At 42.7% G+C, this 57,671-nt stretch carries 52 protein-coding genes (1 of these 52 running past the window's edge); 41 read left to right on the top strand and 11 right to left on the bottom strand.

Annotated features, from left to right (window positions below; genetic code table 11):
• Positions 1-1,013: the 5' portion of a beta-galactosidase gene (locus ACTQ1L_RS10150; RefSeq protein WP_441366946.1), read on the bottom strand. 976 nt of this gene lie to the left of the window's left edge; 1,013 of the gene's 1,989 nt are visible here — the first part of the coding sequence; its start codon is at positions 1,011-1,013; its stop codon lies off the left edge, out of view.
• 460 nt (positions 1,014-1,473) lie between these two features.
• On the opposite strand from ACTQ1L_RS10150, the gene ACTQ1L_RS10145 reads away from it, so the two are divergent.
• Positions 1,474-2,469, top strand: a complete 996-nt coding sequence (locus tag ACTQ1L_RS10145) for a LacI family DNA-binding transcriptional regulator (RefSeq protein ID WP_441366944.1) — start codon at positions 1,474-1,476, stop codon at positions 2,467-2,469.
• 114 nt (positions 2,470-2,583) lie between these two features.
• Here ACTQ1L_RS10145 and ACTQ1L_RS10140 read toward each other — a convergent pair whose 3' ends face one another.
• Entirely contained in the window at positions 2,584-3,546 is a 963-nt protein-coding gene (locus tag ACTQ1L_RS10140) for a phospho-N-acetylmuramoyl-pentapeptide-transferase (RefSeq protein ID WP_441366942.1), read from the bottom strand.
• Between the two features lie 207 nt (positions 3,547-3,753).
• Between ACTQ1L_RS10140 and ACTQ1L_RS10135 the strand changes: the two genes are divergently transcribed.
• Positions 3,754-4,725: an aldolase catalytic domain-containing protein gene (locus tag ACTQ1L_RS10135; RefSeq protein WP_055223622.1), complete on the top strand. Its 972-nt coding sequence runs from the start codon at positions 3,754-3,756 to the stop codon at positions 4,723-4,725.
• A 169-nt stretch (positions 4,726-4,894) separates the two neighbouring features.
• Here ACTQ1L_RS10135 and ACTQ1L_RS10130 read toward each other — a convergent pair whose 3' ends face one another.
• Positions 4,895-5,932 carry a DUF6709 family protein gene (locus ACTQ1L_RS10130; protein WP_441366940.1) on the bottom strand — a complete coding sequence of 346 codons (1,038 nt, stop codon included), beginning with the start codon at positions 5,930-5,932 and terminating at the stop codon, positions 4,895-4,897.
• A 362-nt stretch (positions 5,933-6,294) separates the two neighbouring features.
• Here ACTQ1L_RS10130 and ACTQ1L_RS10125 point away from each other — a divergent pair, with 362 nt between their 5' ends.
• From ACTQ1L_RS10125 to ACTQ1L_RS10110, 4 genes are read left to right on the top strand one after another with little or no spacing between them, the layout of a single operon-like run.
• Entirely contained in the window at positions 6,295-7,044 is a 750-nt protein-coding gene (locus ACTQ1L_RS10125; protein WP_055061365.1) for a class I SAM-dependent DNA methyltransferase, read from the top strand.
• A gap of 23 nt (positions 7,045-7,067) precedes the next feature.
• Positions 7,068-7,934 (top strand): Hsp33 family molecular chaperone HslO, encoded by an 867-nt coding sequence (gene hslO, locus ACTQ1L_RS10120; RefSeq protein ID WP_321112502.1) that lies wholly within the window; start codon positions 7,068-7,070, stop codon positions 7,932-7,934.
• Positions 7,935-9,842, top strand: a complete 1,908-nt coding sequence (locus ACTQ1L_RS10115; RefSeq protein ID WP_441366937.1) for an NAD(+) synthase — start codon at positions 7,935-7,937, stop codon at positions 9,840-9,842.
• A gap of 16 nt (positions 9,843-9,858) precedes the next feature.
• Positions 9,859-10,818 (top strand): C39 family peptidase, encoded by a 960-nt coding sequence (locus ACTQ1L_RS10110; RefSeq protein WP_441366936.1) that lies wholly within the window; start codon positions 9,859-9,861, stop codon positions 10,816-10,818.
• Between the two features lie 227 nt (positions 10,819-11,045).
• On the opposite strand, the gene asnA is transcribed toward ACTQ1L_RS10110, so the two are convergent.
• Positions 11,046-12,056: an aspartate--ammonia ligase gene (gene asnA / locus ACTQ1L_RS10105; RefSeq protein ID WP_015517073.1), complete on the bottom strand. Its 1,011-nt coding sequence runs from the start codon at positions 12,054-12,056 to the stop codon at positions 11,046-11,048.
• Positions 12,057-12,239: 183 nt separating this feature from the next.
• Between asnA and ACTQ1L_RS10100 the strand changes: the two genes are divergently transcribed.
• The 11 genes from ACTQ1L_RS10100 to ACTQ1L_RS10050 all read left to right on the top strand — a co-directional run bounded on the left by ACTQ1L_RS10100 (position 12,240) and on the right by ACTQ1L_RS10050 (position 23,520).
• The gene (locus tag ACTQ1L_RS10100) at positions 12,240-12,668 is read left to right on the top strand and encodes a hypothetical protein (RefSeq protein WP_015568790.1); all 429 of its coding nucleotides are present in this window, start codon (positions 12,240-12,242) and stop codon (positions 12,666-12,668) included.
• Positions 12,669-12,683: 15 nt separating this feature from the next.
• Entirely contained in the window at positions 12,684-13,817 is a 1,134-nt protein-coding gene (locus ACTQ1L_RS10095) for an ATP-binding protein (protein ID WP_441366934.1), read from the top strand.
• A gap of 27 nt (positions 13,818-13,844) precedes the next feature.
• A complete protein-coding gene (locus tag ACTQ1L_RS10090) occupies positions 13,845-15,008 on the top strand; it encodes an Mbeg1-like protein (protein WP_441366933.1) in 1,164 nt (387 codons plus the stop codon).
• A complete protein-coding gene (locus tag ACTQ1L_RS10085) occupies positions 15,009-15,770 on the top strand; it encodes a tRNA threonylcarbamoyladenosine dehydratase (RefSeq protein ID WP_321112495.1) in 762 nt (253 codons plus the stop codon).
• A gap of 34 nt (positions 15,771-15,804) precedes the next feature.
• Positions 15,805-17,289 (top strand): AAA family ATPase, encoded by a 1,485-nt coding sequence (locus ACTQ1L_RS10080; RefSeq protein WP_441366931.1) that lies wholly within the window; start codon positions 15,805-15,807, stop codon positions 17,287-17,289.
• 54 nt (positions 17,290-17,343) lie between these two features.
• Positions 17,344-18,561 carry an aminotransferase class I/II-fold pyridoxal phosphate-dependent enzyme gene (locus ACTQ1L_RS10075; RefSeq protein ID WP_015568787.1) on the top strand — a complete coding sequence of 406 codons (1,218 nt, stop codon included), beginning with the start codon at positions 17,344-17,346 and terminating at the stop codon, positions 18,559-18,561.
• A 235-nt stretch (positions 18,562-18,796) separates the two neighbouring features.
• A complete protein-coding gene (locus ACTQ1L_RS10070; RefSeq protein ID WP_441366928.1) occupies positions 18,797-19,324 on the top strand; it encodes an ABC transporter ATP-binding protein in 528 nt (175 codons plus the stop codon).
• Positions 19,317-19,472, top strand: a complete 156-nt coding sequence (locus tag ACTQ1L_RS10065) for a hypothetical protein (protein ID WP_441366926.1) — start codon at positions 19,317-19,319, stop codon at positions 19,470-19,472. Before ACTQ1L_RS10070 ends, ACTQ1L_RS10065 begins: the two co-directional genes overlap by 8 nt.
• 155 nt (positions 19,473-19,627) lie before the next feature.
• Positions 19,628-20,218: a sensor histidine kinase gene (locus tag ACTQ1L_RS10060; RefSeq protein WP_441366925.1), complete on the top strand. Its 591-nt coding sequence runs from the start codon at positions 19,628-19,630 to the stop codon at positions 20,216-20,218.
• A gap of 44 nt (positions 20,219-20,262) precedes the next feature.
• On the top strand, positions 20,263-22,602 hold the full coding sequence (gene feoB / locus ACTQ1L_RS10055; protein WP_441366924.1) for a ferrous iron transport protein B: 2,340 nt from the start codon (positions 20,263-20,265) through the stop codon (positions 22,600-22,602).
• Positions 22,603-22,638: 36 nt separating this feature from the next.
• Positions 22,639-23,520, top strand: a complete 882-nt coding sequence (locus ACTQ1L_RS10050; RefSeq protein ID WP_441366922.1) for an aldose 1-epimerase family protein — start codon at positions 22,639-22,641, stop codon at positions 23,518-23,520.
• Positions 23,521-23,575: 55 nt separating this feature from the next.
• Here ACTQ1L_RS10050 and ACTQ1L_RS10045 read toward each other — a convergent pair whose 3' ends face one another.
• The 4 genes from ACTQ1L_RS10045 to ACTQ1L_RS10030 all read right to left on the bottom strand — a co-directional run bounded on the left by ACTQ1L_RS10045 (position 23,576) and on the right by ACTQ1L_RS10030 (position 26,726).
• On the bottom strand, positions 23,576-24,283 hold the full coding sequence (locus ACTQ1L_RS10045) for a hypothetical protein (RefSeq protein WP_441366920.1): 708 nt from the start codon (positions 24,281-24,283) through the stop codon (positions 23,576-23,578).
• Between the two features lie 12 nt (positions 24,284-24,295).
• Complete coding sequence (locus ACTQ1L_RS10040; RefSeq protein ID WP_441366919.1) at positions 24,296-25,069, bottom strand: HAD family hydrolase; 774 nt, start codon at positions 25,067-25,069, stop codon at positions 24,296-24,298.
• Positions 25,070-25,236: 167 nt separating this feature from the next.
• A complete protein-coding gene (locus tag ACTQ1L_RS10035; protein WP_441366917.1) occupies positions 25,237-26,235 on the bottom strand; it encodes a transposase in 999 nt (332 codons plus the stop codon).
• An 11-nt stretch (positions 26,236-26,246) separates the two neighbouring features.
• Positions 26,247-26,726 (bottom strand): hypothetical protein, encoded by a 480-nt coding sequence (locus ACTQ1L_RS10030; RefSeq protein WP_441366916.1) that lies wholly within the window; start codon positions 26,724-26,726, stop codon positions 26,247-26,249.
• Between the two features lie 415 nt (positions 26,727-27,141).
• Between ACTQ1L_RS10030 and ACTQ1L_RS10025 the strand changes: the two genes are divergently transcribed.
• The 10 genes from ACTQ1L_RS10025 to galT all read left to right on the top strand — a co-directional run bounded on the left by ACTQ1L_RS10025 (position 27,142) and on the right by galT (position 40,987).
• Positions 27,142-29,001: a hypothetical protein gene (locus tag ACTQ1L_RS10025; RefSeq protein WP_012742238.1), complete on the top strand. Its 1,860-nt coding sequence runs from the start codon at positions 27,142-27,144 to the stop codon at positions 28,999-29,001.
• Positions 28,974-29,192 carry a hypothetical protein gene (locus ACTQ1L_RS10020; protein WP_041253978.1) on the top strand — a complete coding sequence of 73 codons (219 nt, stop codon included), beginning with the start codon at positions 28,974-28,976 and terminating at the stop codon, positions 29,190-29,192. The genes ACTQ1L_RS10025 and ACTQ1L_RS10020 overlap by 28 nt, the downstream gene beginning before the upstream one ends.
• Positions 29,193-29,263: 71 nt before the next feature.
• Positions 29,264-30,202, top strand: a complete 939-nt coding sequence (locus ACTQ1L_RS10015) for a helix-turn-helix domain-containing protein (RefSeq protein WP_441366914.1) — start codon at positions 29,264-29,266, stop codon at positions 30,200-30,202.
• Between the two features lie 221 nt (positions 30,203-30,423).
• Positions 30,424-31,773 (top strand): ABC transporter substrate-binding protein, encoded by a 1,350-nt coding sequence (locus ACTQ1L_RS10010; protein ID WP_441366912.1) that lies wholly within the window; start codon positions 30,424-30,426, stop codon positions 31,771-31,773.
• Positions 31,774-31,859: 86 nt separating this feature from the next.
• The gene (locus ACTQ1L_RS10005) at positions 31,860-32,762 is read left to right on the top strand and encodes a carbohydrate ABC transporter permease (RefSeq protein WP_330022180.1); all 903 of its coding nucleotides are present in this window, start codon (positions 31,860-31,862) and stop codon (positions 32,760-32,762) included.
• Positions 32,755-33,585: a carbohydrate ABC transporter permease gene (locus ACTQ1L_RS10000; RefSeq protein WP_441366910.1), complete on the top strand. Its 831-nt coding sequence runs from the start codon at positions 32,755-32,757 to the stop codon at positions 33,583-33,585. The genes ACTQ1L_RS10005 and ACTQ1L_RS10000 overlap by 8 nt, the downstream gene beginning before the upstream one ends.
• Before the next feature lie 131 nt (positions 33,586-33,716).
• Positions 33,717-36,800, top strand: a complete 3,084-nt coding sequence (locus tag ACTQ1L_RS09995) for a glycoside hydrolase family 2 TIM barrel-domain containing protein (RefSeq protein WP_441366909.1) — start codon at positions 33,717-33,719, stop codon at positions 36,798-36,800.
• A gap of 137 nt (positions 36,801-36,937) precedes the next feature.
• On the top strand, positions 36,938-38,047 hold the full coding sequence (locus ACTQ1L_RS09990) for a glycoside hydrolase family 53 protein (protein ID WP_441366907.1): 1,110 nt from the start codon (positions 36,938-36,940) through the stop codon (positions 38,045-38,047).
• A 167-nt stretch (positions 38,048-38,214) separates the two neighbouring features.
• Positions 38,215-39,384 (top strand): galactokinase, encoded by a 1,170-nt coding sequence (locus ACTQ1L_RS09985; RefSeq protein ID WP_441366905.1) that lies wholly within the window; start codon positions 38,215-38,217, stop codon positions 39,382-39,384.
• A gap of 67 nt (positions 39,385-39,451) precedes the next feature.
• Positions 39,452-40,987, top strand: coding sequence for a UDP-glucose--hexose-1-phosphate uridylyltransferase (gene galT, locus ACTQ1L_RS09980; protein ID WP_441366903.1), 1,536 nt, complete (start codon positions 39,452-39,454; stop codon positions 40,985-40,987).
• 281 nt (positions 40,988-41,268) lie between these two features.
• Here the strand turns inward: galT and ACTQ1L_RS09975 are convergent, their stop codons facing one another.
• The gene (locus ACTQ1L_RS09975) at positions 41,269-42,612 is read right to left on the bottom strand and encodes an MATE family efflux transporter (protein WP_441366901.1); all 1,344 of its coding nucleotides are present in this window, start codon (positions 42,610-42,612) and stop codon (positions 41,269-41,271) included.
• 247 nt (positions 42,613-42,859) lie between these two features.
• Here ACTQ1L_RS09975 and hisC point away from each other — a divergent pair, with 247 nt between their 5' ends.
• Both hisC and ACTQ1L_RS09965 read left to right on the top strand, forming a co-directional pair.
• Positions 42,860-43,918 (top strand): histidinol-phosphate transaminase, encoded by a 1,059-nt coding sequence (gene hisC, locus ACTQ1L_RS09970; RefSeq protein WP_441366900.1) that lies wholly within the window; start codon positions 42,860-42,862, stop codon positions 43,916-43,918.
• Complete coding sequence (locus tag ACTQ1L_RS09965; protein ID WP_321111245.1) at positions 43,912-44,379, top strand: COG2426 family protein; 468 nt, start codon at positions 43,912-43,914, stop codon at positions 44,377-44,379. The genes hisC and ACTQ1L_RS09965 overlap by 7 nt, the downstream gene beginning before the upstream one ends.
• On the opposite strand, the gene ACTQ1L_RS09960 is transcribed toward ACTQ1L_RS09965, so the two are convergent.
• Positions 44,366-45,220: a CPBP family glutamic-type intramembrane protease gene (locus ACTQ1L_RS09960; RefSeq protein ID WP_441366898.1), complete on the bottom strand. Its 855-nt coding sequence runs from the start codon at positions 45,218-45,220 to the stop codon at positions 44,366-44,368. The two genes, ACTQ1L_RS09965 and ACTQ1L_RS09960, sit on opposite strands and share 14 nt — an antisense overlap.
• Positions 45,221-45,364: 144 nt before the next feature.
• Here ACTQ1L_RS09960 and ACTQ1L_RS09955 point away from each other — a divergent pair, with 144 nt between their 5' ends.
• Positions 45,365-45,670 carry a YerC/YecD family TrpR-related protein gene (locus ACTQ1L_RS09955; RefSeq protein WP_015517093.1) on the top strand — a complete coding sequence of 102 codons (306 nt, stop codon included), beginning with the start codon at positions 45,365-45,367 and terminating at the stop codon, positions 45,668-45,670.
• Positions 45,671-45,698: 28 nt separating this feature from the next.
• Here the strand turns inward: ACTQ1L_RS09955 and ACTQ1L_RS09950 are convergent, their stop codons facing one another.
• A complete protein-coding gene (locus ACTQ1L_RS09950; protein WP_441366895.1) occupies positions 45,699-46,352 on the bottom strand; it encodes a DUF1836 domain-containing protein in 654 nt (217 codons plus the stop codon).
• A 173-nt stretch (positions 46,353-46,525) separates the two neighbouring features.
• Here ACTQ1L_RS09950 and pcrA point away from each other — a divergent pair, with 173 nt between their 5' ends.
• From pcrA to ACTQ1L_RS09895, 11 genes are all read left to right on the top strand, one after another.
• Positions 46,526-48,817, top strand: coding sequence for a DNA helicase PcrA (pcrA, locus tag ACTQ1L_RS09945; protein WP_441366894.1), 2,292 nt, complete (start codon positions 46,526-46,528; stop codon positions 48,815-48,817).
• Positions 48,818-48,917: 100 nt separating this feature from the next.
• A complete protein-coding gene (locus ACTQ1L_RS09940; protein WP_015517096.1) occupies positions 48,918-49,232 on the top strand; it encodes a hypothetical protein in 315 nt (104 codons plus the stop codon).
• A 118-nt stretch (positions 49,233-49,350) separates the two neighbouring features.
• Positions 49,351-50,757 carry a 23S rRNA (uracil(1939)-C(5))-methyltransferase RlmD gene (gene rlmD / locus ACTQ1L_RS09935; protein ID WP_441366892.1) on the top strand — a complete coding sequence of 469 codons (1,407 nt, stop codon included), beginning with the start codon at positions 49,351-49,353 and terminating at the stop codon, positions 50,755-50,757.
• Between the two features lie 328 nt (positions 50,758-51,085).
• Positions 51,086-52,003 carry a ParB/RepB/Spo0J family partition protein gene (locus ACTQ1L_RS09930; RefSeq protein ID WP_441366982.1) on the top strand — a complete coding sequence of 306 codons (918 nt, stop codon included), beginning with the start codon at positions 51,086-51,088 and terminating at the stop codon, positions 52,001-52,003.
• A 5-nt stretch (positions 52,004-52,008) separates the two neighbouring features.
• Positions 52,009-52,386, top strand: a complete 378-nt coding sequence (locus ACTQ1L_RS09925; protein ID WP_441366891.1) for a TnpV protein — start codon at positions 52,009-52,011, stop codon at positions 52,384-52,386.
• Positions 52,387-52,404: 18 nt separating this feature from the next.
• Positions 52,405-53,367: a ParM/StbA family protein gene (locus ACTQ1L_RS09920; protein ID WP_441366890.1), complete on the top strand. Its 963-nt coding sequence runs from the start codon at positions 52,405-52,407 to the stop codon at positions 53,365-53,367.
• The gene (locus ACTQ1L_RS09915) at positions 53,368-53,796 is read left to right on the top strand and encodes a hypothetical protein (RefSeq protein WP_441366888.1); all 429 of its coding nucleotides are present in this window, start codon (positions 53,368-53,370) and stop codon (positions 53,794-53,796) included.
• A 203-nt stretch (positions 53,797-53,999) separates the two neighbouring features.
• Positions 54,000-54,257, top strand: coding sequence for an AbrB/MazE/SpoVT family DNA-binding domain-containing protein (locus ACTQ1L_RS09910; RefSeq protein WP_441366887.1), 258 nt, complete (start codon positions 54,000-54,002; stop codon positions 54,255-54,257).
• Positions 54,258-54,656, top strand: coding sequence for a putative toxin-antitoxin system toxin component, PIN family (locus tag ACTQ1L_RS09905; RefSeq protein WP_441366885.1), 399 nt, complete (start codon positions 54,258-54,260; stop codon positions 54,654-54,656).
• 717 nt (positions 54,657-55,373) lie between these two features.
• On the top strand, positions 55,374-55,727 hold the full coding sequence (gene mobC / locus ACTQ1L_RS09900) for a plasmid mobilization relaxosome protein MobC (RefSeq protein WP_441366883.1): 354 nt from the start codon (positions 55,374-55,376) through the stop codon (positions 55,725-55,727).
• Between the two features lie 24 nt (positions 55,728-55,751).
• Positions 55,752-57,167, top strand: a complete 1,416-nt coding sequence (locus ACTQ1L_RS09895; RefSeq protein WP_441366881.1) for a relaxase/mobilization nuclease domain-containing protein — start codon at positions 55,752-55,754, stop codon at positions 57,165-57,167.
• The last annotated feature ends 504 nt before the right edge of the window (positions 57,168-57,671 follow it).

The raw sequence follows: 57,671 nt of genomic DNA, 5'->3' as shown, positions 1-57,671 counted from the left end.
TATTCAACCATGCATGCACCGTTTGCAATGTGGCTTATGGCCTGAAGCCTCAGTTGTCCCGGATAAGGAAGCCATGGGTGATTTCCGGCAGCCTCGGTCTCAAGTACCAGATAATTATCACCTTTTATGCCCCTTGCAATATTGCCGCAGGCGGTAATCTCGCGGCCGCTCAGACTGCTCTGGGACGGGTGATATATATCGCAGCCGGCGATATCCATACACTTGGCAGCCTCGTACTGATTGACCTCCGGCTGCATGCCGTAAGAGTAATCGTGCCATTCAAAGTCGAAATTTTGAGTGATGAACTGGTCATCTCTCTTGTATTTTTTGACGATATCGGCCTGCCATGCAAAAAAGTCTGTCACGAGCTTTCTCTGGAATTTTTTGTATTCCGCATCAAGACTCATATTTATAGTGCCGCGGATATCAGGAAAGGCATCCCAGTCATCCACACGGTTGCTCCAGTAATCAAGTCCAAACTCCCTGTTAAACTCGTCAATGTCAGGAAATTCATTTTTCAGATATTCTACGAATTTAGCCTGAGCGTATTTGGAACAGGTGTCATAAGGCTTTGTCTCATTGTCGAGCTGGAAGCCAATCACGCAGTCGTAGTCCTTTACCTGCTCCATGAGCTTTTCAATGATAATCTGTGCGTGGTGCAGATAGTCAGGGTTTGTGATATCCATGTTCTGGCGGTGACCGTAGAGCTCTTTGCCGTTATGTGTTACAGCGAGAATATCGGGATATTTTTTTGCAAGCCATGATGGAATAGCATATGTAGGTGTTCCGACAATGACATTCAGCTCATATTTTGCTGCGCAGTCAAGCATGCGGTGCAGGTGTGTAAAATCAAATACTCCCTCCTCAGGCTCCCATGTGCTCCAGGTGGATTCGGCAATCCTGATAACATTCATGCCGGCATCGCGTATCATCTTAAAATCTGTTTCTATGCGGTCGTAAGGCATATATTCGTCGTAATATGCCACACCATATAATATTTCGTTAAAATTCATTTATATGTACCTCCAATAGTTATAATATGATATGAGGGTCAAAAGGTATTTTGCCCCTCATTTATGATTAATCAGATTACTACATGCTACGCATTCCCGTAATCTGACTCCACCTCGAAATCCGCTAATTTCCTGCGTTTTCGCAGCAAATTGCTACTTTCTCGGTGTAGTGCGGGTCACTAAGGTATGCATCGAATTGCATGCAAGCATGCATCGATGATACCTTTTGACCCTTTAATCATAATATAAATATACGTTAGTAAATGAATGGTGTAAACATTAAATCATCAGAAAACAAAATGTTGAGCGAATATGCGTGGAAGAATGAGTCAGTTGCGCAAAAATTGCATGTCTGGGATGACAAGTGTATGAAGATAGGTTATAATGAAAAACAATAGAGTTGCGCAACAAATAAAAGTTGTTCAGTGATTAATCACATTTAGATGAAAGAGGCGGCAGAATGAGTAACAATATCACGATATCAGATGTAGCAGAGGCACTTGGTGTTTCAAAGACAACAGTAAGCAGGGCTATATCGGGGAAGGGCAGGATAGGCGCTGCAACAAGAAAAAGAGTGCTTGAATATATACAGGAGCATGATTATAAACCTAATGTAATAGCAAGGGGGCTTGCACAGTCAAAGACATTTAATATATGTGTGGTGATGCCGGGGGATTATGCACTTGTTGATCTGCCTTTTTTCCAGGAAGCTATAATGGGGATTCAGGAGATAGCAGGTATGATGGAATACGACCTTTTGCTTTGTATAGGCTCAGGCAATGATATGGCGGGGCTTAGGCGTATCATACAGAATCATAAGGTGGATGGAGTGGTGCTGCTTCGCACGATGGTAGATGATCCACAGGTGACATTCTTACAGGAGCGCAGGATACCGTTTGTTACAGCTGGCTCATGCAAATATAAGGATGTAAAGCAGATTGACCATGACCATAAAAGTGCCTGCAGGGAGCTGACATCAATTATGCTCATGCGTGGCATGAAAAAGATGGCGCTTCTCGGTGGAAGTGAGGATATTGTTGTAAATCAGACCAGATACGCAGGCGTAGTGGATGCCCATGAGCAGTTTGGAATGAAAATAAATGAAAATCTTGTATTTTTAAACCTTGAAGGCAAAGCATATATCGAAAAGGCTGTAGATGATGCAATTGACAGAGGCTGCGACTGTCTGCTGTGTATGGATGATGCAGTCTGTGCGCAGGCCATGAGACGGCTCCGCGAAAGGCATATAAAGGTGCCGCAGCAGGTGAAGGTGGCTTCATTTTACAACAGCTTAGTGCTGGAAAATAATGTGCCGTCCATTACATCGCTTTCATTTGATTCAAAGGAGCTTGGAGCAAGAGCCTGCAAGAATCTGTTCAGACAGATAGAGGGTGAAGAGACTGAGAACAGGACACTTCTGCCGTATGAGGTAGTGTTAAAGGAGTCCACACAGTAAATTATATAAGTACGTAACTGTTTGGTACATTCACAGTTACGAGCCGAAAGAAGTAAAAGCCGGAGCCGACAAATTGTCAGACTCCGGCTTTTGCTTTATATAGTTTTAAAACTGTTAAATCATCGCCAGATAAACCGTTGCGAGTGACACAACAATCTGGATAATTGCAAATCTGAAAACAACCTGTGCATTTGACCAGCCGAGCTTCTTTCTGACGTGGTCATGGATAGGAGTTGTGGTATTCTTTAAAATATGTATCTTCAAAAATCTAAGAAGAGAAACCTTTACGAGTCCAAGTCCACCGTCGATGATAAGCACGAGACCTGCCAGTATGTAGATGAATGGGCTTTGTGATTTAAGAGCACAAATAGCTATGAATATACCCATGGCTCTTGAGCCCGCATCACCCATCAAAAGCTTGCTTGGTGTGGCATTGTACCACAGATATCCGAGCAGACATACCGCAAATAATAAAATACAATAGTTGAAGCTGTCAGCTATTTTGAGCACTGAATCAAGCACGAAGAAAGTCATTATGGTAATGATGGTAAGTGTTCCGGAAAGACCATCAACACCGTCTGAACAGTTTGTGACATTGATTGATACCCAGACTAAGATGACTGTGAGTATTCCAAACACAACAGGTGGAATATTTACAGAGCCGCCAAATATGGCAAAGGTGATTGTGCTTGAGTTGAAATGCAGATACACAACTGCCACAACAATGGCAACCGCAAAATCAAGTGCGCCCTTTAAATACTCGCCCCATGGCTTTTCAGCCGCATCGTCAAAGTAGCCTGTGAGCATCTCAATAACTATAAGCACAAGATAAATGGCAATCTCCGTATTGATTTGTGAGAAAAGCAGTGCCGATATCACAAATGTGAATATAAAGATAATACCGGCGCCTCTCGGCTTCCCGGCTGAAAGCTTTCCGTCCACAGCAAACTGTCTGCCGAGGTCCTTTGGTAAAAATTTATTTAATTTTGCAATAGCAATACATGTGAGTGCGAATGCAAAAATCACTCCGATGAAAGCTATTATCGACATATCTGTCGAAGTCAAATAAGAAATCATATAGTCCTCCTTTGATATTGTATTACAACCTCATTCATTATATTAGTCTGACAAAAAAAAGTAAAGTTTTACTTGCAATTTTAAATAATTGTGTTATTATACTTATATGCTTTAAAGCGTTGAAGCATTAAAACTTTAAATTGTAACATCAAGCTACAGTAATATTTATATTTGTTACAATAATATTTATACTTGGAGGAAACAAAAATGGCTCAGAAAGGTGATTTAATGACAGCACGCCCTGATATCCGCGTGCTTGACGCTACCATTAGGGATGGAGGACTGGTAAACAACTTTATGTTTACAGATGATTTTATCAATGCTCTTTATCGTGCAAACGTAAAGGCAGGCATCGACTATATGGAGTTTGGTTATAAAGCATCTAAGGAGCTTTTTGATGTAAATAAATTCGGCAAATGGAAGTTCTGTGATGAGGCAGCTATCCGTGAGATAGTCGGAGACAACAACTCTGATATGAAGATTTCTGTCATGGCGGATGTCGGCAGATGTGACTACAAGAAGGATATTCTCCCTCGCGAGGACAGTGTGATTGACATGGTGCGTGTGGCTACATATGTACATCAGATGCCAGCAGCAATCGAGATGATTGAGGATGCCAAGTCCAAGGGATACGAGGTAACCTGCAACATCATGGCTATCTCAAATACACAGGAATCAGACTTAGATCAGGCACTTGACATGGTTGCCAAGAGCTCTGCAGACGGCATATACATCGTGGACAGCTACGGAGCTCTCTACCCTGAGCAGATTCGCCGCACTGCCGATAAATACACAGAAATTGCTGAGGCAAACGGAAAGTTCGTAGGAATGCATGCGCACAATAATCAGCAGCTTGCATTTGCAAATACCATAGAGGCAGCAGCCCAGGGAGTCAGCCTGTTAGATGCAACAATGATGGGCATGGGACGAGGCGCAGGAAACTGTGCGATGGAGCTTTTACTCAGCTTCCTCAAAAATCCAAAATACAATGTATTCCCTGTACTCAAATTCATTGAAGAGCATATGCTTCCTCTCAAGGAGAGCGGTGCTGTATGGGGCTACGATATTCCATACCTGCTCACAGGACGCTTAAATCAGCATCCATCAGCAGCCATTGACTACATCAAGTCAGGTGAGACACATTACGCTGATTTCTACACAGATTTGCTTGATAAATAAAAATAGATAGATGTATAAATAAATCCGCTATGCCAGATTTTGGTGTAGCGGATTGTTGTTTATGCGCGTGAAGCATAATTCTTACAGCCTCTTGGCTGCGTAATATTAGCGTATTTTGCATCAGTGCTGTTGCGAGGCTCCGTCATTTTAGCCAATAAACTGAGACACTTTATTTATTTTTCCACGCAAGCAGTCTCTCCACATGAAGCGGTTTTCCCTGAATAGCCTGCACCTTCAATCTGTTCTCCTCACTGAAACCAACCAGAATATCATGATTAGCCTCAGCCAGATAATCGATGATACCATCGATATCAGACTTCGTGTTCTTCGGACAGTGAATATACAGATGCTTATTTGCGGAAATATGCAGTGTATATGATATGCTGAAATGATACCACAGAATCTTGTGCAGGGTAGAGTATTTGTAAATCCATAAAATCTCTTTGATAGGCACGATGGCATTGCCATAAGGCGAGGTCATGATAAAATAGTGCTCTGTGATAAACATATCCTCGGTGGCAAGCTGTGGCAGTGTCGCAAGCTCCTCCTCAGCCTCGGCAAGCAGCTTGTGCGGATTGCCGAATACAACAAGATTCTGACATGCCGGTGCCAAAACAGGAAACCTGATGCACAGGATGTAGAATATCAGGCTGATAACAGCATAGATAAGAGTGCCAAAATAAAAAACAAACATAAAAATAGTAGTTTTCAAATGGTACTCAGGCTCATTAAGATAGTAGCCTGTTATGGTATCGGAGAGTCCCTTGGAATCCCAACTCAGATCCTTAGACAGTTTATTTACAAACTGTGTGTAGGTGCCCCTTCCCTTTACGATTTTACCGACCACCGTGAGCTTATCGATAGAGGGCAGACCCTCCTCACAGGTGGATGGTGCAAGCAGTACAATAGAGCAGTGCTCACCGCGCATGCAGTAGTAGTAATAGCCCTTGATATCGTTGCCGTCCTTCATGGTGTAGCCGGTAAAGTAAAGCTTTTTAAGGGTGGTTTTTACATATCTGTCCGAATCCTTGTATGCAGCTTCAAAGCTGACAGAATCGTCAATATGTATGGGCGATAAAATATCTCCGAGTGAAAATGCAAACCATAGCACGGTAAGCAGAATGATGTATACAATCGGTGAGAAAAGACGCCTTTTGTAAAATGCTTTGATGTTTTTTGTAATGTAGTGTTCGTAATTATCAATCATATGCTTAGTATAATGGTTTTTGGGCCTTATATCAACCTTGATTTTGAGACATTTAATTGTTATTATATAATCAATAGTAACTATTCAGAACCACTGAGAACAAAAAAGCTGATGCGTCATGCTCGCATGTAAGCAGCAGGTTTTCTTGTTCTCAAGGTGGCTCGAATAGAGCCACCCCCACACATATGAGCAAAATTAGCTGCAAAGCAGCGGGAAAGCACGAGCATCGTGCGGTTTTGCGAATGTGCGTGGGATGGTTCTAAATAGTTACGGTAATCCTTAGAACCACTGAGAACAAAAAAGCTGATGCGTCATGCTCGCATGTAAGCAGCAGGGGCTCTATAATATGAAATGAGGTAATTATGGAAGCATACACGAGTTTTGCCCGGGTGTATGACATGTTCATGGACAATGTGCCATATGAGGTGTGGGGCAGATATATTGTCGAAAAACTGCGTGCAAATGGCATAGACAGTGGATATGTCGTGGACTTAGGCTGTGGTACGGGAAAGCTTACCACGCTTCTTGCAGATGCAGGCTATGATATGATAGGCATTGACAATTCTTTTGACATGCTTGATATGGCGCTTGAGAGAGAGGATGACAGAATCCTTTATCTGATGCAGGATATGAGAGAGTTTGAACCGGGAGAAAAGGTGAGTGCCGTCGTAAGCGCATGTGACAGCATCAATTATATTCTTGAGCCTGAGGATCTTCAGGCAGTTTTTTTCTGCGTGAGCGAAAGTCTTAAAGAGGGTGGCATTTTTATATTTGATATCAATACTCCATATAAATATGAGGTGCTCATGGCTGATAATACCATAGCTGAAAACCGTGATGAGGGCAGCTTTATATGGGACAATTATTATGATGCCGATGAGAAAATAAACGAGTATGACCTGACACTTTTTATAAAGGAGCAGTCAGAGGATGAGGATGACATCTACAAGAAGTTTGAGGAAACTCATTTCCAGAGATGCTATGAGATTTCAGAACTTAAGGAGCTTCTTGAGCAGTCGGGACTTGTGTTTGATGCGGTGTATGATGCGTACACAGACGATCAGGTGAAGTGTGACAGTGAGAAGGTCACTGTAATTGCACATAAAGGATAGAATTAGATAATGAGAGGTAAATTATGTCAGATTATATAGTAAGAGCAACAGCGGCGGATGCCAATATCAGAGCATTTGCTGTAACATCAAGGGAGATGGTGGAGACCGCCAGAGAGGATCACATGACAACACCTGTCATGACGGCGGCACTTGGCAGACTTCTTTCTGCGGGAGCCATGATGGGAGCTATGATGAAAGGCGATAAGGATATCATAACTCTTCAGATACAGTGCAGCGGACCTGCAAAGGGGCTTACCGTCACAGCAGATTCGCACGGCAATGTAAAAGGCTTTGCCATGAATCCACAGGTTGAGCTGCCACTCAATGCGGCAGGCAAGCTTGATGTGGGTGGAGCGCTTGATCTTGGAATACTCACAGTCATAAAGGATATGGGCTTAAAGGAGCCGTATTCAGGTCAGTGTGAGCTTAAAACAGGTGAGATAGCTGAGGATCTGACCTATTATTTTGCCACATCTGAGCAGATTCCATCGGCGGTTGGTCTTGGCGTGCTGGTGGATAAGGACCAGAGCGTAAAGCAGGCCGGTGGATTTATCATCCAGCTTATGCCGTTTACACCGGAGGATGTTGTGGACAGGCTTGAAAAGAAAATCACAGAGATTGATTCTGTGACACAGATGCTTGACAGGGGGCTGACTCCGGAGCAGATACTTGAGGAAATTTTAGGGGATTTCGGGCTTGAAATCACAGATACGACTGAGACACGCTTCCACTGTGACTGTTCAAAGGAGCGTGTGAGCAGAGCACTTTCCACACTGAGCAAAAAGGATCTTGATTCCATTATCGCAGATGGCGAGAGCATTGAGGTAAAGTGCCAGTTCTGTAATAAGGCATATGAGTTTACGGTGGATGAGTTGAAGGAGATGCGCTAATTGAAGGACGGATATATAAAGGTCGCTGCAGCGACACCAAAGGTAAAGGTGGCTGATACTGTATACAACGGACAGCTTATTAAAGCTCTTATGAAGGAGTGCACTGATAACGGGGCAAAGGTGGTTGTTTTCCCGGAGCTTTGCATTACCGGATACACCTGTCAGGATCTTTTCTGGCAGGATAAGCTCATCGCTGCAGCAGAGGATGAGCTTATAGGAATAGCTGATTACAGCAGGAGCCTTGACGGCATATTTTTCATAGGGCTTCCATATGAGATAAACGGCATGCTCTATAATATGGCGGCAGTTGTATCGCGCGGAGAGGTGCTTGCCATGGTGCCAAAGACATTTCTGCCAAACTATAATGAGTTTTATGAGGCAAGGCATTTTGCATCGGGAGAAAACCTTAGCACATATGTCACACTGAAAAATGGACAGCAGGTGTATGTAGATACTGATTTTATTTTTAGCTGCAAGCAGCTGCCAAAGCTTAAGATAGCGGTGGAGCTTTGTGAGGATCTTTGGACTCCGAACCCGCCGAGCATCAGACACGCGATGTCGGGTGCTACTGTGATTGTCAATCTATCAGCATCAGATGAGGTGACAGGCAAGGCAATATACAGGAGAGAGCTTGTGAGCGGACAGTCTGCCAGATTAATCTGTGGATATATTTATGCGTCAGCGGGAGACGGTGAGTCCACACAGGATGTGGTCTATTCAGGACACAATCTCATCTGTGAAAACGGAAATGTGCTTGCCGAGTCAAAGCGCTTTACAAATGAGACTATATACAGCGAGTTTGATGTGGAAAGAATAGAGACTGAGAGGCGCAGGATGACAACATTTGTTGTCGAGGATGATCACAGATGGGCTGAGTTTGATCTTGAGGTAAAGGATACCACTCTTAGCCGCTATGTAAATCCGGCTCCTTTTGTTCCGGCAGACAAGACAGACAGGGACAGACGCTGTGATGAGATTCTTATGATTCAGGCTATGGGGCTTAAAAAGAGATTAGAGCATACCAACTGCAAGACCGCGGTTATCGGTATTTCAGGAGGACTCGACTCCACACTGGCACTGCTTGTCACGGTAAGAGCATTTGACCTTTTGGGAAAGGATCACAAGGATATAGCGGCAGTTACTATGCCGGGCTTTGGAACAACAGACCGCACATATGACAATGCGGTAAATCTCATTAAATGCCTTGGAGCTACATTTATCGAGGTGGATATAAAGGATGCTGTAAATATACATTTCAGGGATATCGGACAGAATCCGTCTGTGCATGATGTCACCTACGAGAATGGACAGGCACGCGAGCGCACACAGATACTTATGGATATCGCAAACAAGGAAAACGGAATGGTTATAGGTACAGGAGATTTGTCAGAGCTGGCACTCGGCTGGGCTACCTACAACGGAGACCATATGTCCATGTATGCTGTAAATGCATCGGTTCCAAAGACGCTGGTGCGCCATCTGGTAAAATACTATGCAGATACCTGCGGCAGCGATTTGCTGGAAAGTACACTTCTTGATGTGCTTGATACACCTGTTTCTCCTGAGCTTTTACCACCTGAAAACGGTAAGATTTCACAGAAGACAGAGGATCTTGTGGGCCCTTATGAGCTGCATGACTTCTTCCTTTACAATATGCTGCGCTGCGGCTATGCTCCTGCCAAGGTTTACCGCCTTGCAAGGATAGCATTTGAAGGAAAATATGATGATGAGTTTATTCTCAAATGGCTTAAGAACTTCTATCGCAGATTTTTCGCACAGCAGTTCAAGCGCTCATGTCTGCCGGATGGACCAAAGGTAGGAACAGTGGCGGTCTCACCGAGAGGAGACCTAAGAATGCCTTCTGATGCGTGTGGACGTATCTGGATGGATGAGGTTGATAAGCTGTAATAGTAAGAGGAAAACAATGGGAAAGACACATAAGAAAACTCATAGAAAGCAGGGAAGCATAAAACGTGCAAGGCACCGCGACAGGCGAATGAAAATAGGCGCAATAGTTCTTTGTGCAGCGATAATCATAACAACATTTCTGGCGTGTGGCATGCAGCTTTTGGTTCCTGTTACAGAAGCAGCGGTAAGTGCTGATAATAAGACGCAATCAGGAGATGTTGATGTGCAGAAGAATAATAATTTGCTTACCGCATCTAAAATGGATTCAGGAAAAAAGCAAAACAGCTCAGAGGCTGATGTAAACGCTGCGGAGCAAGACAGCGAGCCTGACAAGGAAACGAAGCTTGATGAGATACTTCACAGTGCAAAGTATCCGGGGCAGCTAAAGGAGCTTGCAAAGAAAAATGATGAGGCAATTGACTTCATATATGAGTATCCTAAGGAGCATTCGAAAGAGCATGATATTGATCTGACTGCAGAGGCCTCGCAGGATACAGTACCTCTTTTGCAGCAGTGGGATAAGAGATGGGGCTATGAAAAGTACAGTGGCAATTATTTTGCGGCGAGTGGCTGCGGTCCGACTGCACTTTCGATGGTTGTATTATATCTGACACATGATGCACAGGCATCACCTCTTGCGGTGGCAGAGTATGCAAAGGAGGCCGGCTACAGTGTGGATGGCTCCGGAAGTGCATGGGATCTTATGAGCAAGGGCTGCAGGCACTACGGTGTAAATGCAAAGACTATAAAGGTGGATGAGGATACATTTAAAGAAAGGCTTGATGAGGGCAATCTGATAGTCGTAAATGTCGGTCCGGGAGATTTCACAGACAATGGGCATTTTATGGTGATCACAGGCTATGATGATGAGGGCTTTACTATAAATGATCCAAACAGTATCATAAAGAGCAATACCCATTGGCAGTTTGAGAGGCTGAGTTCACAGATCAGGGCTGCATGGAGGATGTTTGTGTAGATAATAGCAGCAACACATGCATTTATGCTGATGTTTGTGATGTATATGGAAAAATAAGAAATAATAAAACCTGCTGTGTCATGCTTGTCTGACACAGCAGGTTTTTTATTAAATTCATTAATAATCATAAATGAGGGGCAAAATATATCTTTTGACCCCTCATATCATTAGTATAGTGTACTAAATTTATACGGACTAATAACAAACAGTAAAGTATGGTATGCAGATTATAGCAATTGAATACCATGCTCCTCACATGCCTTAATTGTCTCCTCAGGCCACAGTGAGCTCTGTACCTCACCGATATGAGCCTTTCTGAGGAAGAACATACAGATTCGTGACTGTCCGATTCCGCCTCCGATAGTGTACGGAAGCTCCTTGTTGAGGATAGCCTTCTGGAATGGAAGCTTGGCACGCTCAGGACATCCGGCCTTGTCAAGCTGCTCCTTTAGAGCTTTTTCATCTACACGGATACCCATTGATGAAAGCTCAAGTGCGATATCAAGAACAGGATAGTATACGATGATATCAGCGTTTAAAGCCCAGTCGTCATAGTCAGGGGCACGTCCGTCGTGAGGCTCTCCGTTTGCAAGCTTGTCACCAATCTGCATTACACAGATTGCACCCTTTGCCTTTGCAAAATAATACTCGCGCTCCTTTGGAGTATTGTCCGGGAACATTTCCTCAAGCTCTGATGTGGTGATAAAGGTGATATCCTTTGGCAGAATCAAATCTATGTAGTCGTACTGTATAGCCATATACTGCTCGGTTTTGCGCAGGCATTTGTATACAGTCTTTACTGTTTCCTTAAGGAAGTCTAAGTTTCTGTCCTCCTTGCGGATGACCTTTTCCCAGTCCCACTGGTCAACAAATATAGAGTGGATATTGTCAGTCTCCTCATCACGTCTTATGGCATTCATATCTGTGTAGATGCCCTCGCCGAGAGAAAAGCCGTATTTCTTTAATGCATATCTCTTCCACTTGGCAAGAGAGTGAACGACCTCAGCCTCCTTGTCACCCTGCTCAAGGATGCCGAAGGTAACAGGTCTTTCATATCCGTTTAAGTTATCGTTTAAGCCTGTGGTAGGATCAACGAAAAGCGGTGCTGAAACACGTGTCAGGGAAAGACGCTGTGCGAGCATGCCCTGGAAGAAATCCTTAACAGTCTTGATGGCAAGCTGTGTATCGTGAAGATTCAGTGCCGAAGAATAGTTCTTTGGTATTGTTAATTTGCTCATTTTCGATTAAACCTCGTTGTATTATTAATTTTTAAATAAAATTCCTTTAACCTGATTATTATATCACAATTTTTCTAGAAAGATAGTCCATAATATGATAAAATTAGATAGTTTAGAGAGAAACAATATCGTTTTACCTTATTTTTACGTGTTTAAGGTGTTAATGAAAGGTAGTAGATTTATATGAGAAAAAGAGATATGACCTTTGCTTCGGCGGTGCTTGAGGCAATAGATGCGCTTTTAGCTCTTGCGTATATAGGCTTACAGATTTATTATGGAGTGTGCTATCACATACAGGTATTTAAGTTTGTGGCCAATATACTTGTGCTTTTGCTTGTATACATTGCAATCACATGGCTGCAGCATTATCCGGAAAAGCTCAATCACATAGCAGCGGAGCTGTGTGTGGGCAATATCAGAAAGTATTCACTCAGGCTTTTGACGTTTGTAAAGCTTGTTTTTACTGCGGGACTTTTGGTGCCATGCGTGTGTGATGCGTTTGGAATAGCAATCCGCGATGTATACAGCCTCATTATGATAGGGCTCATCCTTGTGGTGACGGCATATTATGAGTACAGGATATTTCAGGAAATAAAGTCATTGCGGAAATAATATAGGAGAAATAAAATGCAGCTTAGTATAGAAGAAGTTAAAAAGCTGGATAGTAACAGCTATCAGATAATAGATATAAGAAGTGAGGAAGAGGTGGCGCACGGTGCCATAAAGGGAGCACTCAATATTCAGGCAGAGGAAATAGAGTCAGATGAGAGGGTGCCGCATGATAAGAAGCTTGTCATAGTCTGCAGCCGTGGAAAGACGAGTGTGGACGTGGCAGAGTATCTCACAGAAAAAGGTTTTGATGCGGCAAGCTTAAAGGGAGGCTATATAAGCTGGCTGCTTGATGCCATGAAAGAGGATGAGGTGGCAGAGCGCGATATAAAGTCAGATGTGGAGCAAAGCATCAGAAAGAAATTTAAGAAATCTATCTGGCGCAAGTTTACAAAGGCGATAAACACCTATGAGCTTGTAAAACCGGGGGATAAGATTGCAGTGTGTATCTCGGGAGGTAAGGATTCCATGCTTATGGCAAAGCTGTTTCAGGAGCTTAAGCATCACAACAAGTTTGATTTTGATGTGAAGTTTCTCGTCATGGACCCGGGCTACAATGAGGCGAACAGGCATGTCATAGAGGAAAACTGCAGGAACCTTGGCATCCCAGCCACTATTTTTGAGTCAGATATATTTGATGCTGTATATGATATCGAAAAATCGCCATGCTATTTATGTGCGAGGATGAGAAGAGGACATCTGTATGCATTTGCAAAGGAGCTGGGCTGCAATAAAATTGCGCTCGGACATCACTATGATGACGTTATCGAGACGATACTCATGGGCATGCTCTACGGTGCACAGGTACAGACCATGATGCCTAAGCTTCACAGCACAAACTTTGAGGGCATGGAACTTATCAGGCCTCTTTACCTGGTCAGGGAGGACGATATCAAGGCATGGCGTGATTACAACGGTCTGCATTTCATACAGTGTGCCTGCAAGTTTACAGATACCTGTACCACCTGCAATAATGAGGAAAACCGCTCAAAGCGTGTTGAGATAAAGCAGCTCATCGCTAATCTTAAAAAGGTGAATCCTTTTGTCGAGGCAAATATATTTAAGAGCGTGGAGAATGTAAATCTGGTTACGGTTGTAGCATATAAAAAGGATGGCATAAAGCACAGCTTCCTAGAGCACTATGATGAATAAGACAGATATATTTCAGGAGGGCATTGTATGGCAGATATCATGGATTATATTGACTGGCGTGGAGATATAGGCTTTGATGAGGTGCATGTAAATGAGGTGGACGGACTGATTTTTTCACAGCTTATTTATGTGCAGATGAAGCCATATATGCCGGATGCAAAGAAGTCATATCTTACGATAAAACAGCTTTCAAGCCTTTACTGCGCGGACCACAGTGATGATGAGATTGAGAAGATGCCTAATCTTTTCCGCCACTCCGCGAGGCTGCTGCAAAAGCTGGCGCACTCAAGGCGCTATGCTGACTGCATTTTGAGATATTATATATACGATATTAGTGAAAAAGAGGAGTCGCAGTTTTCTGCGGTTACGATAGAGCTGCCTGACGGCACATATTTCATTTCCTACAGTGGTACAGACCATTCAGTGGTCGGCTGGAAGGAAAACTTTAATCTAAGCTATCTCGATGAGACACCCGGACAGAACAAGGCGAAAAAATATTTAAAGCAGGTGGCAGCATATATATGCAATGATGATAGGAACATAAATGAAAAAGCTTTAGATGATGAAAATATCAACAATAAAAGCTTCAATACAAGAAAGCTGTGGATAGGCGGACACTCAAAGGGTGGAAATCTGGCAGTGTTTGCCGCCATGCATGTGGATAAAGAGGTGCAGGATGTCATTATTAAGGTGTTTAATTTTGACGGGCCGGGCTTCAATCACAAGATGATATATACGGCAGGCTACAAAAGAATTTTTGACAGAATAGAGACATTTCTGCCGCAGTCGTCTATTGTTGGCTTATTGCTTGAGCATGTGGACGATTATGAGGTGGTAAGAAGCCGTAATTCGGGGCCGCTGCAGCATGATGCTTTTTCATGGGAGATAATGGGCTCCCATATCATAAAGGCGGATGGGCTGGACAAAAACAGTGTGCGCCTTGACAAGACACTCAGAAACTGGATAGGCAGCATGGATGAGGCGCAGCGAAAGCAGTTTGTAAATGTACTTTTTTCAATAGCATCGGACTCCAATTTTGAGAACCTTGACCAGATGTCATTTAAGCAGCTCATTGAGATGATAAAGGCTGCCGATGAGCTGTCAAAGGCTGACTGGAGCATACTTAAGGATACAGTAAGACTCCTGATTTCTGCCGGTGTCGGCGTGGTCAGGGATGAAAAGGAGAAATAAATGTTAAATCAGTTTTCAAGAACGCAGCTTTTGCTTGGAAAAGAGGCGATGGATAGGCTAAAGGGCGCAAGAGTCGCAGTATTTGGAATAGGAGGAGTGGGCGGATATGTCTGCGAGGCACTAGTCAGAAGCGGCGTAGGAGCGATTGACCTTATCGATGATGACAAGGTGTGTCTTACAAACCTAAACAGGCAGATAATCGCAACCCGAAAGACCGTAGGAAAATACAAGACAGATGTGATGGAGGAGAGGATTCATGATATTAATCCTGATGTCAGTGTCGTGACGCACAGGTGCTTCTTTTTGCCGGAAAATGCTGATGAATTTCCGTTTGAAGAGTATGATTATATAGTTGACGCGGTTGATACAGTCACAGCAAAGATTGCGCTTGTCATGAAGGCACAGGAGAAAAATGTCCCTATCATAAGCAGTATGGGAGCGGGAAATAAGCTGGATGCAAGTGCATTTAAGGTGGCTGATATATATAAGACCAGCATGTGTCCTCTTGCAAAGGTCATGCGCCGTGAGCTTAAAAAACGTGGCGTGAAAAAGCTCAAGGTGGTATACTCTGAGGAGAAGCCTACAAGACCGATAGAGGATATGTCTATAAGCTGCAGAACCAACTGCATCTGCCCGCCGGGTGCCGAACACAAGTGCACAGAGCGCAGGGATATTCCCGGAAGCCTTGCATTTGTACCATCAGTGGCAGGACTTATCATCGCGGGCGAGGTGGTACAGGACATAGCCTTTGACAGGGTATGATGAAGAATACAATTATGAAAAGAGAGGAATAAAAATGCCAGTATTTGATTTTAGCGATACACCGGTAGCAAATGAGCATCCGGAGTGTACATATGAGACATTTCATTCGACAGAGACCAAGGCATCGGCCGATAAACCGATTGTTGTGATAGACAATAAGCAAAAGGAATGGGCGCATCATGCGCTCGGTATGTTTACAAATCCGATAAAGCGTACATCCTTTGAATTTGAGGATGGTGATGGGGTGATTAGTGCAGATATCCTGCGCATTGATTCCCGCTTTGTTAGCCTTTTTAAGTGGCTTGGCGAAAATCACATAAAGGTACAGCTTTCAGGAGCCAATACACCTGACGGATACGCAGTATACAGGGTGAGGGAGGTGTCTCTTGGCAGAGGCACAAAGCTGTCTGCAGAGGACGGATTCCTGCAGTATATGATGGAAAGGCTCTTTGCCAGCACCATGCCTGAGGATGAACCTGACCTCGATGATTACGAGGAAGAGGGCGACAGCATGAAGCTCACCAGTATACAGAGCATCACAGATTTTATGACTTGTGCAGGCCGTACACTGCCTGACAATATACTGCTGTGGGCCAGAAGAAATCTGGCAGTTGCGCGTTCAAGCGAGGTATCACCTGAGGAGAGACGCCATGCGCAGAGAGCACTTTCCATCATGATGAATATCCAGTGGAAGGGAAATTACTTTGAGGCAATTGACCCTGTGGAGGCAAGGCGCATACTCGATGAGGAGCTCTATGGTATGGAGAGCGTGAAGCAGAGAATCATTGAGACCATTATCCAGATAAACAGGACTCATACACTCCCTGCCTACGGACTGTTGCTCTGCGGACCGGCAGGAACCGGAAAGTCACAGATTGCATATGCTGTTGCACGTATTCTCAAGCTTCCATGGACCACACTCGATATGAGCTCCATAAATGATGCAGAGCAGCTCACAGGAAGCTCAAGAATCTATTCAAACGCAAAGCCGGGAATCATTATGGAGGCATTTTCACAGGCGGGAGAGTCAAATCTTGTATTTATCATCAATGAGCTCGACAAGGCCTCAAGCAAAAACGGCAACGGAAATCCGGCAGATGTGCTTTTGACACTGCTTGACAATCTGGGCTTTACAGACAACTATATGGAGTGTATGGTGCCGACCGTCGGAGTATATCCGATTGCAACAGCCAATGATAAATCCCAGATTTCTGCACCGCTTATGTCACGTTTTGCAGTGATTGATATTCCGGACTATACCGATGAAGAGAAGAAGGTCATCTTCCAGAGATTTGCCCTGCGCAAGGTATTTGAGCGAATGGGAATGAAGGAGAAGGAGTGCGTTCTCACAGAGGACGGACTTGATGCAGTGATTAAGCTTCACGAGAACACATCGGGCATAAGAGATCTCGAGCAGGCTGCAGAGCATCTGGCAGCAAATGCACTTTATCAGATAGAGGTTGATAAGGTAAAACAGGTGGTATTTGACGCTGAGGCTGTTTTTGAGCTTTTAGGCTAGCAGGATATATTACGGATACAGGAATTGTTACGAAAATAAAAGGAGATTGTCAGGATGAGAGAATTTGGAAAATCCAGAAAATTAGATAATGTGCTTTATGATGTTAGAGGACCGGTGGTGGATGAGGCGGCCCGCATGGAGGAAAACGGCACAAATGTGTTGAAGCTCAATATAGGAAATCCGGCGCCGTTTGGCTTCAGGACACCTGATGAGGTGATATATGATATGTCTCGCCAGCTCACGGACTGTGAGGGGTATTCCAACTCCAAGGGACTTTTTTCTGCAAGAAAAGCAATCATGCAATATGCACAGCTCAAAAAGCTTCCTAATGTGACGGTTGAGGATATCTACACCGGAAACGGAGTCAGCGAGCTTATAAACTTAAGCATGTCAGCACTTCTTGACAATGGTGATGAGGTGCTGGTGCCGGCACCGGACTATCCGCTTTGGACAGCCTGCGTTACACTTGCGGGAGGCACGGCAGTGCACTATATATGTGATGAGCAGTCAGAGTGGTATCCGGACATAGAGGATATCAAAAAGAAGATTACAGACAAGACAAAGGCAATCGTAATAATCAACCCAAACAATCCGACAGGAGCGCTCTATCCAAGGGAGGTGCTGCAGCAGATAGTTGATGTGGCAAGAGAGCACGAGCTCATGATTTTTTCGGATGAGATATATGACAGGCTGGTGATGGATGACTATGAGCATGTGTCTATTGCGTCGCTTGCACCGGACCTCTTCTGTGTGACCTTCAGCGGTCTTTCTAAGTCACATATGATAGCAGGCTATCGTATCGGATGGATGGTTTTAAGCGGCAACAAGGCGCTCGGAAAGGACTATATCGAGGGTCTCAACATGCTCTCAAACATGCGTCTTTGCTCGAATGTTCCGGCGCAGTCGATAGTGCAGACGGCTTTAGGCGGATATCAGAGTGTAGGCGAGTATATTGTGCCGGGCGGACGAATCTATGAGCAGAGAGAGTACGTCTACAAGGCATTAAACGATATACCGGGAATTTCGGCAGTAAAGCCAAAGGCAGCATTTTACATATTCCCAAAGATTGATACTGCAAGGTTCAACATCACAAACGATGAGCAGTTTGCACTCGATCTGCTTCGTGAGAAGAAGATACTCATCATCCACGGCGGCGGCTTCAACTGGGATAAGCCGGATCACTTCAGAGTGGTATATCTGCCTCGAACAGAGATATTAAAGGATGCCACAGGCAAGCTTGCAGACTTTTTGGCTTCATATAAGCAGAAATAATTATTGGCATAGATAATTATAAAACATATGATATAAAACATATAACATATAAGCTCCGGCACAGAAATGGTTTGTTTTCTGACCGGAGTTTTTATATTATGCCGTATTATTTTTTAAAAGTAACCTACCTGTAACTTTACATCATGTATTATACACTTGTATCGCGGGGCGGCTGCACTTTAAAGGACAGACCGCACAGCACTCAAAAACGCATAGAGAAGAAAAGGAGAATTAAATGGAACTGCTGCTTGGAGGTGTTGACAGGCCAACAAGCGGAAAGGTGTATATAAACGGCACTGATATTTTTGCAATGAATGATGATGAGCTTGCCATATTCAGAAGAAGACAGGTGGGGAACATTTATCAGTTTTATAATCTGATACCTATATTAAATGTGGAGGAAAACATTGCAATCCCGATGGAGCTTGACGGAAGAAAGGTGGAAAAGGCACAGATGGATGACATGCTTTTGCGCCTTGGACTTACAGAGAGACGCACTCATCTGCCAAATGAGCTATCAGGAGGACAGCAGCAGCGTACATCTATAGGAAGAGCCCTGATTACGAGACCGTCTATAGTGCTAGCGGATGAGCCGACCGGAAACCTGGATACCAAGGCAAGCAACGAGATTATGCATCTATTAAAGACCTCAAACCGCGAGCTCAACCAGACAATTATTATGATTACACATAATATGGAACTTGCAAAGGCGGCCGACCGCACAATAATGATATATGAAATTTTCGAATGTGAAAATGTCTGAGCTTTCGGAGTTTAAAAACAACAGAAATATTGAAAGCACATTTGAGACGATGGGAATGGGCTTTGCAAAGCTAGATGGCTGCAAGAATGAGGATAAGCCGTATGCATATGTCATGGCAACAGATGAGGCTGGCTTAACTTTGCTTTGAGCTTTCACACATCACTGCCTGCACTTATTCTTGCTGTGATACTGAGTATAGCAACCATTTATTTCTCTGCAACAGGCAGTGCAAGAAGGGCTGCAAAGGTCACACCGCTCACATCACTTTAGATAAATCTGGAAAATCTGGAAGGAAATCCTGATATGGCATCTGAAAACAGAAGCAGGATAATGCGCAGGGCAAAGCGCGATGTGGACAATATATCGCATATGGTGCAGTCTATCTTAAAGCTTTCAAGGCTTGAAGCGGATGTTGTGGAGTTTGATGAGAAGGATACGCTGCTGTCTGAAATTGTGTCTGAGGCAGCTGACAATGTTATGGCACTTTGCGATTTGAGAGACATAAGGCTGTCCATAGATGAAGGCTCTGATAAGGATGCCTGTATACATGCTGATGCATACTGGCAGTGTGAGGCCATTACAAACATAGTAAAAAATGCAGTGGAGCACGCAGAGAGTGAGGTAAAGATAGGCTTTTACAGGTATGAGATGTATGCAGAGATAACAGTGCAAAACGATGGGGAGACAATAAGTGATGAGGACAAAAAGCATATTTTTACGCGTTTTTACAGCGGCAGCGGACAGCCGGCAGACAGCATCGGCATAGGACTTTCGCTCGCGGAAGCAATTGTGCGTCATGACAATGGATATATCCTTGTGGAGGATTGTACAAAAGATGTATTAAATGAAAAAAATGAATGCAGTGGCACACGCTTTGTGGTAAGATATCTGTGATAAGTGGAGAAAAATTATCAATAAATACACTAGGAAGCGATAAAATGACACTAAAAGAACTTGGCATAGGACAGAGTGCCAGAATACTTACAGTAGGCGGTGAGGGCGCACTGCGCCAGCATTTCCTGGATATGGGAGTAATCCCAAAGGCCGAAGTAACAGTAATCAAATTTGCACCGATGGGAGACCCGATGGAGCTTCAGGTGCACGGCTATGAGCTCACCTTGAGGCTTGATGATGCGGCACAGATTGAGGTAGAATTAATTGACAGCCGTTCAAGAAAGCATGAGGGCCCTAAAAAGATAAGCAACACAGCCCATCCCGGACTTGGCGAGGAGGGCAAATACCATGTGAAGGGCAGTGGCAATCCCCTTCCGGATGGTGAGAAGCTCACATACGCACTTGTGGGAAACCAAAACTGCGGCAAGACAACACTTTTCAACCAGCTTACAGGCTCAAACCAGCATGTGGGCAATTTCCCGGGAGTGACGGTGGACAGAAAGGATGGCTCTATTAAAGAACATCCGGATACATCAATCACAGATTTACCGGGCATTTACTCAATGAGCCCATATACGAATGAGGAGATTGTGTCGAGAAACTTTGTGCTCGATAACAAGCCAAAGGCCATAATAAATATCGTAGATGCGACAAATATCGAGAGAAACCTGTATCTGACAATGCAGCTTCTTGAGATGGATATACCAATGGTTATCGCACTCAATATGATGGATGAGGTGACGGCAAACTCAGGCTCAATCGATGTAAATAAAATCGAGGGACTGTTAGGAGTGCCTGTTGTACCGATTTCTGCCGCAAAGAATCAGGGTGTTGATGAGCTGGTGCGCCATGCGATACACATTGCAAAGTATCAGGAGCGCCCGGGCAGACATGATTTCTGTGATGAGAATGATTTTGGCGGTGCCGTGCACAGATGTATACACGCGGTCAGTCACCTGATTGAGGATCATGCAAAGCTCGCCGGAGTTCCGATTCGCTTTTCTGCTACCAAAATTATCGAGGGAGATGCACTTATATTAGAGCAGCTTCATCTTGATGAGAATGAGAAAGAGGCAATAGAGCATCTGATTGTCCAGATGGAGAAGGAGCGAGGCCTTGACAGAAGCGCTGCAATTGCGGATATGCGCTTTACATTTATTGAGAAAATATGCGAGAGCACCGTGGTAAAACCGAAGGAGAGCAGGGAGCGTATCAGAAGTGAGCGTATCGACCGTGTTCTTACAGGCAAATACACGGCAATACCGTGCTTTATAGTGATAATGCTTGCTGTATTTTATCTGACCTTCAACGTAATCGGAGCTGGCCTTCAGTGGCTTTTGGAGCAGGGCATAGGAGCACTGACCGCACTGACGGATAAGGCACTCACAGCGGCAGGCGTGAATGAGGTGCTACATGGACTTGTAATAGACGGCATCTTTCAGGGTGTCGGAAGCGTATTAAGCTTTTTGCCGATTATCGTGACACTGTTCTTTTTCTTATCCCTCATGGAGGACAGCGGATACATAGCGAGGGTTGCATTCTTCATGGACAAGCTCCTTCGTAAGATAGGACTTTCCGGACGAAGCATAGTACCAATGCTCATAGGCTTCGGCTGTACGGTGCCAGCAGTCATGGCGACACGTACACTGCCAAGTGAGAGAGACCGTCGAATGACTATACTCCTCACACCGTTTATGAGCTGTTCGGCAAAATTGCCAATTTATGCATTCTTTGTTAGTGCATTTTTCCCGAAACATGGCGGACTTGTCATGGGAGGTCTGTACTTCCTTGGCATAATTGTCGGAATACTTTTCGCATTTATCTACAGAAAAACTCTGTTCAGGGGTGACGCAGTGCCGTTTGTCATGGAGCTGCCAAACTACAGGATGCCGGGCGCCAAGAATGTGTGTCAGCTCCTCTGGGAGAAGGCAAAGGACTTTTTGCAGAAGGCATTTACAGTAATACTTATTGCAACAATGCTGATATGGTTCTTACAGAGCTTTGACATACACTTTAACATGGTAACAGACTCAAAGGACAGCATGCTTGCTGCTATTTCAAGTATTATCGTGCCTGTCTTTAAGCCTCTGGGCCTCGGAGACTGGCGTATATGCACGTCACTTATCAGCGGACTCATGGCAAAGGAGAGTGTGGTATCAACACTTGAGATACTGTTTGGCGGAACGGTTACGACAGCACTCACAACACTTTCAGCTGCATCTCTTCTGGTGTTCTCGCTGCTCTACAGCCCTTGCGTGGCAGCTATAGCATCCATAAAGAGAGAGCTTGGTGCAAAGTGGGCAGTCAGCGTGGTGCTTTTGCAGTGTGCGATTGCATGGGTGGCAGCATTTATTGTCAGGGTAATTGGACTGCTCGTGATGTAAAAAACTGACTACAAAAAATATAAAAGGAGATATTTGATGGAGATTAAACTGGAAAATGAATCACTTGAGCTCACGATAAACAGCTTCGGAGCAGAGCTTAAAAGCATCACCGGCAAGGAAACAGGTACACAGTATCTGTGGGATGCCGATGAGAAATACTGGAAGAGAAGCGCACCGGTGCTTTTCCCGTTTGTCGGCAGCTTAAAGGACAAGAAGTTTACCGTTGACGGGACAGATTATCCGATGGGACAGCACGGCTTTGCAAGGGATATGGAGTTTGAGCTTGTGTCACAGACAAAGGATGAGGCATGGTTTTCACTTAAATCAAATGATGAGACTCTTGCAAAATATCCGTTTGAGTTTGTGCTCGAAATCGGCTATAAGCTCTCAGGCAGTGAGATAAAAGTGACCTGGAGGGTGACAAATCCTGCGAAAAAGGATTTACTTTTCTCAATAGGTGGTCATCCGGCATTTATGTGTCCGATCGCAGAGCAGGGAAAGCAGTCAGACTATTATCTGAAACTTGACACAGACAAAGCAATCACCTATGGACTTATCTGTGACGGAGGACTTTTAGATAAGGAGGACAATCTGCTTAATGTGGATGTGGATGGATACTGTCAGATAGATGAGCATATGTTTGATAAGGATGCGCTCATAATAGAAAACAGACAGGCTTCAAGGGTGAGCCTGTGTACACCGGATAAGAAGCCATACCTTACGGTGTCCTTTGATGCGCCTTTATTTGGTCTGTGGTCACCGGCAGGAATGGGAGCACCGTTTATCTGTATTGAGCCGTGGTACGGCCGATGCGACAGAGCAGGCTTTGCCGGAGAATTAAAGGACAGGGAGTATGGTAATTCGCTGGCACAGGGTGAGAAATTTGAGAAGTCATATACGATTGCAATTGAGCTGTAGATTTTCTTGTTCTCAATGTGACTTAAATAGTTACAAACAAAAATATAAGATATAGTTAGAATCGGGGGCCGGCCTTCTTAAGGCCGGCCTGAAGCAGCCATTTCTGATCAATTTTCTTAAGATCTTCACCGAATCTGACATGCAGCCGAACTGAGCCTTCGAGCTGCTCGATATGTTCAATGGTGCCCTTGCCGAACTTTGGATGATTGACATCGTCATTGATATTAAATTTTACAGTACTGTTTTTCTTTTTGCGGTATTCCTGCTCGCGTGAATATGTGTCGCGGATAGGAATACTCTTGTCATTAATTTTCTTTTTGAGAACCTTATCATAATCGTGCTTAATAAGTCCTTCACCGGCTTTGTAGTAAGGAGTGGGAGCTGCTCCGATAAGTGAGCAGCAGTATTTCCACGCACTTCCGTGGATGCCGGGCTGCCAGTTGTATTTGTCCGGGATGTCCATATTGTACTGCATATAGTGGGCATATTCATGCTTATATAAATCCATCCTGTCATCCTTTGACAAGGGCTTTGCCACACAGTAGCCGATGAAAAGCAGCGAAAAATGAAATTCTTCTTCATCCTGCCCAAAGTCCGGAGTGTATGCACCGAGCCTGTCAGTATCAAAGCCAAAGGTGATAGGAACCCTTGCACCGTTAAGTCCAAGCTGTCTGTCGAGCTTCTGGTAGAGAAAGCGGATTTCCGCGAGATGTATTTTTGTTTCGTTTTCGAGTAGGTGTCGTAAATTGTTGTCTATGTTCATAAGTATATTTCTCTAAAAAATCAGTTTGTTTTCAATACAGTAATGATATATTCCATCATCCTCAACCGATTTGCATACAAAATCAGCCTTAGCCTTGACTTCGTCCTTTGCATTGCCCATGGCAATACCCATGCCTACGGCCTCAAGCATTTCAATATCGTTATGTCCGTCACCGAAAGCAATTGCTTCATCCTTTGAGAAGCCATAATGCCTAAGCACTGCAGCAACAGCATTGCCTTTGCCACTGTTAAGCGGAATAATATCAACGGCCTTATCCCACCATGCAGTTATCTGTGAGTGGGGCGCACCGGATAGAATCTGTGAGTGCTCATCTTTTTGGCATGAGCACATAATCTGATATATATCAGTCCTGCTTATGTCGTCAAAATTGTCAGCAATTTTAAGCTTTTCACTGCCAAAGGCAAAGTACTGCTCTAAATCAGGGTCGGTACCGTTTGTGACAATCATATGCTCGTTGCTGATTGCAATGGCGCGGTTCATTTGCTTTAGATTGGAAATTATCTGATATTTGTCGTGCTCATTAATAGGATTTTTGAAGATGATATCATTGCCTTTGGTGACGAATGAGCCGTTAAAGGTGAGCAGGACATCAAAATCAATTCCATCAAAATGAGGCACACCTGTGTAGCTTCTTCCGGTAGCCATACAAAGGATGATGCCATTTTGGTGGAGCTGCCTAAGTGCAGCAGCAGTGTTTGCTGATAATTCTTTATGCCCCAGCCGAAGCAGGGTGCCATCCACATCAAAGAATGCTATTTTAATCATAATTCACCTGCCTGTTTTACTGAATTTCAATAATATTTCATTCACTTTAATCATAACATAATAAGCGCAAGATTAAAAACATTTATTTAAATTTCTGCCACAACGTAAGGTACGTAAGCCGGGGACTGAGGGGACACATGCGCTTTAGCAGGAGTGCATCCTCAGCTTCATCTACGTTTGTAAGCTTTAGTAATAACCGGAGCTGTTCCCAATGCGTAAGCAGAGCCTTTTATCTCATCCGCCTTAGCTTTAGCTGCTTTTACAATAGCAAATTCAGGATCATCCTTTTTAGGACGCCACTTGCCATGTGGATTATCTTTTTTGACTTGCTTATATTCACTGTAAGCATCATGCCAGATATCTTTTCTGACTTCATCGAGAGCTGCCATAGCCCACTCGACCACATGAAAGGAATCAACGCAGCGTGCGCAGTTAGGAGTGTATTCATTTACACAATCTGTGATCCATCTGGCACCATCGCCAGTAACAACCTTGAAACTGGATAGTTGCTCCGGAGTCAGCTGTTTATAAAACTTTTCAAGGACAGATTTACCATGATCTTCCGATGCCCATACAACTGTGTTAATATCGTGATTAACGATTACTGTGATGTACTTGTGACCCTTTTTATAACTGGTTTCATCAATGCCGATATTAACCAGGCCATCAAGTATTCTTGAACGCTCTGGTTCTAAATTATGAAGAGTGCGATTGACACAGCGGCCTACGGTTTCCCAGTCCACTCTCATGAAGTATGATGTGGTGCTTCTTGGAAGATAGGATGCAAACCATGCAACGGTAAGGTCGAAATCTTTGGTAAATCTACTACCCGGATATGCCCATGGAACTTCGGCAGCAGATACCCCATGTTCAGGGCAGATGATACGATGTGTCTGGTATTCAACTTCAACCAGAATGCCACCCCAGTCCAGACCTCTCCAGATAGTTGATCTGCTGGAATGTTTATCATAAACAGGGCATGATTTATGGCAGAATGGGCAGTCGTTCTCTGGCCATTTATTAGGTCTTGCTTTGATACGAATATGTTTAACTCCATTCTTATCAGAGTAAAGATTACAATTTTTTATAACTGTGTTCTTGACATTAAGGACACTTTTGAATACTCCTTTTGTGTTTTTCTTCGCAGTTAATACATTAAAGGACACAAGTGGTTTTTTCAATATGTTGTTGTTAATTTATGGTGTTGGACTTCCACCATTATGCCAGAAGCCTCGCAAAAAGTAGCTGAAACTGCAGAAATCACCAAAACAGCACCCCAAACCCAGCTCAAAAGCCGGAGAAAAGCCAGAAAAAAGTAGCTGAAACTGCAAAAAACCAAAAACAGCACCCTAACCCCAGCCATAAAGCCGGAGAAAAGCCGAGAAAAAGTAGCTGAAACTGCAAAAAACCCAAAAACAGCACCCCAAACCCAGCCATAAAGCCGGAGAAAGGCCGAGAAAAAGTAGCTGAAACTGCAGAAATCACCAAAACAGCACCCAAACTCAGCACAAAAGCCAGCAAAGACCCGGCAAAAAGTAGCTGAAATCACTATAAATCCCAAAACAGCTAAAAAAATGAGGCTTATAGACATGTATTGATGGCTTAGTCGAGAATTAACTACTGTGGAGTGTACTAGAACTTGTGAGTAGCGTGTCATTTGTAACCACCAAAGCGTACACAATGAAGCAGTAACTATAAACTGTGAGATTATAGCAAACCATCTAGCATATACATTTGTATAAGTTTCGACGGTTTCGTCGTGCATAGAAAACCTAAGAGCATAATTTCGTGCAGAATCTTAGCCGCGAAGCGTAGCGAGGGCGAAAGTGCGTGTCTCCCCGACAGTCCCCGGCTTTTGTACAGACCTGCAACCGATGCGCAAAAGTTGCGCGTAAAAACGCGCACCTAATCCCTCTTTTGTGAAAAATGCTTGAAAACAAAAGCTAAAAAATGTCGAAATTGCACATTGACATAATCATAATACTGTAATATACTAAGTTTAGAACAAACGGTTGCGCGAAAAACGCACCTAAGAAATAAATTAAATTACAAGCAAATGGAGGAAACAACGGATGGACAAATTTATTGTTAACATCATTCACCGCCCTGAGATGGTGCCTGAGTACTCAGCAACAGTGACAGGACAGGGAAAAGAAGAGGATATTGGAGATAAGAAGCTTATCACAGAGTCACTCGACATCTTTAAGACACAGCAGAGACTTGCACATGAGGCGGGACTAAAAACCACAATCCAGATGACATATGCTTCACTTTTTAATGATGAGGCAGTAGAGCTTGCAAAGCAGGATCACGAGAAATACGGTGATGAGATAGCACTTTCACTCCTTGGACTTCCATGTGAGGAGTTTAGAGAGAAGTATAAGACTAAGGATTTCTGTATCTGGATGTTCTCAATGGAGGACAAGAAAGCTATCGTAAACGATGTTTTCGAGAAATTCCATGACAGATTCGGTTTCTATCCTGAGTCAACAGGCTCATACTATATGGATGCAGACCTTACAAACTACATCAAAGAAAAATACCCAATGGTAAAATGTGCAGTTGCAACATGCTGGGAGGAGGGTCCTAAGGCATACCACACATGTAACAACTCATGGTACACACTCTTCGACGGAGGCCCATGGGCACCATGGATTCCATCAAAGCAGAACACACATGCGCCAGCAGCAAATAAGGAAGAGGATAGCGGAATCGTGGCAATTCCACATCTCTCACGTGACCTTATTGCATGCTATGACGGAAACGGCTCAAACTTCGGAACACATCCACAGAATGTGCTTCGTGGAATGATTTATGATACAAAGACATGGGAGTATCCATATCTTTACAACCTCATCGACCAGTACAGAGACCTTGCAAAATACAATAACGGATATTCATACAACATGATGTTCGTAGGACCTGGCTGGATGAACAAGATGGGACGCTGGGAGCAGCCATATGAGCTTCTCTTAAAGTCATACACAGACGGCTGTAATTACTATGGCAAGTTAAAGAAAGAGGGTAAGCTCATTGACATGACAATGTCAGAGTTCGCTGATTACTTCAGAGAGAAGAAGGGTGTCAATGCAGGTAACTACAATGAGCCTGAGTGTGCACCATGGAGAGATATCCTTTACGGCTCAGACAAGCAGCTCTTCTGGTACTGTGACCCATACATGAGAGCATGCGTAAATATGGATCAGGGTGGAGCAATCGTAGACCTTCGTCCATACGTTGCAAAGCTTGAGTGGCCGGTAGGAATCGGAACAAAGCATGTACAGGATGCATCTTATCCATTCCTTATTCAGGAGAAATACAGAGCAGGATACTTTACACACTATGCAGGAGCAGGAACAGTAAGAAGTGCCAAGCTTTCACACAACGGTGAGGAGGTTGACCTGTGTCTCTGTCCTACACACAGCCATTTTTCAGAGGAAGTTATTGATGGCAAGAAGACAAGAATCCTTACACTTGATCCTGTAGATATTGAGTTTTATGATGTTAAGCTTACTCTTCAGACAAAGGAATACTTTGAGGAGGGCTCATCAAACATCAAGATTGAGCGTAATATCCTTAGCATGAGTGATCCAGATGCAGAGGTTTATCTCGATGAGTATATCACAGCATGCTACGGCACAACAGAGTATCCAGAGGATATGACAGGCATCACACTTACATGTGAGGGAGAAAACCCACAGAGCATCAATTATGAGTACAAGTGTCGTGATGCAAAGCTTGACGGAGCAACTGCAGTAAGCGCAGTAATTCCTGCAATTCAGACAAAGGTTTCACTCACACCATCTGCAAAGGCAGAGGGATACATTGAGGAAGGATATGCATTCTCTCCAATGTTCAAGCTTGGTTACAAGAAACAGATTAAAGACAAGGAGGTATTTGCAACATGGCTCAACTTGGAAAAGGCAAATTAAATTACAGATGTCCTTTATGTTTTATGAGGGATCTTGATATTGATATGTTCTATAATAAGGAAACAGGTATTTATAGCTGCATCCGCTGTCAGTTCAGAGGCACAGAGGAAGAGGTGCTTCAGGGCAACGAGGATGTCCGCAAGAAGTACAAGGCTATGTACAAGAGATTCGACAAGTTCGATTTTGATTAAAGTAGTGATTGGTGCGCTGCTGCTATAATAGCAGCAGCGTATTTTGCATTTTGCTACAAAGGAGAGTATATATGGCGAAAAGAAAAAAAGACACGATGGAATTCAGATTTTATGAGCTGCCACAGGGAGAATCTGCACTTGTGCTGTGTGGAGAATCATGGAAGAGAGTGTATGGTCATGATGAATTACACCTGCATTTCCATAATCTGCTTGAAATCGGCATCTGCCGCGAGGGAGATGGAAATATGTATCTGGATGAGGATATTTACCAGTATCATGACGGCGATATCACATTTATACCTGAGAATTTTCCGCATGTTACAGTCAGCTATGGTGAGGTGGTAAATTTCTGGGAGTATATTTTCATTGACCTGCGCTCTTTGATAGAAGAAATGTTTCCAAACAATGCGGTATTCCAGAATGATGCAGTTTCGACCATCTCAAAAAAAGCATTTATGACCAATGTATACCAAAGCCCGGTTGTGGCCGGATATATAAATTCCATCATTAGGGAAACTAATGAGCACAAGGAATATTCCCAGAGAACAATAAAGCTTCTTGTGCAGGAAATTGTAATTGAATTGCTGCGCAAGTATGATGAGCTGCCGGAGGAAGATAATGATGTCGTAAAGGGCACTAATATGTCACAGATAGCCACGGCGCTTGACTATATGAATAAGCATTACAGTGAAACAATAAAGGCAGGGGAGCTTTCGTCACTGTGCAATATGAGTGAGACTCATTTCAGGAGACTGTTTGAATCATATATCAATATGCCGCCTATGGAGTATCTGAATCTGATAAGAGTACAGAAGGCATGCGAGCTTATGAAAAAAACAAATGAGCCTATGGAGCTTATTGCACAAAAATGTGGATTCACAACACAGTCAACTTTTAACCGTAATTTCCGCAAATTTTTGGACACTTCGCCATATCAGTGGAAGATAAATCCTGAAAATTATGAGCATAAACTACTCAATTTTAGGATATCTGCACTAAAGGGATGGTAGAAAATACATGTTTTCGTATAATTTTGTACATTTATGATTGAATATGCATATAATTGTGTGGAATATGTTAACACAAAAGTACTATATATGGTTATAATGACTATGTAATCAAGAAACGGACAAACATTCGTAGTCAAAATGCCCAATTTAAATAATATGATTATGAATGAATTATGAACGGAGTATTGCAAAAACATCATTTTTATTAGGGAGGAAGAAAAATGAAAAAGAAAGTAGTTTCATTATTACTCGTAACAACAATGGTTGCCTCACTTGCAGCCGGATGTGGAGACTCATCTTCATCAGGAGATGGCACAGAAAAGACAGGTAAGAAGGTAGAGACCGTAGATGACGGTCATACACTTACAGCATGGGCTTGGGATGCAAACTTCAATATCCCGGCACTCAAAGCAGCAGCAGAGGATTACAAGAAAAATGTAGATCCTGATTTTGTACTCAATATTGAGGAGCAGTCACAGTCATCTGATATTGAGACAGCAATTACAACAGCAGGTTCAGCAGGAGATTACAGCACACTTCCTGACATCGTATTATTCCAGGATCACTACTTCCAGCAGTACCATACAAATTATCCTGATGCATGGGTATCAGCAAATGATGCAGATGTTAAGTGGGATGATTTCAGCCAGGAGAAATTATCATTCTCTACAATCGACGGAGAGCACTTTGGATTCCCTGTTGATAACGGAACAGTTATCTTTGCTTACAGAACAGATCTTCTTGAGCAGGCAGGATACACAATCGATGATATGACAGGTATTTCTTGGAAGGATTTCATCGAGGTAGGTAAGAAAGTATACGAGAAGACAGGAAAATACTTACTTTGCATGGACGGCGACGGAAATGATTTATTCTACATGATGCTTCAGGCAGAGGGCGAGTCACAGTTTAAGGATGGCAAGCCAAACTTTGTAGACAACGCTAAATTGAAAGAAATCATGCAGGTACTTAAGGATATGATCGACAACAATGTTCTTTACCTTGCAAATAACTGGTCAGATTACACAGATCAGGCTATTCAGGGAGACATGGTTGCAGGTGTTATGAACGGAAACTGGATCATTCCTACAATTGAGAAGGTTACAGACAACAGTGGAAAGTGGGAGATTACATCTCTTCCAACACTTGAGGGTGGTGAAGGCTATGCATCAAACGGTGGTTCTTCACTTTACATCACAAGCAACTGCAAGCAGACAGACCTTGCTAAGAAATTCTTAGCATATACATTCGGTGGCGGATCTTATACAGACAAGGGTGTATCTGAGACATATGACAATGCTCTTAAGAATGGTGGTGTTATCACTACATATACACCTGCAGGCAAGTCTGAGGTTTACAACGAGGGCGTTGAGTACTTCAACAACCAGCCAATTTACGCTAAGATCGTTGAGATGGGTGCAAATGTTAAGACAATCGAGCAGAGTGATTTCCATTACGATGCACGTAAGAAGCTTGCTACAGCACTTATAAATATTAATCAGAACGGTGCAGATATCGATTCAGAGATAAAGACAGCAGAGGATGACCTTAAATTCACAATGGGACTTTAATCTGTTAGCTTGATGGCAAATGTACAGGGAGCCATTAAATGGCTCCCTGTTTTTTCTCAAAGACTTATAGTTAGGAGGCCTTTACAGTGAAGAATAAGAAAAAAGGAATGAGCATAACCGGTAAACAAAAGGCTGCCGGCTGGATTTATCTGGCTCCGGCTACAATACTCATTTTCATAATGAGCTTCTGGCCTATAATCCAGGCTGTTATTACATCATTTAAAACCGGTTCAAGTGCAAATATGCAGTGGGCTAATCCATTTGCCTACAATTACACAAGAATGTTTCAGGATGCGGTTTTCAAGAGATCTATCGGAAACACATTCTTATATTTAATTATCGAAGTGCCAATCATGCTTGTACTGGCAATTTTACTAGCACAGTTACTTAACAACAAGCATCTTAAATTTAAAGGACTTTTCCGTACATGTGTATTTTTACCATGTGCAACATCACTCGTATCATATGCATTGATTTTTAAATCGCTTTTTGCAACACAGGGACTTATCAATACAATCCTTGTTAAACTTGGAATATTAGAGAGCAACTTTAACTTCCTCGGTACAGGCTGGAGCGCTAAGATTATTATCATAGTAGCTCTTATCTGGAGATGGACAGGATATAATATGGTGTTCTTTTTAGCTGGTCTGCAGAATATCGAGTATTCTGTTTACGAGGCGGCAAAGATAGATGGAGCGAGCGGCTGGAGGACCTTCTGGTCTATCACGGTTCCTCTTCTTAGACCTACAATTGTTATGACAACCATCATGTCAATAAACGGTACATTACAGCTCTTCGATGAGTCTGTAAACCTGACAAAGGGTGGACCTGCAAATGCGACAATCACCATGTCACATTATATCTATAACGGCTCGTTTGGTGAAGGTGTTGCAAACTTTGGATATGCATCAGCAATGTCTGTTATCGTATTCATCATGGTTGCTATACTGGCATTTATCAATCTGAAAGTAGGTGACAAGCGTGACTAAGAAAAAACATGGATCATCAATACAAAAAAGGCTTATACCTTCATACATTTTTCTTGTAATAGTTTCGTTCATCTCAGTATTTCCGTTTTTCTGGATGATATCGGCAGCGACCAACAAGTCTATTGACATTGCAAGAGGTAGAATTGCATTTGGTGGCTATGCCCTTGAGAACTTAAAGAAACTGTTTGCATCACAGAACGTTGCACTTGGAATGAAAAACTCACTTATCAATGCAACAGTTCAGACAATTATAGCACTGCTTGTCTGCTCACTTGCCGGTTACGGCTTTGAGCTCTATCATGACAAGGCAAAGGATAAGCTGTTCTCAGTTTTACTTCTTGCCATGATGATTCCGCAGGTAGCTACACTTATTCCTCTGTTCAAGATGATGTCAAAGCTCGGCTTTATAAATACGGTATGGGGCTTCATGCTCCCGGCTATTTCAACGCCGTTCCTCATCATGATGTTCAGACAGAATTCGAGAAACTTCCCAGTCGATATAATGGAGGCGGCACGAATTGACGGACTCAGTGAGATTGGTATTTTCTTTAAGATGTATATGCCTGTACAGAAATCAACATATGCAGCAGCTGCAGTTATCACATTCATGAATGCATGGAACTCATACCTGTGGCCAAAGGTAATCCTCAATAAGCCTGATGCTATCACAATGCCAATGCTTATTGCAAACCTCGCAGCAGGATATACAGTAGATTACGGTGTACTGATGATGGGCGTTCTTTTCTGCTCCATCCCTACAATGATAGTATTCTTTGTACTTCAGAAGCAGTTTGCAGAGGGAATTACAGGATCTGTTAAATAAAAGTAAAATAATATTGTTAAAAATCAAGAAGGCAAATAATGTTTATTATTTGCCTTCGTCTTATAAGAGGCTTTGTGTTTAAAACAGACATGTATCAAATAATAAATACAGTAGATAGGAGTGTAAAAAATATGAGTAATTTTGATTCAAATATCATTAAGAATCCGGAAATATTTGAGCAGAACAGACTTGCGGCTCATTCGGATCATGTGTGCTATAAAAATGAACTGGAGAAAATTAAAGGAAAATCAAGCCTGAGATATGATATGAACGGCTTATGGAAGTTTGCATATGCGAAGAATCAGTCCCTGGCTCCTTGTGGCTTTGAGGCAGCTGACTATGATTGCAAAGGCTGGGATGAAATCAGGGTTCCGGCACATATCCAGATGGAAGGCTATGACGTGCCAATCTATACGAATACCACATATCCGTGGGAGGCTGACGAGTCTATAAAGCCGGGCGAGGTACCTGAGATTTTTAATCCGGTTGCAAGCTATGTGAAGTATTTCACAATCCCTGAGAATATGAAGAACAAGAGGGTGTGTATTTCGTTCCAAGGAGTGGAGAGCGGTTTTGCACTCTGGCTGAATGGACACTATGTCGGCTACAGTGAGGACACATTTGATCCGTCTGATTTCGAGCTGACTGATTATATTGTCGAGGGTGAGAACAAGCTTGCGGTCAGGGTATGGAAATGGACATCAAGCAGCTGGTGTGAGGATCAGGATTTTTACAGATTTTCAGGCATTTTCAGAGATGTATTTTTGTATGCCGTTCCTTGTGCACATGTGGAGGATCTGTCAGTTGTTCCTACACTTAATGATACCTTTGACGAGGGCACACTTAGTGTGTCAATAAAGGCAGATGGTGATGGTATTGCAAGTGTAAAGCTTTATGAGCTGGGCGATTTGTCTGTGGAAAAATATGACAGGGCAAAACTTTTATTGGAAGAGTTTGACATAGAGCTTAGGAATAAGGAAATCTGCGAGGGCTCATGTAATGTGAAAAACCCTCTGTTATGGAGCGCTGAAAAGCCGAATCTGTATGAGGTTAAAATTATAGTTAAAGATACGCATGGAAATGAGACTGAGTTTATCAGCCAGCTGGCAGGCTTCAGAAGATTTGAGATGGTAGACGGACTCATGAAGCTAAATGGTAAGCGTATTGTATTTAAGGGTGTAAACCGCCATGAGTTCAGCTCAATAACAGGGCGTGTGCCAAACCGTGATGAGGTGATAAAGGATATTGTCACAATGAAAAAGAACAATATCAATGCTATAAGAACAAGCCACTATCCTGATGATTCCATGCTCTATAAGCTTTGCGATATTTATGGAATTTATATGATTGCTGAGAACAATCTTGAGAGTCATGGCACATGGGAGGCATATAATAAGGGCTATGTTGACCTTGACTTTGTTGTGCCAAAGGACAAGCCACAGTGGAGAGAAATGATGCTGGACCGTGCCAACTCATGCTATCAGAGGGATAAAAATCATCCGGCAATCCTTATCTGGTCATGCGGCAATGAGTCGTTTGGCGGCAAGACCATATATGAGATGTCACAGCTTTTCAGACAGCTTGATAAGCATCGTCTGGTGCATTATGAGGGAGTATTTAGCGATAGAAGCTATAATGACACAAGCGACATGGAAAGCCAGATGTATACTCCGGTTGCAGGCATTGAAAAATTCCTGGCAGAGCATCCTGAGAAACCGTTTATCTGCTGCGAATATACACATGCAATGGGAAATTCCTGCGGTGCTATGCACAAATATACAGAGCTTACAGACCGCGAGCCTAGATATCAGGGCGGATTTATCTGGGATTATATTGACCAGTCAATCTACAAAAAGGACAGATACGGCAAGTGGTTCCTCACATATGGCGGAGATTTCGGCGACAGGCCTACAGATGGAGATTTCAGCGGAAACGGCATCTGCTACGGCGGAGAGAGAGAGGCTTCTCCAAAGATGCAGGAGGTGAAGTTCAATTATCAGAATATCTCGGTTGATTTTGACAGCGACTACATCTTTACAGTCACAAACAAAAATCTCTTTGTAAATACATCGGTTTTTGATGCTTTTGCCATTCTTCTTGCAGACGGTGAGGAGGTCTACAGGACCAGGCTTCAGATATCTGTTCCACCGATGGATAGGGCAAGCTATGAGGTGCCGGTGACTCTTAAAAATTCCATGATAGATGTGGAAAAAGAGTACTGTATTGTGGTATCATTTGTATTAAAGGAAAACACCATATGGGAAAAGGCCGGATATGAGATTGCATTCGGACAGCATATGATAAAGAAGCCTGTAAGTGAGTATTCATGCGACAAATCAGTTGAGCTTGTTGTTGGAAACGGAAATATCCTTGTAAGAGGTGAGAACTTTAAGGCACTTTTCTCAAGAATGAATCTGGGAATGGTTTCATATGTATACGGTGGCGTCGAGATGCTTCCAAATACTATCCCACTGCCGAATTTCTGGAGAACACCTACCAACAATGATTCCGGCAACATGATGCCACAGCGCTATGCACAGTGGAAGATTGCCAGCATGTATGTGACCACCAGACAGAATCAGCGCTTTGCAGATACATCACCAAGGGTAGAAAAAAATGATAACAATATCGCCATCACATACACTTATTTCATGCCTACCACACCGCAGAGCTCATGCGAGGTGACATACAGAGTGTTTGGTGATGGAACAATCGAGACAACTCTGTCATATGATCCTGTAAAGGAACTTGGCGATATGCCGGAGTTTGGCATGATGTTCAAACTGGATGCCGATTATGATACAGTGAAATGGTATGGACTCGGACCACAGGAGACATACGAGGACAGACAGCATGGCGGAAAGTATGGTGTATACGAGAATAAAGTGGCAGACAACATTGCCGAGTACCTCGTTCCGCAGGAGAGCGGCAACAAGTGCAGAGTAAGATATGCAAAGGTAATGGATAAGAAGGGCAGAGGCATGCTGTTCTTTGGTGATGAGCTTTCGTTCTCGGCACTGCCATATACACCACATGAGCTGGAAAATGCAGCGCATCATTTCGAGCTTCCACCTGTACACTATACTGTTGTCCGTGTGGCAAAGAAGCAGATGGGTGTAGGCGGAGACGACAGCTGGGGCTCACATACTCATCCGGAGTACCTGCTTGATGCCTCAGAGAAAATAAAATTCACATTCTGTTTCCGCGGAATCTAGCATTTTAAGGTTGTCAGGAATATTATTATGCATTTTGAGAGCAGGGACTACTACTGGGACTGCTCTCATGGTGTAAATAAATGATATAAGGATAAATGATATAAGAATAAATTATATAAGAATTAAGGAGAATTAAAATGTCAAAATTTATTAAGGGTATGGATTTATCGACCTTGCTCGAGTTGGAACGCTGCGGAGCAAAATACTACGAGGATGGAAAGGAGAAGGATATTCTTGACATCATGAAGGAGCATGATGTTGACACAATCCGCATTCGACTGTGGAATGATCCAAAATCAGAGGATGGTGAGCCTTACGGTGCGGGGAACAATGACCTGGCTGAGACTATCGCTATCGGAAAAAAGGTTACAGATGCAGGCTTTGGAGTGCTTTTGAATTTCCACTACAGTGATTTCTGGGCAGATCCGGGAAAGCAGATTAAGCCAAAGGCATGGAAGAATTTCGGTGTGGACGAGCTGGAGCAGGCTGTATATGATTTTACACTTGAAAATCTGACAAAGATTATTGAGGCAGGTGTAAATGTCACAATGATTCAGGTAGGTAATGAGCTTTCAAACGGACTTTTGTGGCCTGAGGGAAATGTACCTAACTACGATAATATAGCAAAATTTGTGAATGCCGGAATACGTGCCTGCCGCAAAGTAAATGCTGATATTCCGATTATGATTCACCTCGATAATGGTGGAAACAATGAGCTTTATGTCAGATGGTTTACAAACTTCATCGAAAGAGGAGAGGAGTTTGAGTATATCGGATTGTCATACTATCCTTTCTGGCACGGCTCTCTCGAACAGCTTGAGTTCAATATGAACGATATTGCAAAGCGTTTCAATAAGGACCTTATCATCGCTGAGGTATCCATGGGTTTTACAATGGACAGCTATCAGGAGTACGAGAAGCTTGCTGATTCTGAGCGCAAGGGTTATGCGACAAAACCAGAGCTTGTTGAGAAGATAGATTATCCTATGACTATTGAGGGTCAGGCTGACTTTACAAAGGATTTCTTAAACAGGGTGGCAAATGTGGTGGATGACCACGGAAAAGGATTTTTCTGGTGGGAGCCTGCGTGGATTCCTGTACCGGGCTCAGGCTGGGCTACACCTGCTTCACTTAAGTACATGAATGATCCGGGACCATGCGGCAATGAGTGGGCAAACCAGGCACTTTTTGACTATGATGGAAATGTGCTGCCGGCACTTGATGTTATTAAGAATTTTAAAAAATAAAATAATAACATATGTAATTTTGTTGCATGATTTGATTTGTTATGTTGCATTTTCAGTCGGATGTATTGCAATGTAAAAATGTGCAGTTATAATAGAGTTATAAAGAAAAAACGAAATATTTTAACTATCAATTTAACGCAAATACAATCAGCAAAGGAGAAGAAAAAATGATACAGCAGAACGTATTAGACAAATTCAAGGAGCTTTTTGGAGCAGATGGGGATATCAGAGTATATTTTGCTCCGGGACGTGTAAATCTGATCGGTGAGCACACTGACTACAATGGAGGACATGTGTTCCCTTGTGCACTGACCATCGGTACATATATGGCAGCAAGAAAGCGCGATGACAGGAAGCTTCGTTTCTACTCTATGAATTTTGACAATCTGGGTGTGGTTGAGTCATCACTTGATGAGTTTACACCTGATCCGGACGGACTTTGGATAAACTATCCAATGGGCGTTATGTGGGCCTTCGAGGGACGCGGAATGAAGCTTGAAAGCGGTCTTGATATTGTTTTATTCGGAAATATTCCAAACGGCTCAGGACTTTCTTCATCAGCATCTCTTGAGGTGGTTACAGGATATATGTTAAAGGATATTTATGGCTTTGACGTGACAAATCAGGATATTGCACTTATCGGTCAGTATTCAGAGAATAACTACAACGGCTGTAATTGCGGTATCATGGACCAGTTTGCATCTGCAATGGGCAAAAAGGACAATGCAATTTTCCTTGACTGCAATACTCTTGATTTTGAGTATGCACCAATCGTTTTGGACGGTGCAAAGATCGTGGTTACAAACAGCATGGTTAAGCACAGCCTTGTAACAAGTGCTTACAATGACAGAAGAAATGAGAGTGCACAGGCTCTTAAGGATTTACAGACAGTATGTGACATCAAGACTCTCGGTGACCTGACAGATGAAGAGTTCGAGGCTCATAAGGATGCGATTAAGGAAGAGGTTGCACGTAAGAGAGGCAAGCATGCGGTTTATGAGAACCAGCGTACCATCAAGGCTGTTAAGGCATTGAAGGAAAATGATATTGAGACATTTGGAAAGCTTATGAATGATTCACATGTATCACTTCGTGATGATTATGAGACATCATGTCCTGAGGTTGACGTACTTGTTGATGAGGCATGGAAGATTCCGGGTGTTATCGGATCACGAATCACAGGCGGCGGCTTTGGCGGCTGCACAGTCAGCATAGTAAAGGACGAGGCTATTGATCAGTTTAAGGCAAACCTGACAAAGGCCTATGAAGAGAAGGTTGGAAAGACACCTGAGTTTTATGTTGTTTCAATCGGAGACGGACCTAGCCGTCTGGCATAAAATTAGCAATATGAAATAACAGTAACGGATAAATAGGTTTTTCCCGACAATGATTAAGGAGCATGACATGATTCAGGAGAGAATATTAGAATTAGTAAAATATGGTCTTACAACAGGACTTGTTGACCCTGCTGATGAGGTATACACAGTAAACAGACTTCTCGAGGTACTCGGAGTGGACGACATCGAGGACGAGACATTTGAAAAGGTCGAGGCTCAGCCGGCATGGACACAGGAAGAGGCAGAGGAGAAGCTTGAGGGTATACTCGAGGATATGATGATATACGCATATGACAATGGCATCATGAAAGAAAACAGCATTGTATACAAGGATCTTTTTGATACAAAGCTGATGGGCTGCCTGGTAAATGCACCAAGCGTGATCAGAGCTCGCTTTAAGGATTTATACGACAATCAGTCTTCACTTGCGGCAACCGATTATTTTTACAAATTAAGCTGTGACAGCAATTATATCAGAAGACAGCGCATAAAGAAGGATATGAAATGGACTACAGACACAGAGTATGGCACACTTGATGTGACAATCAATCTCTCAAAGCCAGAGAAGGATCCAAAGGCAATTGCTGCCGCTAAAAATGCAAAGCAGAGTGCATACCCAAAGTGCCAGCTTTGTAAGGAAAATGAGGGCTATGCAGGTCGCGTAAACCATCCTGCAAGAGAAAACCACAGAATTATCCCTGTTACAATAAACAACAGCCAGTGGTTTTTCCAGTACTCACCATATGTATACTACAATGAGCACTGTATCGTGTTCAATTCAAAGCATACACCGATGAAAATCGAGCGTGCCACATTTGGAAAGCTGCTTGATTTTGTGACACAGTTTCCACACTATTTTGTAGGCTCAAATGCAGATCTGCCAATCGTTGGAGGCTCTATCCTAAGTCACGACCATTTCCAGGGCGGACACTATACCTTCGCTATGGCAAAGGCTCCGATAGAGAAAGAAATCACATTCAAGGGCTACGAGGATGTTGAGGCAGGTATCGTAAAATGGCCTATGTCTGTTATCAGAATCAAGTCAGCAGACAGGGATAGGCTTATTGACCTTGCAGATAAGATTCTTCTTGCATGGAGAGGCTATACAGATGAAGAAGCATTTATTTTTGCAGAGACAGATGGAGAGCCACACAACACTATCACACCTATAGCAAGACGTCGTGACGGAGACTATGAGCTTGACCTTGTGCTCAGAAACAACATCACAACAGAGGAGCATCCGCTTGGCGTATATCATCCGCATGCCCACCTTCATCACATAAAGAAGGAGAATATCGGACTTATCGAGGTAATGGGACTTGCAGTGCTTCCGGCCAGATTAAAAGGTGAGATGGCAGAGCTTAGGGATGCAATCCTTACAGGAAAGGATCTGCATTCGACTGAGACTCTTGCATCACATGCTGACTGGGCTCTTAAGTTTATGTCTAAGTATGATAAGATTGATGAGTCTAATATTGATGGTATCATCAATGAGGAGATTGGACTTGTATTTAAAGAGGTGCTTGAGTGTGCAGGAGTGTACAAGTGCACTGATGAGGGACGTGCAGCGTTCCGAAAATTTATAGATGCGGTAAATGCATAAGATTTTCAATTATCTTTTTATAATGCGGAAAGCACCGGCGAACCATACTATATATTTCGCAAGTACTACGCAGCTAAGAAGCAGTAAGAATTATGATTTAGGGTGTTTAGACCATGACACAACCGGCTTTTATGTGCCGTTCATGGCACATAACGCCTTGCCCCAGCGTCCATGCTGGGGCATTGTTGTATATGGACATAATTCTAACTGCTTCTAAGCTGCTTCGTAAAGCTCAATATATAGTATGATCCGCCGGTGCTTTCCTCGGCTGTGAGATAAATTTACCGTTTTTGTAGCTCATGCAGGCAGTGGATGAATGCAGGCACCAGGAAGGCATCTGCGAGAATCCATGCGAGTGGGCTTGCAAAGCAGGCGGCAGAAAAGCCGAATATCGGTACAAATACAAGTCCGATGAGCGAACGCGCAATCATTTCTGCTACTCCTGCAAACATTGCAAAACCTGAAAAGCCCATGCCCTGTATGGTGAAACGGACTGTGTTTACCAGAACGAGCGGTATGTAGAAAAATGCACTTGTCAGCAGAAACTGATGAGCCTGTGCGACAACCTCTGTTTCGCTTGGCGATACAAACAGGTAAATCAGATAGTTGGCTATAAACAGCAGTGCCACAAAAATCAAAACCGAATAGATCGATCCTATAACTGAGGCTGAAATAAGCCCCTTCTTTACACGTTTAAATTTGGCTGCGCCGACATTTTGTCCGCTGTAGGTGGCCATTGTGGAGCCGAGTGCGTCAAATGGACACATCACAAACATTGAAATACGGCTTGCAGCGGTCATTGAGGCAACTGCGATGGAGCCTAAGCCGTTTACGGCAGTCTGCAGTATGACGCTGCCTATAGCGGTTATCGAATACTGAAAGCCCATAGGAAGTCCCATGATCATCAGATTTCTGACATATGAAGAGTCAAGCTCCAAATCATTTCTGCTTACATGCAGCAGAGGTACCTTTTTTGCTATGTAAATGATGCACAGCACTCCTGATATACACTGTGACAGTACGGTTGCAAAAGCCGCTCCAAACACGCCCATGTTAAATACCAGAATGAAAAGTAAATCAAAACCGATATTTAGAACAGCCGCGATTATAAGGAAAATAACAGGTATGACCGAGTTGCCGAGAGATCTCAGATATCCTGACAGCAGATTGTACAGTATTGTGGCAGGAATGCCAGCAAATATGACAATCAGATACTGGTAGGCGAGGTCGTAGATGTCGCCTGGCGTATTCATCCAGGTCAGAATCTGACCGCAGAGAAGCACAGTGAGTGCCGTCATGGTTATTGCGATAATTACAGACACAATTCCTGCATTTCCTACATATTTTTTAAGTCCTTTTTCATCCTTGGCACCAAAGCGCTGGGCTATTGGAAGCGAAAAGCCGGCACACACACCCTGGCAGAAGCCGATGATGAGAAAGCAGATGCTTCCGGTAGAGCCGACTGCGGCTAAGGCCGAAACACTTAGAAAACGGCCGACGATTATAGTATCCATAAGGCTGTAAACCTGCTGGAAAAGCATTCCGAGAAGCAACGGAAGGGAAAAGCCCAGAATGAGCCTGGTAGGAGAACCTACAGTGAGGTCCTTTGAATTATTTCTAGTCATTATTTATAATCCCCCTTGATTAAAAATAGATAAAAAAATATATATAAAATAATGATTAAGTGTAATATACAACCTTTACAAACATAAGTAAATGAGGTAAAGTAAAATTGTTAGCATTTTTTTGGGTGCATATTTTAAAGTGAATAAAAACGCTGATTTTATGTTTGATATCATGTTTTTTGAAAAGAAAATTGAATGATCAGTAAATATGTATGGGCTGACATATAATTAAATTTGGAGGAAAAGAATGAGAGACTGGGAAAATAACATTCGAAAGGTTGTACCTTATACACCGGGAGAACAGCCAAAGAATACCTGTGTTATTAAGTTAAATACAAATGAGAATCCATATCCGCCAGCGCCGGGAGTGAAGGAGGTTTTAAGTAATTTCAATACAGATGATTTAAGACTGTATCCTGACCCAAAGGTTGATAAGCTGGTAAATGCAATTGCGGATTTCTATAAGATAGACAGCTCGAAGGTGTTTGTCGGAGTTGGCTCTGATGATGTACTTGCCATGATTTTCATGACCTTTTTCAATTCAAAAAAGCCGATACTGTTTCCTGACATTACGTATTCATTTTATGATGTGTGGGCAGATATGCTTCGAATCCCTTATGAGCAGCTTCCATTGTCTGATGATTTTTCAATAGTACCGTCAGATTACTATAAGGCAAACGGCGGAGTAGTATTTCCAAACCCTAATGCTCCGACAGGAAAGCTCATGCCTCTTGATGAGATAGAGGATATAATAGAGCACAATCAGGATGTAATTGTCGTAGTAGATGAGGCATATGTAGATTTTGGCGGGGAGAGTGCGCTGCCACTCATTGACAAATATGATAATGTCATAGTGGTACAGACATTCTCGAAATCACGCTCGCTGGCAGGCTCAAGAGTTGGTTTTGCCATGGCAAGTCCTGTGCTTATCAAGTATCTGAATGATGTGAAATATTCGTTCAACTCATATACAATGGACAGAATCACAATTGAAGCAGCTACAGCAGCGGTAAAAGACAGAGCATACTTTGAAGAGACCACAGCAAAGGTCATAAAGACACGTGAGTGGACAAAGAAAGAGCTTAAGAGACTTGGCTTTACATTCTGTGACTCAAAGAGCAACTTTATATTTGCAAAGCCTGCAAATGTTTCTGCAACAAAGCTTTTTGAGGACCTTAAGGCAGATAATATATTTGTCAGACATTTCAGCTCACCTGAGCGAATCAACGACTATCTGCGAATATCCATAGGAACCGATGAGCAGATGCATACACTAATTAAATTTTTGGAGAATTATTCATGTTAAAAAAATATATTTACATCTTTTTACTTTCAATGGTACCTATCTTTGAGCTCAGAGGGGCAATACCGGTTTCGCAGGTGATGGGGCTGCCGATAGTGCCATCATTTATCGTTTGTATCATTGCAAATATGCTTCCGGTACCAATTATTTATCTTTTTGCAAGAAAGGTGCTCATATGGGGAGCAGACAAACCAATCATTGGAAAGTTCTTTAGCTTCTGCCTTGAAAAAGGAGAGAAGGGCGGCAAGAAGCTTCAGGCAAAGGCAGGAAAAGGTCTGTTTGTTGCACTTTTACTTTTCGTAGGTATCCCTGTTCCGGGAACAGGTGCATGGACAGGAACACTTGCTGCAAGTATCCTTGATATGGATTTCAAGTCAACAGTTGCCGCTGTCATGCTTGGAGTACTGCTTGCCGGCATGATTATGATGATAGTAAGTCTGGCGGGCGTGTCTATATTCCTGTAGAATTTATGGGGAGCTTTCTTCGTCCTTTGTTAAACAGTACAAATCCGACCACCAGTGAAACAATTGTAACAGCAATCACAATCACAAAGACCACTACACTATTACCGGGATCAGGGAAAAATCCTGAAAGTGTGCCCCAAAGGTTGAAAAGCAGATGAAGCACCATAGAGTAGTAAATAGAGCCACCGTGTTCGCACACATATCCGAGCACTATGCCAAGCGCAAAGGCATATATGCCCTGAATCCAGTTGAGATGGAACAGTCCGAAAAGTGCAGCCTGCATCAGATTGGCAAGTGCAAATGGCAAAGCCTTTCTGGCACAGCGCATGGTCACACCGCGGAATATAAGCTCCTCACAGATTGGCGCCAGTATTACAGAATAAAGTACTGTTACAAAGGTGGTATCTGTGATGCCTGATGTCTCAAAAAGCTCATTGTACTGCTGCAGCCAGTCGGGACGGATGTAGCCGGTTAAGTTAGCGATGAAATTGGCAGCAAACTGTGTACCCGGCACGAGTATGACGATTGCCACAAGCATCATGGGATTGAAGGTTTTCTTAGGGGATGGAAGAAAATTACCTTCGTATCTGGCATAGTACCACATGCCAAAAATCGCAATGGTAATGAGTGCATAGATGACCATAATCATCATGTTAAAATTTACAGAGGTAAATGTCTGTTCAAGGCGGTCCGATACGTTTGCAGACGGAAAAGCAAGCTTTCCGACAAAACCCTGTCCAAACACCCCCATGCCCGTCATAAAGAATAAGGCGATAGTCTGAATTGCCTCAACTGCAAGCAGTGGGACAAATGTGTAAAAGAAATATCCTACTTTTTTCATTTTCAATTTACTCCATTCTGATTTATTAGGCGATAGTAACACTAGTATAACATATCATAATTTAATTGCAAGAAAGCTGTTTACTTTAAAACTTTAATATGTTAAAATTAAAAGTAAATAAATCGCATGAAAAAGGAGAACACGATGAGCAAGAATCTTAAAACAGAAGCAGTAGACCATTTGTTTGATGCTATTTTGTGTCTCAAGGATAGAGCAGAGTGTTATACATTTTTTGAGGATGTTTGTACTGTAAATGAGCTTTTTTCTCTATCACAGAGATTTGAAGTGGCAAAGATGCTTAGAGAGCAGAAGACATATCTTGATATAGCAGAAAAGACCGGGGCTTCCACAGCCACAATCAGCCGTGTGAACAGATCCTTAAACTACGGCAACGATGGATATGATATGGTTTTTTCACGCATGGAGGATGGCTCTGACAAAGAGGATTAGTTTATCATAGGGGGAAAAAACAGGCTCATTACTTTGAGCCTGTTTTTTTACTTTCTTTTCCTGAATGTGTATTTTCATGGGAAGAAGCCTCTTTTTCTTCATTTAGATTGTCAATCATGCGCTCAATCAGCATTTTCTTGATGTAGACATCAAAGCTTAGCATGCAGATAAAGCTGAATGTGTGAAGAAATTTCTGATCCTCATCAGGAAAATCCTCAAATGTCTCACCGGCAATCTTGTATTTCTTGCCGAGATCCTTTAGGAGCTTCTGAGATTCCTCCGCCTCTAAGCTGAAAACCTCAGTATAGACATCCTGCATCGTAAATCCGTCATCATTGCCGAAATACTTCTCGGTAAGCGGATTAAGAATCGAGCGGATATCGTTGATGCTCAATATATTTTTGAAATAATATATAAAAAGCAGTGTGAGCACATGCTCCTTAGAATACTTTTTCTTGTCCGGAGAAGGGAGCAGATTGTTTTTGGCATAGTTGTTTATCATTGTCTTGGTAAGGATTTTGTCGCTTTCGTAGCGCTTTGATGCAGCGAGCTGCTCGTCCATGAAGGTTGTCACCTGATCCATGTACAAATCAATATTTGGTATATCCTCCGGCTTTATGTAATCTATTGATTTAAGCTGTTTTAATAATTCTGATAAAAATTCTTTAACGTCATTCTCCATATCATCACCTCAGACTTTTATTATATAGTATTGAAAACTATATGACAAGTTTTTTTTGAATTTTCTCATATTGGGTTGTGTGAAACATATGTTTGTGGTATGCTATAAATAAATTATTTTTGGATTTATGGTATGTGTGCCTGTAAAAGACTGGAGAATTGAGAGGAAAACAGATGAACTTAGATGTGTTGAATGAACAGCAAAGGGAGGCCGTTTTGACCACGGAGGGACCGCTTCTTATTTTGGCGGGGGCCGGCAGTGGCAAGACCAGGGTTCTTACATACAGGACTGCCTACCTGATAGATGAGTGTGGCGTTAATCCTTACAATATCATGGCAATCACCTTTACAAACAAGGCTGCGGGAGAGATGCGTGAGCGAATTGATGATATGGTGGGCTATGGTTCGGAAAGCATATGGGTTTCTACATTCCATTCGACATGTGTGCGTATACTGCGCAGGTATATTGACAGGCTGGGATATGACACGAATTTTACCATATATGATGCTGACGACCAGAAGGCTCTGATGAAGGACATCTGCAAGCGTCTTGAGATAGATACCAAGATGTATAAGGAAAAGATGTTTTTAAATGTCATTTCATCTGCAAAGGATGAGATGATTGATCCGATAGAGTTTGAAAACCGCTTCACAGGTGACTTCGTGAAGCGCAAGCAGGCACTTGTATACAAGGAGTATCAGAATGCCCTAAAGCAGAATAATGCACTCGATTTTGATGATTTGCTTGTGAAGACAGTAGAGCTTTTTAAGCTGGATAAAGAGGTGCTGGATTACTATCAGGAGCGCTTCAGATATATCATGGTGGATGAGTATCAGGACACAAACACCGTGCAGTTTGAGCTTATCAGGCTTCTTGCCATGAAGTATAAGAATCTGTGTGTGGTGGGTGATGATGATCAGTCCATTTACAAGTTCAGAGGTGCCAATATATACAATATCTTAAACTTTGAGAAGCATTTTGAAGATGCAAAGGTCATAAAGCTTGAGCAGAATTACAGGTCTACCCAGAATATCCTAGATGCCGCCAACAGCGTCATTTCCAACAACGTGGGTAGAAAGGACAAGCGACTTTGGACTGACAACGGAGCCGGAGACAGGATTACCTTTGAACAGCTTGAGAGTGGCTTCGAGGAAGCGGATTATGTGGCGCGTTCGATAGCGAGACTCGTGAGAAAGGGTGAGGCGCGCTATAAGGACTGTGCTGTGCTTTACCGAACCAACGCACAGTCGCGTCTCTTCGAGGAGAAATTTATTGCAGCCAACATCCCATACAAGATTGTCGGCGGCGTGAATTTCTATGCCAGAAAAGAGATAAAGGATATCCTTGCATATTTAAAGACTATTGACAATGGCCATGATGACCTTGCGGTAAAGCGAATAATAAATGTGCCAAAGCGCGGCATCGGAGCTACGAGCATCAATAAGGTGACAGACTATGCTCTTGAGAAGGGGATAGATTTCTATACGGCACTGCGCTATATCGATGAGGTGCCGGGCATGGCGAGGTCAGCAGGCAAGATAAAGCCTTTTGTGATGTTTATACAGTCACTTCGTGCGAGAGCCGAGATGGATTCGGTTTCGCAGCTCATACAGGCAATAATCGATGAGACCGGCTATGTCGATGAGCTGAAGGCTGAGGGCACGGATGAAGCAGAGCAGCGTATTGAGAATATTGATGAGCTTATAAACAAGGCTGTTGATTACGAGCAGGGGGAGGAGAATCCTACTCTCAATGGCTTTTTGGAGGAGGTAGCGCTTGTAGCCGATATAGACGGTCTTGACGAAAACAGCGACTATGTGGTTCTTATGACTCTACACAGTGCTAAGGGACTTGAGTTTCCGAATGTGTATCTGGCGGGTATGGAGGATGGTCTTTTCCCAAGCTATATGTCAATCACGAGTGATGATGCGACAAGCGAGATAGAGGAGGAAAGGCGTCTTGCTTATGTTGGCATCACGAGAGCCAAGGAGCATCTGACCATTACATCGGCGCGTATGCGCATGGTGCGTGGAGAGACACAGTTCAACAAGGTATCGCGATTTGTGAAAGAAATTCCGCGTGAGCTTATGGCAGGCGAGGTCTATGAGCCAAAGCGCCGTGATGATGACCTTGAAAGAAATTCACAGAGCACATACAGAAAGGCTAAGGAGGCCTTCAAAAAGACACCTACATACGGCACAGAGTATGCGACAACCTTTAATACACAGCGTACAAGAACACCTGTCTACACGCCTGTGAGCAACCAGAAGTCATTTGCCAGTGCCAATACCACCGGAGGCCTTTCATATAAGGTAGGGGACAGGGTATCTCACATTAAGTTTGGCGCGGGAGAGGTCATGGCAATTGTAGAAGGCGGCAGGGATTATGAGGTCACTGTGGACTTTGACAAGGCAGGTACCAAAAAGATGTTTGCTTCATTTGCCAAATTGAAAAAAATTGACTAAAATTATTGTAATTTTTATAGGAAAATTGGATATAATATGCTATAATGGATTTAACAAATAGCATTTGACAATTACTTTTGGAAAAGGAGCGGATTGAATTATGAGTAAAGTTGAAGAATTATTAAAAGACAACAAGCTTACAGAGAAGCTCAGCATGGCAAAGCTTAATGACCTTCTCAAAAAAGAAGAGGAAGACAAGAAGCCTTCCAAGGCTGTTATCATATTTGCCATCATTGGTGTATTAGTTGCAGTTGCAGCAGCGGCATATGGTATCTACAGATTTTTCACACCGGATTATTTAGATGATTTCGATGATGAGTATGATGACGAATTCGATGATGATTTCTTCGAGGATGAAGACGATGATGATGCTGAAGAGGAAAAAGAGGCACCAAAGACTAAAGAAGAGAAATAATCGTTTTTAGATAATGGGGGCTACATATGTAGTCCTCATTTTTCTTTATGTGTGAAGCAAGGCATTTGCAGTCAGGCATACAAAGGAATAATAAAGTATAAAGAGAGATAAGAATTACATGAAAAAAGGATTTAGAGGAACAGGAACCGTAGAAAGAGTAGACTTCCCAAACAAGGGAATAGCCGTTACAGATGATGGCGACAGAGTAATTGTGAAAAATACCATTCCGGGACAGAAGGTGGAATTTGTTGTAAATAAAGTAAAGCATCAAAGGGCAGAGGGCAGACTCATGGAGGTAATTGAGAAATCCCCTCTGGAGACAGAAGAGCCATGCCCTCACTTTGGAATGTGCGGGGGCTGTACATATCAGACAGTGCCTTACGAAAAGCAGCTAGATATGAAGCTTACCCAGGTGAAAAAACTCATTTCGGATGCCATCGGCACTGAGGAAGAGTCAGGATATGAGTTTATAGGTATACATGGAAGTCCTAAAAAGAGAGAATATAGAAACAAGATGGAATTTTCCTTCGGCGATGAGTACAAGGATGGTCCTCTTGCGCTTGGCATGCACAAAAGAGGAAGCTTTTATGACCTTGTGACAGTATCGGACTGTCAGATAGTGGATGAGGATTTCAGGACAATATTAAAGGCAACACTTGATTATTTTTCAAAAAATAATATCCCATATTTCCACAGAGCAACACACAAGGGCTATCTGCGGCATCTGCTTGTCAGAAAGGCAACAAAAACCGGTGAAATCATAGTCGACCTCGTTACCACCACACAGACAGAGGGCTTCAACGAGGAGGAGCTGCTCGCAGGCTTTAGATATGCACTTTTGACCAGGCACTATGACGGCAGATTCAAGGGTGTTTTACACACAAAAAATGACAGCGTGGCAGATGTGGTCAAAAACGAGGGCACAGAGGTGCTCTACGGAGATTCTTATTTCTACGAGGAGCTCTTAGGTCTGAAATTCAAAATCACACCATTCTCATTTTTCCAGACCAACTCACTCGGAGCGGAGGTGCTCTATGAGACAGCGAGAGAGTTTATCCTGGGAGATGACAAGGATTCGCTAAACGGTAAAACAGTCTACGACCTCTACAGCGGAACCGGCACCATCGCGCAGCTTATGGCACCGGTGTGTAAGGAAGTAGTAGGTGTCGAAATAGTTGAGGAGGCAGTTTGCGCAGCAAAGGAAAATGCAGCTCTTAATGGTCTTGATAACTGTAAATTTATCGCAGGTGATGTCCTCAAGGTGCTTGATGAGATAGAGGAAAAACCGGATTATATAATTCTTGATCCACCACGAGACGGTATCCATCCGAAGGCTATCGGGCGGATTATTGATTATGATGTTGAGAATATGGTTTATATTTCATGTAAACCGACAAGCCTGGCAAGGGATTTGCAGATATTTATGGACAGAGGGTATAGAGTGGAGAAGATATGCTGCGTGGATATGTTTCCGAATACTTATCATGTGGAAGTCGTCACATGTCTACAAAGGGTGAATTCGTAGAAATCATTGAGTTTACGCACTTCGCGAGAATTTTTAAGTTTAATCGGACTCCCGGAATCGGCAAGAAAAAAGAGATTTTTCATGAAGTAAAAGTTTCTGTCGGGTTCGAACTCGTATGAGTGGACACAAGAAAATGCAATTCACAAAGTCGATAATTACAGAAATATAAACATCAACAACAGAATAAGAAAATTAGTCGAAAGACCGCTTGTTTACTACATCTTCCGGTGTATGGCAGGCGGTCTTTCCTATTTCTTAGACTGCCGACTTATTCATCAGACACCTCCGAAATGGAAAGGAGGAAGCTAAGATGAAGCATACAAGTGATATGTGCTCATGTGGGATTTACGACCATGATACAGGTGCGAGAAAGGTGAGAATCAGTGAATTGCATGACTTTGAAGGGCATCCCTTTAAGGTGGAACATGATATGGAACTATTTGAACTTATGAGAAGCATAGAGGAGAAAGGAATTCTTGTCCCGCTTCTTGTAAGACCAAATCCGAAGGGCTCCGGTTATGAAATTATAGCCGGACATAGAAGAAAAGCAGCAAGTGAATGGGCAGGGCTAGACAGTGTACCGGTAATGGTTGTTCCTATGAATGATGAGGATGCGATAATCGCCATGGTGGATAGTAACCTACAGCGTGAGCATATAAAACCAAGCGAAAAAGCATTTGCTTATAAGATGAAGCTGGATGCCATGAAACAGCAGGGAAAGAAGCTTCCGGACACTTTGTCCCAAGTTGGGACGAAGCTTAATAAGCAGGTTAATGAGGATGGAAAACCCGTTCTCCGTTCAGATGTAATTTTGGCAAGACAGGTTGGTGAAAGCAGAAATCAGATAGCCAGGTATATCAGGCTTACAAATCTTATCCCCAAGATACTGGATATGGTTGATGAGGGGAAAATTGCATTTACGATTGCAGTGGAGCTTTCTTATCTCAAGGAAGAGGAACAGTATGAACTTCATGCTGTTATGGATTTGGAGCAGTGCACACCATCATTGTCACAGGCAAACAGAATGAAGCGTATGAGCCAGAGTAGGATGCTTGATATGGATGCAATTTATTCGGTTTTGGAAGAGGAAAAGTCGAACCAGAGGGAGCAGATTAAGATTCGGGCAGATGTACTGGAGAGTTATTTCCCGGATGATTTTACACCTAAGCAGAAGGTTGAATTGATTGAGTCGCTTGTAAAAGAGTGGCACGAGAAACAGATTTCATTTAACGAAAGGAAAAGGTGATTATTATGAGCAATGAAGAACTCTCTTTATATGAGCAGATTGGTGGAGCTTACAAAGAGATAGACGGATTATATTATCCGGATATCGAGATTGAGGATGTGAGCCGATTCTGCGGAAAGTATGGAGATATGTGGAAAAAGTACATGATGGAAAATCATCATGTGCGATACCGAAGTCTTATGTTAGATGGAAAGTTAAATGAGATTGCAATGGAAGTAAATGAGGAAGCTTATGAAATGATTGATAGTATTGAGAAAAGATACTTTGAAAAACATAAGCTGCAAAATTCTGCATCAACTATCGAAATGTGGCAGGTGCGGGAGATGATTAAGACAGTGGCGGAGGAGACAATTCTTTCAGACATTGTGTACAAAACAAGATAAGATAGTGAGGAATAGAATATGACAGAGAAGATTAGAGAATACAAGATGAATGGTAGTCTGATTATCGGAGTAGATGCAGGCTATGGAAACTATAAGACGGCAAGAAGGGTTTTTCCTACAGCAATCAGTGCAAGCGAGAAACCACCTGTTCTTGCGAAGGATTATATTGAGATGGATGGGAAATATTATATTATCGGGGAAGGTCACAAGGGATTTGTAGCTGACAAGGTGACAGATGAGGATAATTATGTACTTACCATGGCGGCAGTAGTGAAGGAACTGGAAGCAAGGGGATATACGGACACAAGAAATAATGTGCGTGTACATCTTGCTGTGGGACTTCCACTAAAATGGGTACAGGCACAAAGAGAAGAATTTAAGGCATATATGCTGAAAAACAGGAATGTAAAAGTCGGATATAAGCAGAGAATGTACGAGCTTGAAATAACAGGCTGTACGGTCATGCCACAGTGCTATTCTGCAGTTGCAGAAAATCTTAAGGATTTTAAGGGAATGAATCTTGTTGTGGATATCGGAAACGGAACCATGAACCTGATGTATCTCAATAATGGAAGGGCTATGGAGAGTAGGTCATGGACGGAAAAACTGGGAGTATTCCAGTGTGAAAAAAATATTCGTAACAAAGTAAGGGATAATACGGGAAATGAGCTGATGCGTGAGGTCATTGACAATTTTCTTCGTACAGGTGAAACGGATATTGTTGAACCGTATGTAAGCCTGATGAAGGAAGCGGCAACGGAGTATGCAGATATTGTTTTTCAGAAGCTTTATGATTATGAGTATAATGAACAGATGATGAAGCTGCATTTTATCGGTGGAGGTGCAAGAATTATTGAAGCTTATGGAATTTACAATAAAGACAGAGTTTTCTTTAATCATGACATCAGAGCCAATGCCAAGGGATATGAGTACTACTGCTATATGATACTTCGACATGAGCAGGGAAAGAGGGCGATGTAAATGGCAGATAAGACATGGAATAAGAATGTCCGTTTCAACATGAACAGCGAAGATGCAGTGCAGGCGTGGAGCCTGCTGCATTCTGCTGAAGTGGACAGGGAGTTTAAGTCCCAGAATGAATTTATCATCTGTGCCATCAATGATTTTTATGAAAGGCATATTAGTACAAAGAATGATCCGTATCTTGAGACAAGGGAAAAGGAAGATGCTTTTGTGGACAGGATAGTGCAACAGGTAACAGCAAAGATTCTTGCCAATATTCCGGCACTTGCAGGAATGTATCTGCTGCAACAGCAGACAGCATTGGCAGCGGGATTACAGAATGGTGCAATGATGAATGTAAAATGTAACACCTGTAAAAATGGGAGCAGATGCAGTAACTGCCTCGCCTTTACCTGTGACGAATGTAGAAACTGGATTGAAGAATAAAGCAGATGATAATGAACCAGAGGAAAATGAGCTGTTGGATTTTTCATTCGGGATGTAAAATGTTTAACTTATCACACAAAGAGTTGGGAAAAAGAAAATTTTTGTGAATTATGTGAAACAGGGTTGATAATTTAAGTAATGCCAGATATAATATAAGTGTAAGGAAAGTAAGGAATATATTACTTTTGAAAGGAGGATTACCTATGGAACTTGCTAAAGTAACATCCAAGGGACAGGTAACAATACCGGTTGAAATCAGGAGAAAGCTTGGAATCAAGAATGGAGATAAGGTATTGTTCATAGAAGAATCAGGAAGAGTATATATGATGAATTCTTCTATGGACGCACTTCGTGAAGCACAGAGAGCTTTTGCAGGTGAAGCGGAAAGAGTTGGTATAAAGGATGACGATGATGTTATGGCGATGATCAAGGAGCTTAGGGAAGAAAGTGTGGTGAAGTAGATGAGAATTATGCTTGACACCAATGTGCTGATATCTGCACTGCTTTTCCCGGGAACTAAGATGGATGCAATGATGAACTGCATATTTACACAACATCAGCTTGTGTTATCATCCTATGTGGTGGAAGAACTAAAAAATGTTGTCAGACGGAAATTTCCGAAAAAAGAACAGGTAATTGATAAGTTACTGTTGATGATGAGTTTTGAGTATGTATATACTCCCAAAGAGATAGAAGATGGACTTTTTGATATCAGAGATGTAAAGGATTATCCGGTACTGTATACTGCAATCATTGAAGATGTGGATATATTAGTTACGGGAGATAAGGACTTTGCGGATATTGATATTGAAAAGCCAGAGATAATGACTCCGGCGGAGTTTATGGAAGAATTTCGATAAGCCCTTTCCCGGGACAATGGTTACAAAGACAGAAAATACCGGCATCCCCTTTGAAGATGCCGGTATTTTTCTGTCCGGGGGTTCTTAGGGGGCAAAGCCCCTTAAGCAGGTAGCACCGATGGTGAAGACAATGAGGAAGGAAAAGAAATGCGGGGTGTCGTTCGGACACTTCGCATTTCTTTTTTGACGAATTGGCAAGCCAGCGGTACTACCTGCCTATATCATCCACACCACATCGGAAAGGGAGGAGAAGATTTCTTCCTGAGAAAAGAAAGATGTGGGAAAGGCTGTCGGAGCGTAGAGCGAAGACAGGATTTCGGAAGTCTGCTGCGTTTTTTGCAGCTGACTGACCTGTGTGGATGATGTGCCCTGTCTGTAGAGAATTTCCGGGAAACAGCTATAGTACAACTTAAATATGGTTGCTACGGTATGATTTATGCTATTGAAATATAGCTGATTTTTGTAGCAGCGGCTATGGGAAAAGCTAATTTTGTAGCAGAAGTATGGTGGCAGTCACTTAACAAAGGGAAGAGGCTATAGTAATTATGGATAGTGTAGCCGACAGTAATCAGATATGAGCGAAAATGAAAACAACTGAATATGAGACAGATAAAAGAAGGAAGCTGATACAGTGCAAATAGCAATGTGTCATGCTTCCTTTTTTTGTGCATGAGTTCATCAATAGGGATGACTTTTACAGATAAGAGGAGGGATTTTATGGCGAACAGAACAAAGGACGAGGTTATCTATGTACGAGCGGACAGACGACTAAAAGACAGATTCGAGAAACAAAAGGATGAAAGCGGATACAGAGGTAATGCCGATTTTATAAGCTATTTACTGGATGTAAATGAAGGAAAGCGAGTGGATGGGGTGACGTTAAAGGAAATAAGAGAGCTGTTGAAAGAGGCGGTGCATGAGCTAAAGAAGCAGGGTGTGAATCTTAATCAGATTGCACATGCCGTCAACATGTATGCAGATCTGTTTTCCGAAAGCAGCTTTAAAACCACGAATTATTTCTTAAAAGATATTGAAGATAAACTGCTTCAGATATCGGAGAAGCTAATATAGAAGGGCAGGGAAAGGAGGAAGATTATGGGTGCGGTATATGGAAATGTAAAAGTGAATTACAGTTATTGTAAGTCTGTGGCACAGCTAAAAAGTGCAGACGATTATATTCTTGGAAGACGAAAGGAACAGATTGCTGATGGTGTGGTGAAGACGCAGAATCATCTTTACAATGCATTTGGCTGTAACAGGGATAAATTTTCTAATAGTCTACTTATGACAAGGAAAATGCATGATAAGAAGTACAGCCGATATAAACAGAAGGAGATTCTGGCACAGAAGCTGTCCATATCCTTCCATCCGGATGACAATGATAAACTTACCTATGAAGATGCCTACAGAATTGCAGAAGAGTTTTCAAGGGAGTTTTTCTGGTCAAAAGGCTATGAGGTATTATTTGCGGTGCATACGGATACAGAGCATGTTCATGTGCATTTTCTGGTAAGTAACTGCAATCTGAGGGATGGAAAGTCATTTCGGAGAGGTCCGGCGGAACTTAAGGAAATGTGCAGCTTCTTTGGAGAACAGTGCAGGGAGCATGGTCTGACACATTCCTACAGGGATACTTATTATGTGAAGGATAAGAGCCCTGAGAGATGCAACTTTGCAGAGTATCAGATGAAAAAGAGGGAAAAATTGTCATTTCGTGAAGAGATAAAGATATATCTTAGAAATGCGGTAAATACCCCTGAAACAAGGACATTAGAGGATGTAATCCAATATGTGAAGGATTATTTTATGATGGATGTGAAGCTGCGTGGTAACACAATCTCTTACGCTCTTCCTTATAGACGGAAGAAAAATGGAGAACCTGTATCTGTCAGAGGGAAGCGACTTGGAGAGCGGTTTACTGTCTCTGGGATTACAGAATGTCTGGAGCAGAAGGAAAGGAAGCGAATAGAGTATCAGCGGATTGAGGCAGATATTGAGCATATGAAAGAATTCCTACGTGATTATGATGAGTGGGAGAAGGAACCAGGAGAAACAAGCCGAGAAGATAATCCGGAGAACAGTAATGAAGAGAAGAATATAAGTTTTTATGAAGGCTTTGACCTGTTCTGTGAAAAAGAAGATATCAGGGAAGCGGATGAGGATATTTTCTATGGTGCAGCATTTGAACAGTTTAACAGGGAATGGCAGGGAGAAGAGGATGATAAGGAAAATTCTTTTACAGATAAAGAAGAAAAGGAAGAACAGCCGGATTATAAAAACATGCCACTTGCGGAGCGTGTAGCAATACTGCCAGAGCCGACAGAGGATGTTATGGAGGAACTTCGGATGTATGAAAAAAGAATGGGTTACAATAAGGATACGATGCGTAGTATGCGATATCAGATGAGCATGTATGATGAATTTTTGGAGGAATATGAGGCGAGGAAGAAGCAGTGGGGAACAGAAAAGGTTAGAGAATTTGAACGATGCAAGCATAAGAGAAGCCGATAAGAGAAAGTATATTAAAATAGTATCTTCAAACTGTAGGCTGTTAGTTTCAGTACAAAACAGAGAGAAAATATGGTATACTATAAAAAGCCTAGATTATTCATGGCACAGCCGTGAAAGTGGCTAAAAACCGCATAGTTACTGTATTTTAACTGAATATTGCTTTTCACCTATCAAGTGAATGAAAAAAGAGCATCCAAATGTGGTAAAATTAAGGTGTCCAAGACTTAATAAAAACCAACAAAGGAGCCCTTTATGAGTATTGTAAACAACTTATCATTAGAAAGCAATAGACAGATTAAAATAAACCTGAATCCGTGAAGTTCATTTTTTAACGTCCTATGAAACGCCCATAAATACTACATTTTCTTAAATTTCAACGATTATTTTATATTCACCTTTTGGGTGAATGAAATTTCTGCTAAAATAGACCTATAAATCAAGCAATTTAGGAGCGTTTTACCATGAGCAATAATCGTAGAGTGACATTAAAAGGAAATCAAAATA

The organism is Agathobacter sp. LCP21S3_B2 (assembly GCF_052118705.1).
Taxonomy (GTDB): Bacteria; Bacillota; Clostridia; order Lachnospirales; family Lachnospiraceae; genus Roseburia.
This window is presented reverse-complemented; position numbering and strand designations above follow the sequence as displayed.

Bases quoted from the DNA above. Each gene is read 5' to 3' on its own strand.
- ACTQ1L_RS10030 (WP_441366916.1), bottom strand. From the start codon at position 26,726: ATGACACGCTACTCACAAGTTCTAGTACACTCCACAGTAGTTAATTCT.
- ACTQ1L_RS09985 (WP_441366905.1), top strand. From the start codon at position 38,215: ATGATACAGCAGAACGTATTAGACAAATTCAAGGAGCTTTTTGGAGCA.
- ACTQ1L_RS10065 (WP_441366926.1), top strand. From the start codon at position 19,317: ATGTCTGAGCTTTCGGAGTTTAAAAACAACAGAAATATTGAAAGCACA.
- ACTQ1L_RS10075 (WP_015568787.1), top strand. From the start codon at position 17,344: ATGAGAGAATTTGGAAAATCCAGAAAATTAGATAATGTGCTTTATGAT.
- ACTQ1L_RS09990 (WP_441366907.1), top strand. From the start codon at position 36,938: ATGTCAAAATTTATTAAGGGTATGGATTTATCGACCTTGCTCGAGTTG.
- ACTQ1L_RS09940 (WP_015517096.1), top strand. From the start codon at position 48,918: ATGAGTAAAGTTGAAGAATTATTAAAAGACAACAAGCTTACAGAGAAG.
- ACTQ1L_RS09915 (WP_441366888.1), top strand. From the start codon at position 53,368: ATGGCAGATAAGACATGGAATAAGAATGTCCGTTTCAACATGAACAGC.
- ACTQ1L_RS09975 (WP_441366901.1), bottom strand. From the start codon at position 42,612: ATGACTAGAAATAATTCAAAGGACCTCACTGTAGGTTCTCCTACCAGG.
- rlmD (WP_441366892.1), top strand. From the start codon at position 49,351: ATGAAAAAAGGATTTAGAGGAACAGGAACCGTAGAAAGAGTAGACTTC.
- mobC (WP_441366883.1), top strand. From the start codon at position 55,374: ATGGCGAACAGAACAAAGGACGAGGTTATCTATGTACGAGCGGACAGA.
- ACTQ1L_RS10025 (WP_012742238.1), top strand. From the start codon at position 27,142: ATGGACAAATTTATTGTTAACATCATTCACCGCCCTGAGATGGTGCCT.
- ACTQ1L_RS10015 (WP_441366914.1), top strand. From the start codon at position 29,264: ATGGCGAAAAGAAAAAAAGACACGATGGAATTCAGATTTTATGAGCTG.
- ACTQ1L_RS09950 (WP_441366895.1), bottom strand. From the start codon at position 46,352: ATGGAGAATGACGTTAAAGAATTTTTATCAGAATTATTAAAACAGCTT.
- ACTQ1L_RS10010 (WP_441366912.1), top strand. From the start codon at position 30,424: ATGAAAAAGAAAGTAGTTTCATTATTACTCGTAACAACAATGGTTGCC.
- pcrA (WP_441366894.1), top strand. From the start codon at position 46,526: ATGAACTTAGATGTGTTGAATGAACAGCAAAGGGAGGCCGTTTTGACC.
- ACTQ1L_RS09895 (WP_441366881.1), top strand. From the start codon at position 55,752: ATGGGTGCGGTATATGGAAATGTAAAAGTGAATTACAGTTATTGTAAG.
- ACTQ1L_RS10140 (WP_441366942.1), bottom strand. From the start codon at position 3,546: ATGATTTCTTATTTGACTTCGACAGATATGTCGATAATAGCTTTCATC.
- ACTQ1L_RS10125 (WP_055061365.1), top strand. From the start codon at position 6,295: ATGGAAGCATACACGAGTTTTGCCCGGGTGTATGACATGTTCATGGAC.
- ACTQ1L_RS09925 (WP_441366891.1), top strand. From the start codon at position 52,009: ATGAGCAATGAAGAACTCTCTTTATATGAGCAGATTGGTGGAGCTTAC.
- ACTQ1L_RS10130 (WP_441366940.1), bottom strand. From the start codon at position 5,932: ATGATTGATAATTACGAACACTACATTACAAAAAACATCAAAGCATTT.
- ACTQ1L_RS10085 (WP_321112495.1), top strand. From the start codon at position 15,009: ATGTTAAATCAGTTTTCAAGAACGCAGCTTTTGCTTGGAAAAGAGGCG.
- ACTQ1L_RS10135 (WP_055223622.1), top strand. From the start codon at position 3,754: ATGGCTCAGAAAGGTGATTTAATGACAGCACGCCCTGATATCCGCGTG.
- ACTQ1L_RS09910 (WP_441366887.1), top strand. From the start codon at position 54,000: ATGGAACTTGCTAAAGTAACATCCAAGGGACAGGTAACAATACCGGTT.
- ACTQ1L_RS10110 (WP_441366936.1), top strand. From the start codon at position 9,859: ATGGGAAAGACACATAAGAAAACTCATAGAAAGCAGGGAAGCATAAAA.
- ACTQ1L_RS10050 (WP_441366922.1), top strand. From the start codon at position 22,639: ATGGAGATTAAACTGGAAAATGAATCACTTGAGCTCACGATAAACAGC.
- galT (WP_441366903.1), top strand. From the start codon at position 39,452: ATGATTCAGGAGAGAATATTAGAATTAGTAAAATATGGTCTTACAACA.
- ACTQ1L_RS09965 (WP_321111245.1), top strand. From the start codon at position 43,912: ATGTTAAAAAAATATATTTACATCTTTTTACTTTCAATGGTACCTATC.
- ACTQ1L_RS10070 (WP_441366928.1), top strand. From the start codon at position 18,797: ATGGAACTGCTGCTTGGAGGTGTTGACAGGCCAACAAGCGGAAAGGTG.
- ACTQ1L_RS10040 (WP_441366919.1), bottom strand. From the start codon at position 25,069: ATGATTAAAATAGCATTCTTTGATGTGGATGGCACCCTGCTTCGGCTG.
- hisC (WP_441366900.1), top strand. From the start codon at position 42,860: ATGAGAGACTGGGAAAATAACATTCGAAAGGTTGTACCTTATACACCG.
- ACTQ1L_RS10090 (WP_441366933.1), top strand. From the start codon at position 13,845: ATGGCAGATATCATGGATTATATTGACTGGCGTGGAGATATAGGCTTT.
- asnA (WP_015517073.1), bottom strand. From the start codon at position 12,056: ATGAGCAAATTAACAATACCAAAGAACTATTCTTCGGCACTGAATCTT.
- ACTQ1L_RS10045 (WP_441366920.1), bottom strand. From the start codon at position 24,283: ATGAACATAGACAACAATTTACGACACCTACTCGAAAACGAAACAAAA.
- ACTQ1L_RS09955 (WP_015517093.1), top strand. From the start codon at position 45,365: ATGAGCAAGAATCTTAAAACAGAAGCAGTAGACCATTTGTTTGATGCT.
- ACTQ1L_RS10145 (WP_441366944.1), top strand. From the start codon at position 1,474: ATGAGTAACAATATCACGATATCAGATGTAGCAGAGGCACTTGGTGTT.
- ACTQ1L_RS09960 (WP_441366898.1), bottom strand. From the start codon at position 45,220: ATGAAAAAAGTAGGATATTTCTTTTACACATTTGTCCCACTGCTTGCA.
- ACTQ1L_RS09930 (WP_441366982.1), top strand. From the start codon at position 51,086: ATGTGCTCATGTGGGATTTACGACCATGATACAGGTGCGAGAAAGGTG.
- ACTQ1L_RS10100 (WP_015568790.1), top strand. From the start codon at position 12,240: ATGAGAAAAAGAGATATGACCTTTGCTTCGGCGGTGCTTGAGGCAATA.
- ACTQ1L_RS10060 (WP_441366925.1), top strand. From the start codon at position 19,628: ATGGCATCTGAAAACAGAAGCAGGATAATGCGCAGGGCAAAGCGCGAT.
- ACTQ1L_RS10095 (WP_441366934.1), top strand. From the start codon at position 12,684: ATGCAGCTTAGTATAGAAGAAGTTAAAAAGCTGGATAGTAACAGCTAT.
- ACTQ1L_RS09995 (WP_441366909.1), top strand. From the start codon at position 33,717: ATGAGTAATTTTGATTCAAATATCATTAAGAATCCGGAAATATTTGAG.
- ACTQ1L_RS09920 (WP_441366890.1), top strand. From the start codon at position 52,405: ATGACAGAGAAGATTAGAGAATACAAGATGAATGGTAGTCTGATTATC.
- ACTQ1L_RS09905 (WP_441366885.1), top strand. From the start codon at position 54,258: ATGAGAATTATGCTTGACACCAATGTGCTGATATCTGCACTGCTTTTC.
- feoB (WP_441366924.1), top strand. From the start codon at position 20,263: ATGACACTAAAAGAACTTGGCATAGGACAGAGTGCCAGAATACTTACA.
- ACTQ1L_RS10020 (WP_041253978.1), top strand. From the start codon at position 28,974: ATGGCTCAACTTGGAAAAGGCAAATTAAATTACAGATGTCCTTTATGT.
- ACTQ1L_RS10080 (WP_441366931.1), top strand. From the start codon at position 15,805: ATGCCAGTATTTGATTTTAGCGATACACCGGTAGCAAATGAGCATCCG.
- hslO (WP_321112502.1), top strand. From the start codon at position 7,068: ATGTCAGATTATATAGTAAGAGCAACAGCGGCGGATGCCAATATCAGA.